This window comes from Parabacteroides caecihominis, from assembly GCF_023656785.1.
Classification (GTDB): Bacteria; Bacteroidota; Bacteroidia; order Bacteroidales; family Tannerellaceae; genus Parabacteroides; species Parabacteroides segnis.
This window is the reverse complement of record NZ_JAMOKS010000032.1, coordinates 1-57,671: the sequence shown is the minus strand read 5'-3', so window position 1 is coordinate 57,671 and position 57,671 is coordinate 1. Positions and strand designations below refer to the sequence as shown.

The 57,671-nt window shown below is 37.6% G+C and carries 49 protein-coding genes; 18 read left to right on the top strand and 31 right to left on the bottom strand.

The window, feature by feature from the left end:
- Positions 1-102: 102 nt before the first annotated feature.
- The 21 genes from NBH14_RS21915 to NBH14_RS21815 form a co-directional block, all read right to left on the bottom strand.
- Positions 103-534: a YbjN domain-containing protein gene (locus tag NBH14_RS21915; protein ID WP_186961113.1), complete on the bottom strand. Its 432-nt coding sequence runs from the start codon at positions 532-534 to the stop codon at positions 103-105.
- 14 nt (positions 535-548) lie between these two features.
- Positions 549-911, bottom strand: coding sequence for a YkvA family protein (locus NBH14_RS21910; protein WP_186961153.1), 363 nt, complete (start codon positions 909-911; stop codon positions 549-551).
- Between the two features lie 172 nt (positions 912-1,083).
- The gene (locus NBH14_RS21905) at positions 1,084-1,419 is read right to left on the bottom strand and encodes a hypothetical protein (protein WP_186961114.1); all 336 of its coding nucleotides are present in this window, start codon (positions 1,417-1,419) and stop codon (positions 1,084-1,086) included.
- A 2-nt stretch (positions 1,420-1,421) separates the two neighbouring features.
- Positions 1,422-2,327: a hypothetical protein gene (locus tag NBH14_RS21900; protein ID WP_186961115.1), complete on the bottom strand. Its 906-nt coding sequence runs from the start codon at positions 2,325-2,327 to the stop codon at positions 1,422-1,424.
- Positions 2,324-5,770 (bottom strand): ATP-binding protein, encoded by a 3,447-nt coding sequence (locus tag NBH14_RS21895; RefSeq protein ID WP_222622137.1) that lies wholly within the window; start codon positions 5,768-5,770, stop codon positions 2,324-2,326. Before NBH14_RS21895 ends, NBH14_RS21900 begins: the two co-directional genes overlap by 4 nt.
- A gap of 1 nt (position 5,771) precedes the next feature.
- Positions 5,772-6,302 (bottom strand): hypothetical protein, encoded by a 531-nt coding sequence (locus NBH14_RS21890; RefSeq protein ID WP_186961117.1) that lies wholly within the window; start codon positions 6,300-6,302, stop codon positions 5,772-5,774.
- Positions 6,303-6,313: 11 nt separating this feature from the next.
- The gene (locus tag NBH14_RS21885; protein ID WP_186961118.1) at positions 6,314-8,611 is read right to left on the bottom strand and encodes a dynamin family protein; all 2,298 of its coding nucleotides are present in this window, start codon (positions 8,609-8,611) and stop codon (positions 6,314-6,316) included.
- Positions 8,608-9,894 carry a dynamin family protein gene (locus tag NBH14_RS21880; protein ID WP_186961119.1) on the bottom strand — a complete coding sequence of 429 codons (1,287 nt, stop codon included), beginning with the start codon at positions 9,892-9,894 and terminating at the stop codon, positions 8,608-8,610. The genes NBH14_RS21885 and NBH14_RS21880 overlap by 4 nt, the downstream gene beginning before the upstream one ends.
- A 29-nt stretch (positions 9,895-9,923) precedes the next feature.
- Positions 9,924-10,202 (bottom strand): hypothetical protein, encoded by a 279-nt coding sequence (locus NBH14_RS21875; RefSeq protein WP_186961120.1) that lies wholly within the window; start codon positions 10,200-10,202, stop codon positions 9,924-9,926.
- On the bottom strand, positions 10,195-10,761 hold the full coding sequence (locus NBH14_RS21870) for a sigma-70 family RNA polymerase sigma factor (RefSeq protein ID WP_186961121.1): 567 nt from the start codon (positions 10,759-10,761) through the stop codon (positions 10,195-10,197). The genes NBH14_RS21875 and NBH14_RS21870 overlap by 8 nt, the downstream gene beginning before the upstream one ends.
- A gap of 156 nt (positions 10,762-10,917) precedes the next feature.
- Entirely contained in the window at positions 10,918-11,685 is a 768-nt protein-coding gene (locus NBH14_RS21865) for a LytR/AlgR family response regulator transcription factor (protein WP_186961122.1), read from the bottom strand.
- On the bottom strand, positions 11,682-13,730 hold the full coding sequence (locus tag NBH14_RS21860; RefSeq protein ID WP_186961123.1) for a tetratricopeptide repeat-containing sensor histidine kinase: 2,049 nt from the start codon (positions 13,728-13,730) through the stop codon (positions 11,682-11,684). The genes NBH14_RS21865 and NBH14_RS21860 overlap by 4 nt, the downstream gene beginning before the upstream one ends.
- Positions 13,731-13,928: 198 nt before the next feature.
- Positions 13,929-15,317 (bottom strand): phosphoglucosamine mutase, encoded by a 1,389-nt coding sequence (gene glmM, locus NBH14_RS21855; RefSeq protein ID WP_128133715.1) that lies wholly within the window; start codon positions 15,315-15,317, stop codon positions 13,929-13,931.
- A 12-nt stretch (positions 15,318-15,329) separates the two neighbouring features.
- Positions 15,330-15,914 (bottom strand): BamK family beta-barrel-assembly machinery protein, encoded by a 585-nt coding sequence (gene bamK / locus NBH14_RS21850; protein WP_186961124.1) that lies wholly within the window; start codon positions 15,912-15,914, stop codon positions 15,330-15,332.
- Between the two features lie 55 nt (positions 15,915-15,969).
- Complete coding sequence (locus NBH14_RS21845) at positions 15,970-17,019, bottom strand: DHH family phosphoesterase (protein WP_048315739.1); 1,050 nt, start codon at positions 17,017-17,019, stop codon at positions 15,970-15,972.
- A gap of 45 nt (positions 17,020-17,064) precedes the next feature.
- Complete coding sequence (locus NBH14_RS21840) at positions 17,065-18,342, bottom strand: ComEC/Rec2 family competence protein (RefSeq protein ID WP_186961125.1); 1,278 nt, start codon at positions 18,340-18,342, stop codon at positions 17,065-17,067.
- A 34-nt stretch (positions 18,343-18,376) separates the two neighbouring features.
- Positions 18,377-19,027 (bottom strand): ribulose-phosphate 3-epimerase, encoded by a 651-nt coding sequence (rpe, locus tag NBH14_RS21835; protein WP_010802573.1) that lies wholly within the window; start codon positions 19,025-19,027, stop codon positions 18,377-18,379.
- 75 nt (positions 19,028-19,102) lie between these two features.
- The gene (locus NBH14_RS21830) at positions 19,103-19,279 is read right to left on the bottom strand and encodes a hypothetical protein (RefSeq protein WP_186961126.1); all 177 of its coding nucleotides are present in this window, start codon (positions 19,277-19,279) and stop codon (positions 19,103-19,105) included.
- 82 nt (positions 19,280-19,361) lie between these two features.
- Positions 19,362-19,955: an RNA polymerase sigma factor gene (locus tag NBH14_RS21825; RefSeq protein ID WP_007658568.1), complete on the bottom strand. Its 594-nt coding sequence runs from the start codon at positions 19,953-19,955 to the stop codon at positions 19,362-19,364.
- Positions 19,956-20,157: 202 nt separating this feature from the next.
- Positions 20,158-21,756: an OmpP1/FadL family transporter gene (locus NBH14_RS21820; RefSeq protein WP_186961127.1), complete on the bottom strand. Its 1,599-nt coding sequence runs from the start codon at positions 21,754-21,756 to the stop codon at positions 20,158-20,160.
- 83 nt (positions 21,757-21,839) lie between these two features.
- Positions 21,840-23,171: a hypothetical protein gene (locus NBH14_RS21815; RefSeq protein ID WP_250817757.1), complete on the bottom strand. Its 1,332-nt coding sequence runs from the start codon at positions 23,169-23,171 to the stop codon at positions 21,840-21,842.
- Between the two features lie 542 nt (positions 23,172-23,713).
- Between NBH14_RS21815 and NBH14_RS21810 the strand changes: the two genes are divergently transcribed.
- Genes NBH14_RS21810 through NBH14_RS21775 form a run of 8 tightly spaced genes read left to right on the top strand, consistent with a single transcriptional unit; the run spans position 23,714 to position 32,175 of the window.
- Positions 23,714-24,907, top strand: a complete 1,194-nt coding sequence (locus tag NBH14_RS21810) for a saccharopine dehydrogenase family protein (protein ID WP_186961129.1) — start codon at positions 23,714-23,716, stop codon at positions 24,905-24,907.
- Between the two features lies 1 nt (position 24,908).
- On the top strand, positions 24,909-25,367 hold the full coding sequence (gene bcp / locus NBH14_RS21805; RefSeq protein WP_186961130.1) for a thioredoxin-dependent thiol peroxidase: 459 nt from the start codon (positions 24,909-24,911) through the stop codon (positions 25,365-25,367).
- Between the two features lie 6 nt (positions 25,368-25,373).
- A complete protein-coding gene (gene recA, locus NBH14_RS21800; protein WP_186961131.1) occupies positions 25,374-26,453 on the top strand; it encodes a recombinase RecA in 1,080 nt (359 codons plus the stop codon).
- A gap of 18 nt (positions 26,454-26,471) precedes the next feature.
- A complete protein-coding gene (locus NBH14_RS21795; protein ID WP_186961132.1) occupies positions 26,472-27,425 on the top strand; it encodes a GNAT family N-acetyltransferase in 954 nt (317 codons plus the stop codon).
- The gene (gene vimE / locus NBH14_RS21790) at positions 27,422-28,723 is read left to right on the top strand and encodes a UDP-2,3-diacetamido-2,3-dideoxy-alpha-D-glucuronate deacetylase VimE (RefSeq protein ID WP_186961133.1); all 1,302 of its coding nucleotides are present in this window, start codon (positions 27,422-27,424) and stop codon (positions 28,721-28,723) included. Before NBH14_RS21795 ends, vimE begins: the two co-directional genes overlap by 4 nt.
- Complete coding sequence (gene wecB, locus NBH14_RS21785) at positions 28,720-29,805, top strand: non-hydrolyzing UDP-N-acetylglucosamine 2-epimerase (protein WP_186961134.1); 1,086 nt, start codon at positions 28,720-28,722, stop codon at positions 29,803-29,805. The genes vimE and wecB overlap by 4 nt, the downstream gene beginning before the upstream one ends.
- The gene (locus tag NBH14_RS21780) at positions 29,802-31,049 is read left to right on the top strand and encodes a glycosyltransferase (RefSeq protein WP_186961135.1); all 1,248 of its coding nucleotides are present in this window, start codon (positions 29,802-29,804) and stop codon (positions 31,047-31,049) included. The genes wecB and NBH14_RS21780 overlap by 4 nt, the downstream gene beginning before the upstream one ends.
- Positions 31,042-32,175: a glycosyltransferase gene (locus tag NBH14_RS21775; RefSeq protein ID WP_186961136.1), complete on the top strand. Its 1,134-nt coding sequence runs from the start codon at positions 31,042-31,044 to the stop codon at positions 32,173-32,175. The genes NBH14_RS21780 and NBH14_RS21775 overlap by 8 nt, the downstream gene beginning before the upstream one ends.
- Before the next feature lie 4 nt (positions 32,176-32,179).
- Here NBH14_RS21775 and NBH14_RS21770 read toward each other — a convergent pair whose 3' ends face one another.
- Together NBH14_RS21770 and NBH14_RS21765 are read right to left on the bottom strand one after the other, a co-directional pair.
- A complete protein-coding gene (locus NBH14_RS21770) occupies positions 32,180-33,484 on the bottom strand; it encodes a glycosyltransferase family protein (RefSeq protein ID WP_250817756.1) in 1,305 nt (434 codons plus the stop codon).
- 118 nt (positions 33,485-33,602) lie between these two features.
- Positions 33,603-33,998 carry a 2-amino-4-hydroxy-6-hydroxymethyldihydropteridine diphosphokinase gene (locus NBH14_RS21765; protein WP_128133704.1) on the bottom strand — a complete coding sequence of 132 codons (396 nt, stop codon included), beginning with the start codon at positions 33,996-33,998 and terminating at the stop codon, positions 33,603-33,605.
- Positions 33,999-34,102: 104 nt separating this feature from the next.
- Here NBH14_RS21765 and feoB point away from each other — a divergent pair, with 104 nt between their 5' ends.
- The 7 genes from feoB (at position 34,103) to NBH14_RS28875 (ending at position 43,129) form a co-directional block, all read left to right on the top strand.
- Positions 34,103-36,586 carry a ferrous iron transport protein B gene (feoB, locus tag NBH14_RS21760; protein ID WP_186961138.1) on the top strand — a complete coding sequence of 828 codons (2,484 nt, stop codon included), beginning with the start codon at positions 34,103-34,105 and terminating at the stop codon, positions 36,584-36,586.
- Between the two features lie 515 nt (positions 36,587-37,101).
- Positions 37,102-38,448, top strand: a complete 1,347-nt coding sequence (locus tag NBH14_RS21755; protein ID WP_186961139.1) for a lipopolysaccharide biosynthesis protein — start codon at positions 37,102-37,104, stop codon at positions 38,446-38,448.
- Positions 38,449-38,458: 10 nt separating this feature from the next.
- Positions 38,459-39,163, top strand: coding sequence for a DapH/DapD/GlmU-related protein (locus NBH14_RS21750; RefSeq protein ID WP_128133700.1), 705 nt, complete (start codon positions 38,459-38,461; stop codon positions 39,161-39,163).
- A gap of 30 nt (positions 39,164-39,193) precedes the next feature.
- On the top strand, positions 39,194-40,240 hold the full coding sequence (locus NBH14_RS21745; protein WP_128133699.1) for a glycosyltransferase: 1,047 nt from the start codon (positions 39,194-39,196) through the stop codon (positions 40,238-40,240).
- A gap of 33 nt (positions 40,241-40,273) precedes the next feature.
- Positions 40,274-40,948: an acyltransferase gene (locus NBH14_RS21740; RefSeq protein WP_186961140.1), complete on the top strand. Its 675-nt coding sequence runs from the start codon at positions 40,274-40,276 to the stop codon at positions 40,946-40,948.
- A 58-nt stretch (positions 40,949-41,006) separates the two neighbouring features.
- Positions 41,007-42,041 (top strand): glycosyltransferase, encoded by a 1,035-nt coding sequence (locus NBH14_RS21735; RefSeq protein WP_186961141.1) that lies wholly within the window; start codon positions 41,007-41,009, stop codon positions 42,039-42,041.
- A 164-nt stretch (positions 42,042-42,205) separates the two neighbouring features.
- Positions 42,206-43,129, top strand: a complete 924-nt coding sequence (locus tag NBH14_RS28875) for an acyltransferase family protein (protein WP_186961142.1) — start codon at positions 42,206-42,208, stop codon at positions 43,127-43,129.
- A 118-nt stretch (positions 43,130-43,247) separates the two neighbouring features.
- Here the strand turns inward: NBH14_RS28875 and NBH14_RS21730 are convergent, their stop codons facing one another.
- Positions 43,248-44,009, bottom strand: coding sequence for a WecB/TagA/CpsF family glycosyltransferase (locus tag NBH14_RS21730; RefSeq protein ID WP_186961143.1), 762 nt, complete (start codon positions 44,007-44,009; stop codon positions 43,248-43,250).
- A gap of 241 nt (positions 44,010-44,250) precedes the next feature.
- Here NBH14_RS21730 and NBH14_RS21725 point away from each other — a divergent pair, with 241 nt between their 5' ends.
- On the top strand, positions 44,251-45,216 hold the full coding sequence (locus NBH14_RS21725) for a glycosyltransferase (protein WP_186961144.1): 966 nt from the start codon (positions 44,251-44,253) through the stop codon (positions 45,214-45,216).
- A gap of 16 nt (positions 45,217-45,232) precedes the next feature.
- On the opposite strand, the gene NBH14_RS21720 is transcribed toward NBH14_RS21725, so the two are convergent.
- Genes NBH14_RS21720 through NBH14_RS21700 form a run of 5 tightly spaced genes read right to left on the bottom strand, consistent with a single transcriptional unit; the run spans position 45,233 to position 50,859 of the window.
- On the bottom strand, positions 45,233-46,192 hold the full coding sequence (locus NBH14_RS21720) for a glycosyltransferase family 2 protein (protein ID WP_186961145.1): 960 nt from the start codon (positions 46,190-46,192) through the stop codon (positions 45,233-45,235).
- An 8-nt stretch (positions 46,193-46,200) separates the two neighbouring features.
- Entirely contained in the window at positions 46,201-47,103 is a 903-nt protein-coding gene (locus NBH14_RS21715) for a glycosyltransferase family 2 protein (protein ID WP_186961146.1), read from the bottom strand.
- Complete coding sequence (locus NBH14_RS21710; RefSeq protein WP_186961147.1) at positions 47,069-48,418, bottom strand: hypothetical protein; 1,350 nt, start codon at positions 48,416-48,418, stop codon at positions 47,069-47,071. The genes NBH14_RS21715 and NBH14_RS21710 overlap by 35 nt, the downstream gene beginning before the upstream one ends.
- A gap of 6 nt (positions 48,419-48,424) precedes the next feature.
- Entirely contained in the window at positions 48,425-50,020 is a 1,596-nt protein-coding gene (locus tag NBH14_RS21705) for a GumC family protein (protein WP_128135533.1), read from the bottom strand.
- A gap of 8 nt (positions 50,021-50,028) precedes the next feature.
- On the bottom strand, positions 50,029-50,859 hold the full coding sequence (locus NBH14_RS21700; protein WP_250817755.1) for a polysaccharide biosynthesis/export family protein: 831 nt from the start codon (positions 50,857-50,859) through the stop codon (positions 50,029-50,031).
- A gap of 200 nt (positions 50,860-51,059) precedes the next feature.
- Between NBH14_RS21700 and NBH14_RS21695 the strand changes: the two genes are divergently transcribed.
- Positions 51,060-51,914, top strand: coding sequence for a CvfB family protein (locus NBH14_RS21695; RefSeq protein ID WP_186961149.1), 855 nt, complete (start codon positions 51,060-51,062; stop codon positions 51,912-51,914).
- Positions 51,915-52,387: 473 nt separating this feature from the next.
- Here the strand turns inward: NBH14_RS21695 and lepA are convergent, their stop codons facing one another.
- Complete coding sequence (gene lepA / locus NBH14_RS21690; protein ID WP_250817754.1) at positions 52,388-54,175, bottom strand: translation elongation factor 4; 1,788 nt, start codon at positions 54,173-54,175, stop codon at positions 52,388-52,390.
- Between the two features lie 84 nt (positions 54,176-54,259).
- On the opposite strand from lepA, the gene NBH14_RS21685 reads away from it, so the two are divergent.
- Complete coding sequence (locus NBH14_RS21685; protein ID WP_186961151.1) at positions 54,260-56,428, top strand: tetratricopeptide repeat protein; 2,169 nt, start codon at positions 54,260-54,262, stop codon at positions 56,426-56,428.
- 121 nt (positions 56,429-56,549) lie between these two features.
- Here the strand turns inward: NBH14_RS21685 and NBH14_RS21680 are convergent, their stop codons facing one another.
- A complete protein-coding gene (locus tag NBH14_RS21680) occupies positions 56,550-57,473 on the bottom strand; it encodes an AraC family transcriptional regulator (RefSeq protein ID WP_186961152.1) in 924 nt (307 codons plus the stop codon).
- Positions 57,474-57,671: the final 198 nt, after the last annotated feature.

Here is a 57,671-nt window from a genome sequence, read left to right as displayed (position 1 = left end):
TAAAATGAACCATTTTTCATCCATTCCCCCGTAAATAGCCTTTTAATAACATCCATCAATCTGCTTTCATCTACTCTCCTCTCTTATAGATCTATAATATCACTAATTAGATATTATCATCTCAGAATAGATTATTTTCATGATGGGTACATAATAATTTTTCATCATCTGCATGCAAGGTTGGACCAATCCCCAGATAATAGCTTCATTGATTGCTCCATTATCTACGTTTGCATAAGTCCTGACAAATAGAGTATTCCGTTCTTCATTCAAAAACATGGCTCCGAACAGTTCTTTTGAATTAAATATATTGATAGCGGTCAAAATATCAATTACTTTATGTTCCGGAACATTAACCGGTATTCTTGAGAAACAACGAATAAGAGCTTGCTCTTCATCATACCCTAACATAACCGTATATTCTACATTACCTTCCTGCATTGTAAAATAAAACACTTCACTCTCCTGGTCATGAACAAACCGAAAACCTGCATTCTGTAATGCTTCGTTGATTACTAATTGAATAGTTTTCATGATATAACACAATATTAATTTGTTAATACTTCAGGCTCTGTCTCAGGAAACCAACGGTCCAGAATATTATCTACTTTCCATTGTATTTCCAGAGTAATATATTTACTAACTTTTTGATAAGCTATCGTTAATGATACGATTTCATCTATCCAACCAATAACAGGTAAACGCCTGGCAGATATTAAATCAATCGGAAGTACTAAATAAGAAAGCGCAGAAACTATCAGAAGTTTATCTGATTTTGGCGTATCCGGACTTTTCAGCACATAATATAGCAACAAAACAGGACGTGCGCTCACTCTACCAGCTTTTCGGGTATATTCGCTGATCTTTTCCCACAACTCAGAATAATTGATAACACTTCTCTTTTCCATGATAATATTGTTTTAATCGTTTCTTATAGAGAAGACATAAACATTGAAAAACTATCACTGAGATAAAAAAATACGGAATTCTCATTAAATTCCGTATTTCTTATTTACCCAATATTTTTTATAGTAGTTATTGTCCAATTAATTAAAATATACAACCATTCTTATAATACTTTGATTAATCAATTTCTTTATCCGAATGATAAATAATCCGACTTTCTGCAAGGCGTTTTAAATACATCCCATTAGACTGAGGATCAGCTAAAAGCATAGCATATGCTATGATGATTGCAGGATCTTTCATTCTCAACTTATTGCGTAAAAAAGTAGCATCTATACCTTGAATTGCTTCAAATTCAGAAATTCCACCCGTTTCCATCCATTTTTTTAACATTTCCTTCGGCTTACCATCAAAATTCATTAAACGGTCAATAGTTTGTTCAAAGCCATATTGATCTGCATATCCTTCCGTAATAAGGCGAACTTTCAGTTCTTCTCTATTTATAGTATTCATTATTATGCGAATTGTTCGTTAATAAAATCCTTTGTAATATTTCTCACTACAGTTTCCCCTGCATATCGGGAATCAATCTCAAGAGGATTGTATTTATACCCCCAAGGGTCGAACGCCCATGGTTGGCTATTTGAATCGTAAATAGCAGTTGCTGCCGTCCATTCATTTTTCACTTCATCTGGAACATTATGATATCCATTTATACATTCATTTTGATATTGATGACGCAATTCATGAGTAATAGTGTTTACAATTTCAAGAGGCGAACCATAATTAATAAGCATATCGTTAGTAATATGAATGCTACCATCCCCATTATTATACCCTAATACACCAGGCTCAAGATCTTCAAAAATAACACCAGAATATTTCTCAAGTTTGAAAGCTTCAGCTACTTCTGCTGCGTAAGCCTTTGAAATACCCTGACGTTCAGTCAAAGAGAAATTCATCCAATTATCTATAACGCCGGGATTAAAAATTTCTTTGGCTGCTTCAGAACATTTGTCAAGTCCAAATTCGCGAGTTTCATAAAAATCTTCTCCAAGGCTTTTTAAAACCTGTGTATCAGACTTATCTGCAAAAAAATCTTTTACATTTTCATAAGTACCTTTAAAAAAATCGCATACATCTTCTTTAACTGATTCGTGAAAATCATCTATTTTTGTTCCAACAGCTTTTATACTATCTAAAAAAGATATTTTACATTCATCTATCTTTTCACGAACTATTGACATTTGTGAAAGCTTATGAAAAGTATAATATCCAACATTAGCTGCACTTCCATTAAAACTCATTTTGTCTAATGACTTATTAAGTTCCTGGTCGTTGAGCAAGTCACTCACTTTAGCTAATTCAGCCAAAGGAGAAGATGCTTTTAACTCTTCTGAGTTATTCAAATCTAAGTTCATTCTAAAATTTGTTTATTAATTTCTTGAAACCATGCATTATAAATCTTGTGTTTCGTATCAGAACCCTCACTATAGTCTTTCATCAATGACTGACGAATAGCCAAGTCCATGTAAGAAGGTATTTCCAGATGTTCGGTTATTAATTTCGATAATTCTTCATTCAATTGAGAGAAATCTTTAGCTTTGTGAACAAGACGTTCAACATCCATTTTAACTCCAAGGATGTCTGTTACAATTTTTGATAATTCACCAAAGTTCTCATCTTTCCAAAGTGAAATATCATTTAAATTATATTGCGATACTAACTCTCTCAAAACAATTTTCGTTGACGTAGATCGTTTTATATTGTCAATAGATTGATTTATTAAATCTAAATCAGGTTCGACGCTATTAGATAAACGACCTTTGAGTAACAGTTTCAAAATTTCGGTAGTTGCTATGTCAGCTTCGTTCCAATTAGTTATACAATTAGTCGGAGTAAATACAAATCTCTCACCATTGAAAAGATCAATCTGACAAAGAACTGGGTCTATCCAGTCATTCTGATAAACTACGGCTATACCTGTTGGAAGTTTTGCTATTTCATCGATCTGATTGTCTTTCATACCAGCCGCTTTACCAGCTATACGACGATCATCGGCATCTGGTAAACGCATAATAATTTTAGTATTGGTATTTTTAATTGCAGCAGGATCAACAGATGTTGGTGATTGATCAACAATAACGAAACCCTCACCATAGGTACGCATTTCTGCAATGGCATTAGTTAGCATCTCTACAGACTTTCCAGTAATATTACTACCTTCCATCGATTGCTCTGTAGAAGTGCGCTTGAGGATATTATGTGCTTCTTCAATAATAGTTATGTGCCGAAGTTTGCTATTCGCTTCCATAACATAAGACATTCTGTATTCACTTAATCGCATTATTAGGATACCCATTATAAGCGATTTTGTTTCTTGTGATCCAACACGACTTAAATCAATAATAGTGTTTTCGTCAAAAATGATTTTATCAGGAATTTCATCAGCCGAGAAAATCTCACCATTTATACCGTTTGTTAACGATTCAATACGTGTAACTAAAGATCCAGTATAATTACTCTTTACTTCTTCGGAATATGCGGAATTGTTTATTGTAAGCACTAATTCATTTAACAAATCCACAAATGTTGGGAATAAATGATCTGAATACAGATTTGAAGATTTTATCAAATTCCAACCACAATTTTCATAAGCTGTGAGCATAGATTTTTTAAGCACAGCAGGCATAGCGGCATACATCGGCCAACAAACATTAAATATTTCAATCAAACGATCAATATGTTCCAACACATGAATTCCTTTTGGGAAACGAAATGGATTGATACGCAGTAATTTTGTGATTAAAGGGTTTGTTCCAAATACATTTATATTTCCAAATATATTCTTATACTCTCCCTTTGCTGGTTCTATGATGAGAAATGTTGCACCTACTTTTGCAGCTTCATCAATTAGTTTGTAAATAGTCTCACTCTTGCCACATCCAGTCGATCCTGTAATAAAAGTATGTTGAGTTAAACTCTTAGCATCTAGTTTTACTTTGTTTTCAAAATGACTGATCCCCTGATCAAATATACAACCTATCTCAATAGGATTTTTAGAAGGGCGGACATTGTGCCTAACGACCTCTTTCGCTAAAGAAACATGCTCAATCACAGGTAATCCAGGCACAGATTTACGAGGTAGTCCTAACATCAAAGCCAACTCCTTGCTACTTACAAGTGATGTACCTGGTACTTCTACGGTTGTATTTATATTGTCCTTTGCATAAAGAAAAATCGGATGGATAAAGTTAACGACAGATGCTTTAATATTATTAAAACGCTCCTGATATTTTTCATCATTCTGAGTAAACCAAGTATTGAGAGCCGAAGTTTCTATACCAGACCCTTCTCCCTGCATAATAGATCTGAAAATAGTAGCACCAGTCTCGGCTGTTGCACGGTCATTATCATAGGAAAAAAAATAGGCACTAGCAGACCAAAGCCCAGTACTTTCTGATAATTCAATACGTTGCAATTGTTTATCAATACGTTTAAGAACTTCTTCAATATGCTTATTATGAACTGTTAGAGTAAAATTTTTAGAAGAACCTATTGTTGATGTATTGCCACGCGTGTCGCTTAACCCCTCTGTATGTGATCTTCCTTTTGTATAATTATCAGTCTCAGAACTCCCTATTGAAGTAAAATGACCTTCTGTTTCACTTTTACTCTCGGACTCACTACTACTTTTTGTTTTCCCGAAAACAATACCTCCTAAACTAGCAATTGCCCCTGCGCCCATCAATACTAATCCAGCAGGAGCGCCAACACCTGTGGCGGTAAGAACAGAACCTGCCATAACCAATGAACCTGCAAGTTGACCACCTTTGCTCCAAGCGTTTTGTTTTGACTCACCTTTTGACGTGCTCTTTGAAATTGCTTTTCCGAAATTTTCACCTGTAGTATTTGTAATACCAGAACCATGCGTTTCGCTATCTGTAATTGAATCAGTGAGACTTTTTGTCCTACTGATAGCATTAGCTAGCGATTCATTAGTAGAGTATGCAAGTTGTTGAGTGGCTATTGATGATAACTGCGTATATATGCTCTCATATCCTAGCCTAATATTACGAATTTCTTCTGATGTAATATTAGATGCAAGAATAATCGCAGTATATTCCTTACCTTGCATAGCAATAGCTAGTTTCTCAATACCTTGAATATAGTTGATATTAGTATAGTTACCTTTTTCGCTTTTATAAGCAGGAACTCCGACACAGGAACTGAGACTTGCAGCCTTATTAAAACGGTATGACAAACTATCTTGCAGAGATGATGAAGATCCTTTTTCAATTTTCGATAAATCCTCAAGGATAATGCCAGGAAACTGTCCATTTATTGAATTATAAAATGCATCAGCAACAGAGCGAGTTGTACGATTATCGTCATTATTTCGTACACCTAAATAAAAATCAGTATGATCCTTTTTTCCATCCACTATTAAAAACAAAGAACTATTAGTAAAAGTCATTGCACTAATAGTACTCACAAATTTATCAGTAGCATACTCATCTTTCTCATAGGCCATCCTATTTATCTTAAAAAGAATTACATTATTGTCATCATCGTTGAAAGATATTTTCATTACCTCCATTTCAGACAAGTTAGATAAGTAACTTTTCAACACTATATCGTCTACCATGCCTAAAGCGTTGTTAGCAGCACTAACATAAGCTTGCATCTCTTGCTCGTTTTTTAATTCTGATGATTCAGTGGAAGAGGCTGCATCTATCCCCTTAGCCACCATATTCTCTAATAAACCACAGTCACCTTGAATATTTTCCCCAACATCATCGGACTTTAATCGAACATCTGCAGGTTTATTAACACTTTTATTACGATCATATATTGTTGCCATTTTACTTTCTGCTATCATTATACAACATTACACCACCTACTATTAACACGACTCCTCCTAACACAGTTAAGAGTGTTTTACCTGTACAAATACCTACAATTGTAAGTAGAGTACCTCCTGCTGTTATTGTTCCATTAGTTGTATTAATGCGAGTGCGCTGTTTCTTATCACTATACTTCTCTCTTTCTGAGCGTTCACGCTCTTTTGTCTCCGTTTCATCTATTTCTTGAGCTTTACTTTGACCAACTACTTTTATCACAGCTTCATAAAAGGCTAGTTTCTCTTTTGAGAAGTTTGAATCCAAATCACTCTTTACTTCGAATAGAAACTCTTGATTCCAGGCCTCTTGAGGAGGTACAGAATAATTAGCCTCCTTGTTTTCTTCAAAAAGATTCGAAATATGACTCATTGCAAATGATAACATTTCCCCAAAGGTATTTCCACGAGGATCAAGCAAAAGTTCGTTAGATAACGATATTCTGACTTTTGCTAAATTCTTGTTTTCTACTGCATTTATAAAATCTTGTTTCATTGTGTAATATTTTAAAATTTTATAAGTTTATTGACTCTATCAATTATACTTTGCATCCACTTAAGATTCTCCTGTTGTTCTATTATTGCTTCAGCTGTAGTATTAGCTTCATTAATTGATATTTGAAGCTCATTTAACTTCTGTTCAAGAACTAGATTAATGTCTAAAAGTATTTGATTTAATGACAACTTTATACGACTCGTTTCATTTTTGACATGTTTCAATGATTCTATCTTAGCTTCATCAAGTTGCAGTTGGATCGGCTCAAAATAACTACTAACAACTTCCGACATATTGACATATTCAACATATTTAGTAACCCACTCTCTTACAATTTTGTCTCGATATTTTGTTTCATATCGTACAGACCCCCATTGACTAGGTTTCCAAAACCAGTTAATCTTCTTTTCTTGGTATGACTCCCTGATCGTTTTATTTCTAAATTGACCTTCATCTTCTTTCTTTATTTTTTCAGCCAGCAGGTCTGACAAATCTGTTAATTCTTCCGCAACAAAATTCAACGGATTTATACTCAACGCATTGTCATTAAAGACAATTCCTAGGTCCTTAATATATGACTTATATTGATCTATAATGATATTACAAAGACGAATAAAAGTATTATTGAGAATTGTTTCAATACGCACATTTAATTGATTAAGAATAGCATCACTTTCATTCTGAATTTCCTTAATTTGTTTTTCTGCTTCAGATTTCAGCACCTTTGAACTATTGTTATATCTAAAAATAATTTTATTGATTTTGGCCACAAGGGACAACAGACACATATCCACCTCATTTTCAACATCTTTCATCAAATCAATTTTATCAATCATTGCTGCTAGAACCTGTGCAGATTGCCCCATTTGAATCTTGTTTCTTATCTCTCTAATAGCCAGATCAAGTTCCTCTTTCTTTGCTGAATTTTGCCGAATCTCTTCTTGAATAGCTGCTATAGCCGCTAACTCTGTCAAACGATCATTAAAAGCTTGAACAAGATCATAAACTTTGATTGTCCGAGCATATTTGTTTATATATTGTCCAATAGCTTTTTCTATTGATACAATTCCACTATGAATCTCTATTTTAGTATCATCATCTGCCACTTTTAGGTCGTCTTCAAACTTAAGCCTAACCACATGAGGAAGATGCGAATAATGATAATATGATTCAAAATGAAAAGAATCATATTTTCTAATTTTACGCTTGAAATTATCAAGTGCAAATGGCTCTTCATCTTCGGAACGAAGTTCCAAAGCTACTAACGAAGAAACAGGAAAAATATTCGGCTCATAAATTTTTCTAGACTCAAGATCCACCTTGGCTGATTTTAAAGCTTTCTCGATGCAATCGAGTCCGTCGTCTTTAGGATTAGGTTTAAAATCGTCCATCTTATTCATTACAAAGATAAATCTTTCTCTGGATTGTTTCCCTCCCGAATTCATACATTGGCAGACAAAATCAAGCAATTCTTTCTCATCTGTTATACCCAGTGCTTGACCATTCATTACAAACAATACGAGCGATTTATCCGAATCTGAAAGCATTTTGTAAGTTAATGTTTTATGACGCTCGTCACGCGCATTGTTTGGGCCAGGAGTATCTACAAGTACTAACTTCATACCAACGGAATCAACACAAGGAATACGTCCATGAATTTCAATGCTTGAAACCCTCTCATCATCATTCCATTCTTTCATTACATCTAAAGAAACATCTTCATTTCGAAAAATTTCTTTTCCAAATGCATCAAAAGCAATGGCTAGAAAGCTATTTTGATCTGTATCAATAATTTTTACAATAGTTGCCGTAGTAGCTTCCATTTTAGCAGGCATTAATTGCTTGCCTAAAAGGGCGTTAATAAGAGTTGATTTCCCCGAACTCATTGTTGCAATTACATTAATTTCAAATTCTTGGTTCTTCGCTTTTTCGAATGCTGCAATTATTGATTCATCACGAAGTGCATCTACCTTACCTTTTTTAATTTCTTCGAAAATCTTATCAACATCTGCTTCAACATCAGCTACATCTGGTGTACAGTGATGATTAAACACTGCAACCTCAACTTTTTTACTCTGTGACTTAAAAGCTATTTTCAAGTCATCAAAATCTGCTTGAGTCCCTGTAAAATCTACTTCATAATTCTTATCAGAATATTCACTAACAAGAATATCAGGCAAATTACCAGCCCATTCTTGTAATCTAAGTTTACCAAAGTTCAAAGAACTATTGGCTTTAGGCTTCTTGTTATCTATCAATATCTCTGTAGATATCAAAAACGGATTGTACTTTATTTCAATCTTCTTCATTGTAAAAATTTAATTAGTTTTTCCAAAACAAATATTCCCGTATGATCCAATATTGATTTCTGTTTGCTAAAATTGTATTTAGTATAGTTCTCAAGAAAATAATACTTCCTAGAAAACTTAACTTTCAAAATATCTAATTCAAATAATTCATCATCATCCAAAAAAGACGCTTTTAGATACAGTTTGATCATTAAAGCGCCAAAAGCTGACAAAGGAACAATTAATGGTTCATGATGTTTCTTATCATTTAAAACTTTCTCAAAATCATTAAGCATTTTCTTTATAGAATCATTTTGTTGTTTAAATCTATCAAGCTGATTTAAAACAAATATTATAGGTTTATGAGTATGTTGAATCGTATAGTCAAGTAATTCACTTTCATCATTGGTTGCAAAATATTGACCGTTTGCCACAAAAATAATTGCATCATAATCATTACCACAAATCACTTGTTTTGTTATTTCTCCATGACTAATATCTTTACTATAATTGGCACCAGGAGTATCAATTATACAAATCCGTTCTGAAGAAAGATAAGAGTCAAAATGCAATCCTGCAGACATAAAATAATCACTATTTACAAACTCAATATCATTACTATAAACAAACTTATTATCACCTATATTTACTATTAATCCATCCTCATATGGTTTGTTATAAATGTAACAAAGATGACTAGTACAAGCTGTTGTTTTAATTCTGTTGATACGATATCCGACAAGTGCATTAATAAGTGTAGATTTACCTGCACTCATAGTCGCAACAACAAGAATCTTCTTCAATGGTTTCGCATGGAATTTAATATCTAAATATCTATGTTGTTGAAGAGAACAGGGAATACTGCTACCACTTGCAAAAAACAATTCACCTTGAAAATACTTATAATTTTCTGTTAAAATACCTCTTGTAAAAAAACCATTAACTTTATCTAAGAGAAAAGTATATGTACAAATAGTTAATCTTGAGTCTAAAGTAGAGGCTAAATAAAAACAATCAAAAACAAATGATTGCCTCATTAGAGAGAAATGTATCTCGTCACTTTCTCTATAGAGAGCAGTCTTTATATAAACCCAATCAAAAGTATAATTCCACGATGTCTTTGGTACATATCCTAAAATTGAATAAGCCCAAACTTCAAATAATAATTTTGCACGATTGTTAGAGCTGGAGATGTAACACATAAACTCCCCAAGCCCCATAACATACTGAATATTAAAAGGTTTATCAAATCTCTTGATTGGGTGATCAGAGATACTAAATGTATGCGTTAAAAATCGCTCCATTTTTTTTCTTTATTAGTCAACGTGAGTTTTTATTTTATATTATTAACTTGATCTTCATTGAATTTTCGCTTAAGTTCATTAAACTGCTCCATTCTATTTAATGACTCTTCAATAACTTTCAATTCAAAGTATTCATCCTCTAGTAATAAATCAGAACTATTTCTTATATCGGATATAATATCCATAACCTCTATTATATCTTCATTATTAACAGCATCACCTATAATTAAACACTCCAATGGAGTAGCATTACTATCAATATACGCTGCTAACATCTCATCTGAAATATTATTATATAATTCAGCCATAATACTCCTCCTTTCTACCCATAACGTTTTTTAACTGCATAAGTGCCCTACGATGAATATTATATAAATTATCAACAGTTATTTTCATTTCTTCCGCTAATGACTCCGGATGTACTTCTTTTAAATCCAACGCTTCAATAACCTTGCGGTATCTTTCATTAGGCATTTTCTTTAATGCGTTACAAACATCCATCTTGCAATCAATGAACATAGTTACATTGGCTATTTTATCCATTTCTTTGTTTAGAGTCTCGCTTGATTTATTTTCTATTAGTTCACGTTTCTTTTTTTGAAAGAAACGCACTGCTACAACACTTGTCCATGTCATAAGCTTACTCCTATAATCAAATTGACGAACTTTGTACCAGTCTTGATCAGCCATGTATAAGTATAATTCACTAATTAATTCCTTTTTATCTATATTTCCATCAAATATATTTTGTAGGATATAAATAAAAAGTGCAGAGCATTTCTTTAGAAAGAAATACTCAATTACAACTTTGTTATTAGCAAGAATGCCATCAACAATCTGTTTGTCCGTATATTGTTCTAAGTCCATTGCTCTATAAAATTCATGTAGACCATATATGTCTAAAGACAAATATATTTAATAAAGAGATATTTCAGTTTCCCCAAATATGTCATCAACGATTATCTAATATATAATTATGATAAGCGATACCAATTCGCTCATAAACACACTAATTTTAATATTTCATAATATTTCTAATACATCTCTTAGTCTTCTGTAATATCTTTGTGAGACATTCAATTCCATATCCGTAAATGGCGGATATAATTCGCATTTCAGCGTCACATTTTCAATCGAACACAAATAATCAAGATTAACAATATAATCTTGACTAATCTGCACAAAAGAAGGATTGATTCCCAGCAAATCTTTAGCTGTCGTGCCCATGCGAAGTTTATAGAGTTTGCGATCAGCAGCAAGCATCATTTGCCAGCAACGTAATTCCCTTAAATATTGGAACAAAAGAATTTCCTCACACTTTACAAAAACTAGCCCGGATATAGTTTGAACCGCAAACTTACTACGAATAAGCAGCTTGCGTAATGACTGTTCAATATTCACCTTCTCATCTTTGGCAACATGAGCACGGAGACGGTTTATCAAATCGTCTAGCTCTTTCAACTTATAAGGCTTCAACAAATAATCGAAAGCAGACGCATGGATCGCATCCAACAAATATTTATCATAAGCGGTATAAAAAACTATATGCATATCCGGATGAATATCCGACTGTATACGGCTTAAAAGTTCCAGACCAGTCATACCCGGCATTTCAACATCAATGAAAAGCAGGTCCGGTTGCAAACGGACTATCTCGCGGGCTGCATTATCCGGAGATGTACACGTTGCTACGACACGTATCTCCGGGAAACGTGATAAATCGCTTTCTAAACATTTGATACAAGACGGTTCGTCATCGACGATGACTGTAGTAATTTCATTCGCATTCATAAAGCAAAGTTGTAATTAAGTGGGACAATTAATGAGACACTGGTTCCGTGCTGTTTCTCAGAGGCAGAATACAGGTCTCTGATGGAAAATTGCATTTTACGGATATTGTGAGTATTCAACAAATCGGTTGTACGGTATAGTATTTTTAAACCCTGGCCGGTACTTCTCTCATCCCGGACATGTGCACCGGGATGGTAACCGATGCCGTTATCTTCTATCGATACGTGAAGCGCCTCGTCTTCAACAAAGACAGATATGATGATGCACGGATTCAAAGATTCTGCATTAAAAGCATATTTTACAGCATTCTCAACCGGTATCTGGATAGACATCGAAGGGACTAACGTTTCCATAGATACACCAGAAGATACATTCCACTCCACCCGGATACATTCCGGATCACCCAGCATCTTCAACTTCAGGTAATTCTTTACAAAACCAATTTCTTTTTCCAACGGAACCGCCAGTTGTTCGGAAGAAAGCAAATCACCCCTCAATACGTCAATCAGCAAATTTACCGGTTCGGAAAGTTCTTCATAACGGCGGAAAATAGGCATTACTGAATTCAGTACATTAAATATATAATGTGGGGCAATACGATTTCTGACAACAGCCATACGCAATTGGGTGATAGTGGCTATTTGCTGTTTATAGCGAAGCTCTTTCTTCCGGCGGATATAGAACAGCGCACATACCATTAATAAGACAACAATAATTAATCCCAGTCCGGCAATCCATGCAAGCCACATCCATTGCTGTGCCTTAGCTTCAGTCTGCGTAATCATGATATCTTTCTTCAAAAGAGTCGTATCCTGTCGATAACGAAATTCGGTCTCACGGATACTGTTCTCAATCTTCATATTCCGCAAAGAATCGCCACAAAGATCCGCCTGGTTCCTGTAATAATACGCTTGGGCAAAATCTTTCTTTTTACGATATAATTCCTCCAACCGTGTGTTATGATAATACTGGTACTGAAGGTCCGTATGAAGCGTATCATAAGGTCGATTCAATCGTCGGGCGGCTTCCGGCAAATCATTTTCCTGCAAAGCCAAAGAGGCGAACAATCCATCCATATAAAACTTTATGCCGGGTTGCTGCAATGCTGATTCTCCGAAAAAGGCAACTGAGCGTTCCAGATAATAACGGGCGGAATCCGGCTGTTCCTTCAACAAATATATTTCACCGATATTCCCTTCTACTATCCCCCGATAAATCGGTTGGGGAAAGTTTGCCACAATCGCATTTGCCCGCTGAAACCAGACTAATGCATTATCATATTCTTTGGTTACATAATAATAGTTTCCTCTGGAATTAGCAAAATAGTACTTTTCATAGTCGCTTCCTCCATCCCAATATTGTTCTGCTTCCCGAAAATAAGAATCAGATAACGGATAGTTCTCCAGTTCCTGATACAATTTTGCCAATCCGGAGTAAATCGGATAATTCATCTTATCACCGACACCCAAAGAATCAGAAAGAAACAATGCTTTACGGTAATGATAACCCGCCCAGCCATAATCACCCTGATGCTGATAGCAATCAGCCATATTAATATAGACATTTATCGCAGGCAAACGTCCAAAATCGTTTGCCTGCGATAATGCTTCAGAAGCATTATCCAAACAGACAATAGCAGAGTCCCATTGATTCATATCCTGAAAGAAAACACCCCGGCTATTATAGGCATCTGCCGATAATTTCAGCAGGCGATCCTCTTTTTCCGGTTGTTTTTCAACAAAGTGTAAGATCCGATCATTCAATAAGAATGCAGAATCAACCTGATTACTGAAATAATAACAACGGGAGATCGTTTGATCCAGATTATAATAGTTTATGCTATCCGATACGTTTTCCTGATCAGTCCTTAATTTAGAAATAACAGCTAACGGGCTTACAGCCAAAGAGTCCCTATAAAAAGAAAGCAAAGAATCAATCCTGCTCGTTTCAGCATCTTTTACAGATGTTTTCTGAAACGAACATCCCAATAATATACTAAACAGGATAACAAATACCCCACATGGCGTTAACTGTTGTTTTTCCATACTTACCTTCCCTTTTTAACAAAGGACATAAATTATTATGACATTTACAATCGTTCAAAACCATTTTAACGTATAAACTTTGATTATCACGATTAAATACCCTATTTAAGCAGACAAACGCCAAATCCGTAAAGTATATATACAAAAAGAGGATGCTCTTTTGAAGCATCCTCTCTCACTTATTATATGTATAGAATTTTACTTACACATCTCATTAATCACCGCAATCAACTCGCCGCCGATTTCTTCAGCTTCTTTCATTGTGTGAGCTTCGGAATAGATACGGATGATCGGTTCGGTATTACTTTTACGGAGGTGAACCCATTTGTCAGGGAAGTCGATCTTTACACCGTCGATATCAGTGATATCATACTGAGCAAATTTTTCTTTCACCTTAGCCAGGATTGCATCCACATCGATCTCCGGAGTCAGCTGTACTTTCTGCTTGGAGATAAAATACGGAGGATAGCTGGCACGTAATTCGCTTGTTTTCATTTTCTTCTTTGCCAGATGAGTTAGGAACAAGGCAATGCCTACCAAGGCATCACGACCGTAATGGCTGGCCGGATAGATCACACCACCGTTACCTTCACCACCAATCACAGCGTTTGTCGCTTTCATCTTAGTAACAACGTTTACTTCACCTACCGCAGCTGCATTATATTCGCAACCATGAGCACGGGTCACATCACGTAACGCACGGCTTGAACTCAGGTTACTTACCGTATTACCCGGCGTATGACTCAATATATAATCGGCTACTGCCACCAATGTGTACTCTTCACCGAACATTTCACCGTCTTCGCAGATAATAGCCAAACGGTCTACGTCCGGATCAACAACAAAACCGACATCCGCTTTAGCATGTTTCATCAGGTCAGAAATCTCTGTCAGGTTTTCAGGTATAGGTTCCGGATTATGAGAGAAATTTCCGTGAGGTGCACAATGCAGTTTAAAGATTTCCTTCACACCCAAAGCATAAAGTAAATCCGGCAAAACAATACCACCCACTGAGTTTACAGCATCAATAGCCACCCGGAAGTTAGCCGCTTTAATCGCTTCTACATCCACCAGGTCAAGATTAAGTACACTCTCGATATGTTTCTGTTTATATGTATCGTCAACGATCACTTTTCCCAAATGATCCACATCGGCAAATTCAAAACTTTCAGAAGCTGCAATATCCAAAACTTCAGCACCTTCGGCTGCATTCAGGAATTCACCTTTTTCGTTCAACAACTTCAAGGCATTCCACTGTTTCGGATTATGGCTGGCAGTCAGGATAATACCACCGCAAGCGCCTTCCATAGCAACGGCTAATTCAGTAGTCGGGGTTGTAGCCAGGTCGATATCGACCACATCAAATCCCATACCGGTAAGCGTACCCAAAACCACCTGTTTTACCATCGGGCCGGAGATACGGGCATCACGTCCTACTACGATTTTGTTTGTTGTAACTGTCGTGTTTTTTCTGATGAAGGTAGCATAAGCTGCCACAAACTTCACAATGGCTAACGGATTCAATCCGTCTTCCGGTGCTCCGCCTATTGTACCGCGAATACCGGAAATAGATTTAATTAGAGTCATAAGTATGTTAGATTATTTTTCGAATGTATATTTTACTTTGCTAAAATAGACTGGACGATAATTACTTTGGAAATAACTACCCATTCTCTTAAATGGAACGATCATTTTGACAGTCGCCCCTTCTCCCACATGGTATAAAGCAGTAGCCAACCCTTCGCCTACAAATAAATCCGGATCATAACTTCTGTTATCCCCCGAATAGACATTATAACCGAATATAAATTCTGTAGGGAATCCATAAATATTATTATACCTGGAAGATAAATTATCAACCATCATTTGTGCAGTATCCGTATCCATGATGTTATTAGCTATGAAACGACATAAAACACGGGTCGTGCCCAATACTGCCCGATTTCCATTACCTGAGTCAATCACATTCAGATACACATCATTATCCAACTTCACAAATTCATTTTCCTTAAAAACACCATCTGACGGATAGTGCTTAAGAATTTTAAATCCTTCATGATCAATCAACCGATCAATCGCTTTCCTCTCGTCCTTCAAGTGCTCAGTGTACGACTTCGTCTTATCGCATGACACCACCATCAGGGCTGCACACAAAATCATCAGGATACAAAAACCTTTCTTCATCTGTTATTCTTTAATGTATAAATGAGCGACAAATGTAAATAATATCTGCCATATCTCAGGCAAGTTTCTCTATTTCTTCTGTTTTATTAGGATTAAATTCTTTTAATCCCTTCTCAAACGTAGCTACAGCATCCTCTAAAGAGCCGAAAAACTCTCCCCCCGATGCATTTTTATGACCACCGCCATTAAAATACTGACAAGCAAACTGATTGCAAGGGAAATCACCTACCGACCGGAGAGATACTTTAATGTAATCCCTATCTTCACGGATAAAAACACTAAAAGTAACTCCTTCGATGCTCAACGGCATATTAACAAAGCCTTCCGTATCACCTGTTTTGTAATGGAACCGGTCCAGTTCCTCCTTTGAAAGAGTTATCAAAGCCGCATGATGTTCCGGATAAATCTTCATCTTTTCATACAAAACATATCCCTGCATCCGTAGCCGAGATTCGGAATATACCTGGAATACTTTACGATATATCAGATCTTTGTCTATACCTTTCTTTATCAACTCACTGACAATCGTGTAAATCTCCGGTTTATTGGAGTTATAAGTAAAAGAGCCTGTATCCGTCATCATCCCGGTATAAATACATGCCGCCGCTTCTTTACTCATTAGGTCGAACATTCCCATCCGGCAGATAAAACGGAAAATCATCTCACTTGTTGATGACATTTCCGGATACGACATCGTTACACGGCAAAAGTCAGCCGGATTCAAGTGATGATCGATCATCACCTTACGCCCTTCCGATGCAATAACCGCAGGCGCCAGTTTCTCTATGCGTTTGGGTTCATTAAAGTCCAGACAGAAGATCACATCTGCATCATGGATCAGCTGTTCCGCAAAATCTGGATACTTTTCATGTATCACAATATCTTTCGCCCCCGGCATCCATCTGTAAAATGACGGAAATTCATTCGGGACTATAACCGTTACATTGTCTTTACCGTAAGTAGTAAGGAAATGGTACAACCCCAAAGAAGAACCGAGAGCGTCACCATCAGGAGTAACGTGGGTTACAATAACAAAACTTTCGCCTTTCTCTACGTATTTCTTGGCTTTCTGAATTTTCTCTTCGTGAATGATTTTTGTAATCATATATTATCGTTGTTTACAGTGACAAAGGTACTACTTTTTTACGTTCTATGCAGTAAAAAAACGTTCAATAAGCAAATCAAACAATATAAATAACAATAGAAGCAAGCCGGCAAAAAGGACTCCCGGACGCCTGGTCTTCGTAAATAACAAGAAGGAAAGAATGGAACCATACCCCAATATAGTCAATAGTAAATCGATACGCCCGTAAAAGACCGCCTCCTCTACACGGCTAAAAGCATCGACAATCCAAAACAATGTATGCGTTAGCTTTTCTACGAATAATTGTAATAATCCGTAACCCGGAATGCCTACAGGAAGCAATAACCAGATCAGTCCGGCCGGAATAAGAAAGGTAGCCAGAAACGTCAAAGGTAAATTGGTACACAGGAAAACCAACGAGAACTGCCGGAAATAATACAAACACAGCAAGGTTGTCCCAACTTGGGCAGCCAATGTCACCGTGATCCATCCCCAGGGTATCGCAATAACCGGATTCCTCACTACGATAAGATTTTGCAGACGAGGTTGCAGATATAAAATAGACAATACAGCCAGATAACTCAGTTGAAAACCGATATCAAACAGATATAACGGATTGAACACCAACATACAGAAAGCCGCAGCAGCCAACGTATTATAACCGTCAGTCATCCGCCTGAGTACCCTCCCCGTGAGATAAAGCGTCAGCATCAAACCGGCCCGTACAGCCGATGCTGCCAGTCCGGTAATAACCACAAACCCCCAAAGCAGACAAAGCATCAACAGGTATCCCAGCCAACTGTAAAAACTATTCTTTGGCAAAAAAGAAAACAGCAAAGAAAGGAATCCGCAAACAACAGCCACATGAAAACCGCTTACTGCCAGCAAATGAGCGACTCCCGTAACAGAAAAACGCCTCCTCACCTCGCGATCCATCTCCTTACGATAGCCAAGGGTAATAGTTGTCAACACCGACTTTTCCTCTTTTGACAAATTCAGTCGCTCAAAAGGCTCCAGCAAACGTTCCTGTCCTTTCCCACCCAGTTCCATTAAAAGCGATACTTCACTACTATCTCCCCTCTCCTGCCAATAAGCTGTCCGCTGTATGGAAAGACTAAGTAATAAAGACAGAAACACCGCGCCCCAAACCCAGCGCAATTCATAATTATCACCTCCGGACTCTACCTTTGGGACCAGATAAGAAAACGCTACAATCAATAATGGGATGATGATTAACAACAACAAGACAAGGCTGCAATCAAAGAAGGCTTGCAACAAGATTCCGGTTATCCATATGAAAAGCGGCCTGATAAACGGCCGCTTTTGTATTTCTTTTATTATCATACAAAGGTCGGTTTTGGTTGGTTATCTATCTTCTCTACATTTCTTTCAATTCTTTTATCGTTCGTATTGGATCAGGAGAACTGAAAACAAAGCTACCGGCAACCAGCACATCGGCACCGGCCTCCAGCAAACGCTTCCCGGTTTCCAGATTCACACCACCGTCCACTTCTATTAAGGTATCCAACCCTTTTGCCCGGATCATTTCTTTTAAACGGGCCGTTTTATTGACCGAATGTTCAATAAAACGTTGTCCGCCGAAACCGGGATTGACCGACATCAGCAATACCATATCAAGGTCCTGGATAATATCTTCCAGCAGACTGATCGGTGTATGCGGATTTAAGGTAACGCCCGCTTTCATGCCGGCCTCCTTTATCGCACCGATAGTACGATGCAAATGGGTACAAGCCTCATAATGAACATTCATCATATAGGCACCAGCCTCAGCAACCTCTTTGACAAACTTCTGGGGTTCGACGATCATCAGATGTACATCCATCGGCTTCTTCAGGATGGGCTTTACCGCATCCAGCACCGGAAAACCGAATGAGATATTCGGAACGAAAACACCATCCATAATATCCATATGCAACCAGTCCGCCTCACTGTTATTTATCATTTCGACCTCTTTTTGCAGGTTCAGAAAATCGGCTGCCAGCAAAGAAGGAGCAATCTTATGTTTCATAATTTCAAGTCTTTTGTGCAAAGGTACAAAAAAAGAAAGAGAACACTGCGCAAGTGTCCTCTTTCCTTTAATTTCTTAGTTCATCACATAACCACCGAATTCCGGTTGCAACGCAGGTTCCACATGGTAACTCCGTGCAAACTGAGACAGGAAATCAAGCGTTTGTCTGCTTGGTGTACTCTTCTTCTCGTTCCGGTTCTTTTTAGTTTTATCCTTCAATTCATCCATACATTGAGTAGAAAATCTCTTCATAGGCATCCCCTTTTTAATCGTTTGATAATAAAACGGGAGAATTTTCTACTTATTATATGAACCGAAGAATATTTTTATCTGATTATGCCATAGACAACTCAATACGGTTCTCATCTGCCATACGGCGCATGTTCAGGATAGCATAACGCATACGTCCCAATGCCGTATTAATGCTGACACCGGTGATATCGGCAATTTCTTTAAAGCTCAGATCCTGGTAATAACGCATTTCCAGTACTTCACGCTGGCTGTCGGGTAAATGTTTCACCAACTTCTTCACATCCGACAAAACCTGGTGGCGCACGATGTTATCTTCAATCGTTCCGTCACAAAGTTTAATATTATTGAATAGATCCACTTCTACCTCATCGTTGGACACAGTATTCTCACTGCGTTCCTGACGGAAGTTATCAATGATCAGATTATGTGCAATACGTGTAATCCAGGCTTTAAACTTACCGTTTTCGGTATAACGGCCCTGTTTAATAGTCATAATCACCTTAACAAAAGTCTCCTGAAAGATATCTTCTGTTAACTCTTTATTGCGGACTATAAAGTAAATGTAGGAATGGATACTGCTCTTATGACGGTTCAACAACACATCAAACGCAGTATTATCACCTTGCGCATAAAGGACGACCAGTTCTTCGTCGGTCATCGATTTTAAAGTCTTCATTACTTCTATGTTTTATAGTTTCTTTGAGTAATGTTTATGCTATAGGCAATGAGGTTTTAAATGTTAGACAATTTTGTTTTCGAAAACAAAAGAACAAAAAGTATTTTAAACAGACAAATATTTCTGTTATTTTTATACAAAAATGTCCCCTGCCTGTACGTTTTATGTACAAACAGGGGACATTTGGTAACAAACTATATTTTTAGAACTTATACCCCAAAGTTAAAGCAACCTGCGTTGTTTTTGTCTTTAATGAGGCTGGATCGGATTTAACAACTACCGAACCGTCCGGATTAAAAGTACTCGGAAAAGCATAAGCATCTTCTTTATATTCACGATAGACACAAGCTAAGTCTGCATAAAAACTTGGAGTAAAACGATAACCGACTCCTACCGAATAAGAATTCATGCCCTTATCGACTGTATAATTAGGAATGGTTCCCGCAACGTCTACGGCATTTATGTAATATTCTCCTGTCTTCGGATTTATAGCTGCTATTCCATCCTTTACATGCTGTTTCATAGGAGATGTTCTCCATAAAGTACCTGCCCGAACAGAAAACTGAGGAGTCACTTTATATTCCGCACCCACTTTTAAAGTACCGGACATACCAAAGTCACTTTTTATACCTTCTGTTTGTATCATATCATAACCATCCACATCACTCAGATTCATCCTCTTATAATTCGTAAGCTCATAATCTGCACTGATCAGGAAGTTTTGGCCCACACCCGCCACACTGAATATCCAACGATCAGGAGTTCGAAGACGATATTCTCCCGCCTGATAGTCAGGAGTTTCTTTCACTTTCCCCTCTACATCATCTATTACAACTTGTGCCGAGCCATGAAAATAATCGGTCATTTTATACCAGGTTGGAGAGTTATAAGCAATTCCCACACGCAAGAAATCCACCGGACGAACTATTGCGCCGATATTAAAAGCATAACCAGTTCCATCAGTCGATAATCCGTTATCCAACCACAACAAATCTTTTACAGTAAAATCTTCTTGGTACTTTGTTGTCAGATTATAATCCATATCAGTTATAGCAACAGTTGCCCCCAAAAAGAAACGATCAGAAATATTGGTAGCAAATGAAATATTATACTGCCCAATCGAGCCTTTTTCATTCACTAATAAATCAACATTTTGAGGACTATAAGCAGCACCCGGTGCCCCAAATGCCGAATGATAAGCATCCCCACCAGAAGTATTCGGTTTGAAAAAACCGGCCTCATAACCTAATACGGAAAGCCAATAGTTGTCTGCATCAAAATACGGATCAAACTTTCCACTGACAAGCGTCAAATCTTTTTCCGGTGTCCCATGCGCCATATCAGCTGCATAGTCTGCCACCGAAAAAGGCTGGGCTCCGTTCATCCGGTAAGAACGGTTAAAACTTTTTACCCGATTATAAGAGAGACCGATATTCCAACCGACAATTCCTTCATCATTGCCCGTCGGAAAATAACCGACATAAGCGATATTATCAAAATTGAACTTTGTCTTGCTCTCATCTGCCTTCGAACCGTTCCAATTTGTATTGGCTTTGATAGAAGAAAGACTTATCGTAGTTACCACTTCCGAACTACGATATATCCCTAACCCTGCCGGATTAGTAGACATAGACGATATATCACCACCCAATGCACCAAAAGCCCCACTCATACCCAAATAACGGGCAGTTCCGTTCAAGTCAGTCTGAGACATAGTGTATGCATTCATCTCACCTTGTGCATATGCAATACCACCGGCAAGAAAAAATGCCGATACAAATAAGCACGCTATTCTTTTCATCGTTTCTGTTATTTCTTTAATATCCTAATTTATGTAAGGGCACGAAATTATATCGGCCCTTACATTATTATATACTCACATTTTTATCTGCGTCCGCCGGAACGTCCGCCACCGCCACCACCGCTTGAACGGCTACTGCTTCCGCTACTTCCGCTACTGTAAGAGCCGGAACTGCGGCTACTACTGCTACTTCTTGACGGTGCAGAATAGGTACTCTGACTTCTGGTTGTGGCAGGACTACTATTATATCTTGTAGAACTGCTTCTTGTTGTCGGAGCTGACTGTATTCCTGAAGAACGTGTAGATGAACTACCTATGCCGCTTGAACTACTACGGGTAGAAGGCCGTGTACGAACTGTTGCTTCTGACTGCACCCGGTTTGAAGTCGTCCCTCTGCTTGAACGAATGCTACTTGCAGCCCCCCTTGTCGATGAAGAAGTGGAAGGACGTGAATAACGATCCGAACTCGTCCGGTTAGAACTAGTACGATTACTTTCACTTCTTAAAGAAGTTGCCCGGTTTGAATTTCGGTAAGAAGATGATCTATTGGAAGAACTATAGCGACTGGAAGAACTTCTTCCTGCGGAATAACGAGCAGACGTCGAACGCCCCGGAGATCTATAATTATACGGACTGGCATAATGGTGGTGATGGTGTCCCCAATAACCTCCATAATATCCGCCGTAATAACCACCCCAGTAACCCGGGCTGTAATAACCCCATGACGGACCGTACCAAGGACTGCTCCAACCGGCGTAGAAGCCACCCCAGCCCCAACCGAATCCCCAACGGGGACCATACCAGGAAGAGTACCAGGGATTGTAACTATAATACCAGGGATCATACCAGCCGGAATACCACGGAGAGTATCCCCAACTATTACCCATGTTTATATTTACATTCACATTGGCATTACCGTCCGAGTAATCGGTATCATAACCATAACTGTAATATCCGTCACTCAGATACAGATCGACTTGGTCTGCACCGGCTATCGTGATCTTACTCGGTGAATGATAACGTACGATACGTTCGGTATATTCATTATCCGAACGGCGTTCCGCTTTCTTCGTTACTTTCTGATTGTTATCAGGTAACTCTTCGATATAAGTACCGTCCGCTTCATCCAGGTCCTCATCATAAGGTTCCTCAACGTCAACAGATGTATATCGACGATTATATTCATCCACATCTCTATCTTTATCAAACGCCGGATGTGAATCCGAAGCCGATGCCAATACAATTGCAGATGAAGACTCCGTTGCATTTTCTTTTTTGGGCTGTATAACCTTCTCTTCTGTTTTTTCTTTCTTTTTTTCTTTACTTGAAGAGAAATACACATCATCAAAGAACTCCTCCTGGGCTGCGGCACTGAAGCCGACCAGAAGCATCACCACTAAAGATGTTAATTTCATGGGTTTCATATTCGTTTCTCCTCTACATTAATATATTTATTCTACTGTTTAGACTACATATCCGTTGCCGGGTTTAAGATCATATCCTTAAATAAGAATAAAAACTACGCATTCTATTTACAAATATAACGCGTTCCCAATAAGTTACAAGCGTTTATATATACTTTAACTATAAAAAACAACTTATTCTGAAACAATGCTACAAAATAGGAATCACAGACAACAAGAAATAACCAATCTGTATAAAAGCACATGGTTTATATACTTAGTAGATGCAACAAGAGACACAAACGCTGCAAAACCGATTCCGAATCAATGATAAAAATACATCCTTGGTAAAATCTGTTTCATACTAATGGAACAGTTGTTTCATTATGTAGAAACACTTGTTTCTTTAGGATGAAACAGTATCGTAAATACATTCGGGGAACTATTAAAATGAATTGGTCTCTTTTGTTATATGTTCAAAGATAAATCGTATATTTGTCCTTTGGTTTAAAACCTTGTAAACTGTATATTAACAAGATTAATTCTATTTGTAAATGGGAAGAGTATTAGTTATTGGTGCAGGGGGCGTAAGCACCGTTGCTGTTAAAAAGATCGCGATGAACGCTGATGTTTTTACCGATATCATGGTGGCCAGCCGCACGAAAAGCAAGTGCGACAAGATTGCTGCCGATATTAAAAATGTAAAGGTGAAGACAGCACAGGTCAATGCGGATAACGTGGACGAGCTCGTTGCATTGTTTAATGACTTTAAGCCCGAGTTGGTCGTCAACCTGGCTCTACCTTATCAGGACCTCTCCATCATGGATGCCTGCCTGGCTTACGGTGTCAGCTATCTCGACACTGCCAACTACGAACCGCTGGACGAGGCAAAATATGAATATAGCTGGCAATGGGCCTATAAAGACCGTTTCGAAAAAGCGGGTCTGACGGCTATCCTGGGATGCGGATTCGATCCGGGTGTAACGGGAGTATATACAGCTTATGCAGCGAAACATCATTTCGATGAAATCCAGTATCTGGATATCGTCGACTGCAACGCCGGCGACCATCACAAGGCATTCGCTACGAACTTTAACCCGGAAATCAATATCCGTGAAATTACTCAGCGTGGTAAATATTATGAAGACGGAGAATGGAAAGAAACTGACCCACTATCGGTACACAAGCCGTTGAACTACCCGAATGTAGGTCCGCGTGAATCATACCTGATGTACCATGAAGAACTGGAAAGTCTGACAAAGAACTTCCCGACGATCAAGCGTGCCCGTTTCTGGATGACTTTCGGACAGGAATACCTGACTCATTTACGGGTGATACAGAATATCGGTATGTCACGTATCGATCCGGTCATGTACAACGGACAGGAAATCGTCCCGATCCAGTTCCTGAAAGCCGTATTGCCTAATCCGGGCGACCTGGGCGAGAACTATACGGGAGAAACATCGATCGGTTGCCGTATCCGCGGGATCAAAGATGGCAAAGAACAAACTTACTACATATATAATAACTGTAGCCACGAAGCTGCTTACAAGGAAACAGGCGCTCAGGGTGTAAGTTATACGACCGGCGTACCTGCGATGATCGGTGCCAAATTATTTATGCAGGGAGTTTGGAGGAAACCAGGTGTATGGAATGTAGAAGAATTCAATCCCGATCCGTTCATGAAAGAGTTGAACGAACAAGGACTGCCTTGGCATGAAATGTTTAATGTAGATTTGGAATTATAATATGGCGTTACAAGTAGGAGATAAAGCACCCGACATATTGGGGCTTGATCAGAACGGAAATGAAATAAAACTCAGCGATTTTAAAGGTAAGAAGTTAGCACTTTACTTCTACCCGAAAGACAACACCAGCGGCTGCACGGCAGAAGCCTGTAGCCTGCGTGACGGCTACAAGGAATTACAGGCAGCCGGTTACGAAGTGGTCGGGGTTAGTAAAGACAGCGCAAAATCCCATCAGGGATTCATCGCCAAGCAGGAACTGCCTTTCAACCTGATCGCTGACACGGACACAGCCCTGCAACAAGCTTTTGGCGTATGGGCAGAAAAAAAACTGTACGGACGTTCATACATGGGGACTCTCCGTACCACCTTTATTATCAACGAAGATGGTATCATCGAGAAGATAATCGGTCCGAAAGAGGTGAAGACAAAAGACCATGCTAATCAAATCCTTAATTCATAAAAAGGGATGGCAAAAGAAGACAATTTATTCGAAGAGGGAAAAACCCCGGAAGGAAAGCCGGCTGTTAATGCCGACAAGTTAAAAGCGCTGCGCGCCGCAATGGATAAGATCGAGAAGAACTACGGAAAGGGTTCTATCATGAAACTGGGCGACGAAAGCATTGAAAGTATCGAAGTTATCCCGACAGGTTCTATCGCCCTGAACGCAGCTTTAGGCGTAGGCGGTTACCCGAAAGGACGTGTAATCGAGATATACGGTCCGGAATCATCCGGTAAGACAACACTGGCAATCCATGCTATTGCCGAAGCACAGAAATCAGGTGGTATTGCTGCGTTTATCGATGCAGAACATGCCTTCGACCGTTTCTATGCGGAAAAACTGGGCGTTGATGTAGAAAACTTATGGATCTCTCAACCGGATAACGGTGAACAGGCTTTGGAAATCGCCGAACAGCTGATCCGTTCTTCTGCGGTAGATATCATCGTTATCGACTCTGTGGCTGCATTGACTCCGAAGGCTGAAATCGAAGGCGATATGGGTGACAGCAAGATGGGCTTACAAGCTCGTCTGATGTCTCAGGCATTGCGTAAGCTGACCGGGGCGATCAACAAGACCAATACGACTTGTATCTTTATCAACCAGTTGCGTGACAAGATCGGTGTCATGTTCGGTAACCCGGAAACAACAACCGGCGGTAACGCATTGAAGTTCTACGCATCAGTTCGTCTGGATATCCGCAAGATCGGAACATTGAAAGATGGTGACGAAATGAAAGGTAACCAGGTACGTGTGAAAGTTGTAAAGAACAAGGTTGCACCTCCTTTCCGCAAAGCAGAGTTCGACATCATGTTCGGCGAAGGTATTTCCAAGGCTGGCGAGATCGTAGACCTGGCTACTGATCTTAATATTATAAAGAAAAGCGGATCCTGGTATAGCTACAACGAAACTAAACTGGGACAAGGCCGGGATGCCGCCAAGCAATTAATCAATGACAATCCTGAACTATCCGACGAACTCTCCACTCTTATATTTGAATCTCTCCAAGCCGGAAATCTTCCGTCAAAAAAAGGTTCATCTAAAGAGTAAGGTTATACATTAGCATATATGACAAATAAAGACAAATACCATTTACTGTGTAACACAGAAAAAAGTATACCCATTTTTTCCAGAGATTGGTGGTTGGATACTGTCTGTGGTATAGAGAACTGGGATGTCTTATTAAAAGAACAAAAAGGGCAGGTGCAGGCAGCACTGCCCTTTTACATTCTTGCTTCGGGAGTCATATCGATGCCTCTTTACACTCAGACAATGGGACCCTGGTTTGCACCAGAACCCTCTGATGCCAAGTATACCGGCATATTAGGGAAACGTCAGGCTATCTGCAAAGAATTTATAGATGCACTCAGAAAATATCCCCATTTCCTGCAAAATTTTAATTACCGGATAACAGACTGGCTACCATTCTATTGGGAAAACTATAAACAGACGACACGCTATACATATATATTATATAATATCCGTGACGAAAAGACCCTATGGGATAATATGAGTCCGAATATCCGCCGGAACATTACAAAAGCAAAAGAGAAATTTCTCATCACAATCAGGAAAGGGATTTCTATTGAAGATTTTCTGAAAATACAATCCATGACGTTTAAACGTCAACATCTCTCCACTCCTAAAAGACAGGACGTATTAATAAAATTGATCACCGCCTGCCGTCAACGTAACCAAGGCGACTTATGGGGAGCCTACGACGAGAAAGGGGAATTACATGCAGTGGCATTTATTGCCTGGCAGGAAAGTTCGGCTTATTATCTGGCCGGAGGCGGCGACCCGACATTAAGGGCATCAGGGGCGCATAGCTTACTTCTTTGGGAATGTATCCGCCACGTTTCCCAATACACACAAATATTCGACTTTGAAGGTTCTATGATTCCGGGAGTAGAACGTTTTTTCCGTGAATTCGGAGCAATTCAAACGCCTTACTTCACAATAACCAGAGGAAATCTCAGTTTATTATATAGAGCTTGGTTAAAGATAAAAGAACGGATATGAATAATCACGCTATACATTATATAATACGTTTCCTTCTTGGGGAAGATATTTCCGAAGAGATTGTGGCTGCCATCGGATATACGAACAATAGCAAACATTATGACCGTTACAGTATTGTGATCATTCCATCCGGTTTTTTCACCAATCATATATATGGAACGGCATCTTCGCTTCCGGAATTACCGCTTCAAGAAATAGAAGGAACTCCCTTGCTATTCGGTTCTCCCCTTGTAGAACAGATAGGCGACACGTTGGTTATTCATGCGGATATTATTGCCAGTACCTACTTTCTCATCACTCGCTATGAGGAAATCATCCAACGAAATGTAAGGGATGAGCACGGACGTTTTCCGGGAAAGAATTCTTTACCTTACCGGGCAGGATTTCTCCATCGTCCGATCGTTGATGAATACCGTATACTTTTGCGTAAATGGTTACGGCAATATGGACTCCGCATACCGGAAATTCCAAAAGAGATACAACATATCTATCTGACACACGATTTGGACTCTCCTACTCTTTACCGGACATGGAAAGGGGTTATCCGTTCCATCCGGGATAAAAGGGGGATCATCCAGTCTATCCAAGGAAAATGCGGACCAGTAGAAAACGATCCGTATTATACATTTCCCTGGATATTCGAACAAAATAACTTGTTACGGGAACAAACGGGCAAAGATATCTGCCGGGCAATCCTTTTTGTTCGCAGTGGAGGCAAATGCAAACAGGATAAGCCCCATTATAGCCTACGCAATACAGATATATCTCAACTGATACAGTCTGCATTGTCCAATGATATGACAATCGGCCTGCACAGCAGCTACCAGGCAGGTATAGCTCCTACCCTCATCAAAAAAGAAAAAACATGGCTGGAAAAGAATGTTGAGAGAAGTATACGCTTTAACCGCCATCATTTCCTTGCCAGCCGTGAACCGGAAGATATGACACACCTGGAGGCAGCCGGCATAACAGATGACTTCACCATGGGTTATGCAGATGTTGCCGGATTCAGGTTAGGGACTAGTTATCCGGTACACTGGATCAATCCGGTCACCCGTCGCTTATCCTCTATCTTATTGCATCCGCTGACAATTATGGATTGCACTTTGGAAGAAAAAAAATATATGGGATTAAATTATGAGGAGGCATTAGCATATAGCCTGAATCTTATCGAACAGGTAAAAAATACAGGCGGGGAATTGACTCTCTTATGGCATAATACCAGTGCACAGGAAAATGCAGACAGTTATTTATGCAAACTTTACAGCCATTTATTAAACGAACTTGCAAAAAAATGAAAATTGTGACTATTGTCGGAGCCAGGCCTCAATTTGTAAAGGCGGCCATGGTAAGCCGGGCGATTCTGGAATACAACAAAAATAATGAGAGACTGATTGAAGAACTACTTCTTCATACGGGACAGCATTATGATGCAAATATGAGCGATATCTTTTTCAACAGTATGAGTATCCCTCACCCCGTCTGGCAACTGCAATGTGGAAACGGAACACATGGAAAGATGACCGGCCGTATGCTGATTGAAATTGAAAAAATATTACTCGACACCCGGCCTGATTACGTATTGGTCTACGGTGATACCAACTCGACACTGGCTGGAGCACTAGCCGCATCCAAACTACATATACCGGTAGTTCATGTTGAAGCCGGCCTTCGCAGCTTTAACAAACAAATGCCGGAAGAGATCAACCGTATCCTGACCGATCATATAGCGACCTTACTATGTTGTCCGACTTTCGCCGCCATCAAACATCTGGCAAATGAAGGAATACAACAGGGAGTCCATCATGTCGGGGATGTAATGTATGATGCTGCATTGATTTTTGGTAAACTGGCAGACAGTTCTTCCCAAATCATGCATCAATTGAATCTCAACAGTAGGCAATTCAGGCTTTGTACAGTTCACAGGGCAGAGAATACAGATAACCGGGAACGGATAATGGGAATTATCAGTGCTATAAAAGAAATATCAACTTCTTCTTTTCCGACCGTTTTGCCACTTCATCCCCGCACTCGAAATTGTCTGGAAAAATATGGGATGATACAATCACTTGAAAACCGGGAAGGAATACATATCATTCCGCCGGTAAGCTTCCTCGATATGGTCATGCTGGAGAAACATGCGGCAACCATTTTGACGGATTCAGGTGGCGTACAGAAAGAAGCATATTTTCATCATACCCCTTGTATTACACTACGGGATGAAACGGAATGGGTCGAAACTGTTGAAGCAGGTTGGAACCAAATAGCCGGTTCTGAAAAAGAAAGTATCCTACATTGCCTGGAAAACCAACCGGAACAAAAAGAGATACAAGAATACGGAATTGGAAACGCATCAAAAAATATTATTGATTTGCTATGAAAAAAGTACTGATTATTTGCGATCTCTTTCCGCCGGCTTTCGGACCGCGTATGGGATATTTATGCAAATATCTCAGAAATTACGGATGGGAGCCTGTCGTTCTGACTGAAATGGTAGAAGAAAATACATTTACATTCCTTGCCAGTCAATGTGAGGCCGAATACATTAATTATTATACAGCCAAAAGTCCTTTTACCAGGAAACTACAATGGATCAGTATACTTTTACTGGATCTTTGCTTCGGATATAAGGATATCCGAATGTACAAAGAAGCCCGGAAGCTGGTCAAAAACAATAAAATCGATTTAGTTTTATGTAGTAGTTTCCGGACATTTCCCTTACCAGCTGCACTAAAAGTTGCAACTAAATATAAACTACCGCTGGTCGTTGACTTACGGGACATCATTGAACAATATACAGGAGATGAGTTTATTGCACATTCTCTCCCCTCTCTCTTGGGATTAAACAGATTATTCATATCTGTCTTTAAACGGAAAAGCCTACGGGATAGAAACCGGGTATTAAAAAAAGCAGATTATGTAACAACAATCTCTCCTTGGCATGTAGATATATTGAAACAGTATAACACTAATATAGAATTGATTTACAATGGGTTCGACCCGGAACTATTTTATCCGGAACAAAAAAAAACGGAGAAGTTCATTATAACATATACAGGGCGGTTACTTAGTACAGCTATGCGTGATCCGGGACTGCTCTTTGAAGCATTAAGTATTTTGTCTGCCCGTAATATATTGACACCCGACAAATGCCGTGTCTACTGGTATGTCGATGAAACGTCCCGTAAAATCATTACGGAAGAAGCTGAAAAATACCAGATTCTCCCTTTTATGGATTTCAAAGGATATGTTCCGGCGTCAGAAATACCTTCCATACTGAACAGTAGTTCCGTACTGTTGTTATTGACTAACCGTGCGGCAAACTCCGGTCCCAAAGGTGTTATGACGACAAAGTTTTTTGAATCGCTGGCTGTAGAAAAACCAGTACTTTGTGTTCGGAGTGACGAAAGCTATCTGGCTGAAGCAATCAATGATACGAATGCCGGCCTTGCCGCAACGAATGTGAATGAGGTATGTGACTTTCTTAAATCGTATTATCAGGAATGGAAAGAAAAAGGATATACATCGTCTTCCATAAAGAAAAGCAAGTTAGTCCGTTTTTCACGGAAAGAACAAGCAAAACAATTTATACAAATCTTCGAAAAGGTTGAAATCAATGGATAAATATATCAATATAGTGTCTTTCAATATCCCTTGGCCTGCTAATTATGGCGGGGTTATTGATGTGTATTACAAAATGCAGGCCTTACACAAATGCGGCGTAAAAATTATTCTACATTGTTTTGAATATGAACGCCCTCATTCCAAAGAACTGGAGTCTCTATGTGAAAAAGTATATTATTACAAACGGAAAACCGGACTATTGACTAATATAACTCTGTTACCATACAATGTTTTCAGCCGTAAAGACCCGGAATTACTTAAGAATTTGCTCGAAAACGATTATCCAATCTTATTCGACGGATTGCATACCTGCTACTATATTAATCATCCTCAACTACAGGGACGAATGAAAATATACAGGGAAAGTAATATCGAGCACGATTATTACCGTCACTTGGCTAAGGCAGAAACAAACCTGATCAAAAAATATTTCTTTCTGGTTGAAGCTTGGAGGTTTGAACGGTATCAGGAGATATTAAAACATGCCGATCTGATGTTGGTCGTTTCTATCACTGATACAAACTATCTCCGGAAAGTCTTTCCCAAAAAGAAAATTGAATACATGCCCAGTTTCCATGTCAATGATGAGATATCTGTAAAGAGCGGATCGTCTGATTTTGTCTTATATCATGGGAAACTATCCGTTACAGAAAATACACTGGCTGCGTTATATCTGATCAAAAATGTCTTCTGCAAATTAAAATATCCTTGTATCATTGCAGGTATGAATCCACCGGCAACGTTGTTTGCGGCTGCGGCTCCTTATCCCAACATCAAAATCGAAGCCAATCCTTCCAACGAACGTATGGACTATCTCACTCACGAAGCGCAGATACACATGTTGATCACTTTTCAGGATACCGGACTAAAACTCAAATTACTAAACAGTCTTTTTGGCGGAAGATACACGATTGTAAACCAGGAAATGATCACTGGCAGTGGTTTGGAAGCTTTATGTTATATCGCTAACACTCCGGAAGAAATGATAGAAACATGCAAACGGTTGATGGAGCAACCAATGACTCCCGAATTAATTGAAAAAAGGAAAGAATTACTATTCCCTACCTACTCAAACAGGCAACAGGGAGAACGTCTTTACAAACTGATTTATAACCAGGGAGAATAAAAAACTATTCTCCCTTTTCTTTGGGGACGTATAAACGCAGAAAAATTAATCCACTTTTCAGTTCTTTCTGAAGTTTCCATTGGGAGTAAATTGTTTCAATGTGTTCGTCATCCCAATTAAAGAGATTCGAATATAAAACATAACGACTATTTTCTAACTCAGCAGAAGAAAAACGCCGGTTATCATCAGTTATATCCATATTTGCAAACAATGCATCCATTGGAAATGCTGCTGTTACAGAATTAATCTCTATATGTTCATTCTCCAAATAATCGATCATCTCTTGGCGCAATGAATAATAAGGCAGATGACATAACACACTGTCCCAAGCTTTTGACATCTTCTCCGAATAAACCCAAAAGTTTCCGCTGACCAGTATACAAATCATCCCTACCAATAAAATTCGCACAGACCTTGTTTTATATACTTTAAATAAAAGCTGAGCTGTGATTAATGCCAGTAATATGTACAAAACCAGAAAATACCGGTCTCCAAAGGGGTTTGTTACTGGAATTGTAACTAACATCATAGTAAATAAGACACTCAAATAAATGAGAGATAACGGAGATTTGGAAAGATAAAGAAAGAAATTTTTTATCCCCATTTTAATGATTGAAGCAAATAGCAAAACCCAGACAACAATTCTCCCTGAATCCAACATCCTTACAGCCAAACTTGCTATATTCTTAACTATTTGCCCAAATGTTGCAAACTGCCGATGATCCTCATATCCAAAACCGGGTTGATACAGAAAATATCCGGTTTCCACCTTCCGGTATATAAACCATCCGCCTATCGCCAAAAGAGTCGGTATAAATACAGGGAAAACATATAAGAACGAATTTTTGAAAGATTTCTTATGAATAACATTTTCTATCAGCAAATATCCCAACCCCAATCCTGAACAAACAACCAGCCCTCTAATACTTACCAATCCCAGGCACATGGCAGATACAGCCAACCAAATTCGCCGGTTATCCAAAATCAAATTGATACTCAACAAAGCAAAAAAACACAGGATGACATCCGGAGAAATTAAAATCATCTGGGTGGAAAGTGCCGGTTCCAATAAAACCAACAAAAATATATAAGGTGTATATTTCGTCTCCAGCCTTTCACACAAGCGATAAACTTGCCAGATCACTCCCAATGAAAATACAGTTATAGATAAATGAGCTACCAACAAACTTTTTCCGAATAAAGACCAAAGAAGAGCCAGATACAGATGAGCCAAAGGGGGTTCTGCAACATATTGGGCCGGATAGACAAAAGACAGAAACCCATTTTCTAATAAATAACTTGCCGGCATAGAATACCCGGCAGTGTTATCCCAGAAAAAACAGTTCTCTAACGTAAAGAATTTCAACACCAGAAACAAAATCAGTACTACATATTTTATCATAATAATTTATTATATCGGATTTACACTATTTCATTTGTTTAAATTCTTCATTTTCTAAAGCTCTGATTCCTTCTATTATATAATCTCTTCTTAAATCGTCCGGTTTTAAAATCAACTCATTCCATTGAAGCAGATCAATATCAATTGGAACAATTCCGAAATTTTTATCGTCAGGCATACGTTGCAGTTTGTACTCTATACGCTTCAACAAATGCTTTATTTCATCCGGCTGTTCTGATGTATAAGCTACGGCCACCCGATTCAAAAAAGGAGCAGACCCTGTTAATCCGATCGGCTTCGTATATACAGAATTTGAAAAAGCTATAGAAACAAACTGGTTTCGCAATATACGCACCGCCTCCGCCATATTCTTTTCCTGATCTTGATTTGAACCTAAGCTCAATATAATTTTATTCAGCATATCGCTTATTTTATTTATTCAATGCAAAACTAGGAAAAAATACCTATTAGTTGGTATTGATCATGTAAGCATTTCACCATACCTTTGTGCGAGAATTTAAGAAAATGAGATTATCAGAGCTTCACACAGGTGAAAAAGGCGTTATAGTCAAGGTGATGGGACGCGGAGCATTCCGCAAACGCATCATTGAAATGGGATTTATCAGGGGAAAAGAGGTGGACGTTATACAAAATGCTCCACTGAAAGATCCTATCCACTATCGTGTAATGGGTTATGACGTTTCTTTGCGACGGAATGATGCAGCAATGATTGAAGTAATCAGCGCAGCCGAATACGCAAAGGCACAAATGTCACAACAAAGTGAAGAACGTTCCGCCGACTCTTATATACTACCTTCAACAGAAGATTTACAGGCACTTGCAATACATAAAGGAAAAACAATAAACGTTGCCTTGGTTGGAAATCCCAACTGTGGAAAGACTTCTTTATTCAATTTTGCATCCGGAGCCCACGAACACGTAGGAAACTACAGCGGAGTCACTGTTGATGCCAAAGAGGGAACCTTCCAACAAGATGGCTACACATTCCGGATCGTAGATTTACCCGGAACTTATTCCTTATCGGCCTATACTCCGGAAGAACTTTATGTCCGCAGGCATCTCAGCGAAGAACAACCGGACGTTGTGATCAATGTCCTGGATGCATCAAACCTGGAAAGAAATCTTTATCTGACCTGTCAGCTCATCGATATGGACGTCCGGTCTGTCATCGCCTTGAATATGTATGACGAATTGGAACGGTCTGGAAATAAATTCGATTACGAATCGTTATCCCGGATGATCGGTACCCCGATTGTTCCGACAATCAGCAGAACCGGTTTCGGTATTGAAGACCTTTTCAAACGGGTCATAAAAGTATATGAAGAAGAAGATCCTGTTATCCGTCATATCCATATAAATTATGGAGAAGTACTGGAAAAAGGTATTACAAATGTACGGCATGTCATAAAACAAAACGGAAATGTAGCAAAAAGCCTTTCCAAACGTTATCTCTCCATCAAGCTATTGGAAGGAGACCCTGAAATAGAACGTTTTATCCAGACATTACCCGGTTCCGAAACAATCATAGAAGAACGTGACCAGAATGTTACACAGATAGAAGAGTTATTGCTTGAAGACAGCGAAACGGCGTTTACCAATGCCCGCTACGGGTTTATCTCCGGTGCGCTACGGGAAACTTATGAGCAAAATAAAATAAAAGAAGCGACCAGCACTCAGATCATAGACTTATTCGTTACACATAAAGTATTGGGATTCCCCATATTTATTCTCTTTATGTGGATCATGTTCGAGGCGACATTCCGTTTGGGAGCCTATCCTATGGAGTGGATCGAAAATCTGGTTGGCTGGATCGGTAATTTTGTACGGGGAAACATGAGTGAAGGTCCGTTAAAAGACTTGCTGGTCGATGGTATCATCGGCGGTGTCGGCGGTGTCATCGTTTTTCTTCCAAACATCCTGATACTGTACCTGTTTATTTCATTCATGGAAGATTCGGGTTATATGGCACGTGCTGCTTTCATTATGGATAAGATCATGCACAAAATGGGACTCCATGGTAAATCTTTCATTCCTTTGGTAATGGGATTCGGTTGTAATGTGCCGGCTATTATGGCCTCCCGTACGATTGAAAGCCGCAATAGCCGTATGATCACCATGTTGGTTAATCCGCTAATGAGTTGCAGTGCCCGTTTACCGGTATATGTGTTACTTGCTGGTGCATTTTTCCCTAATAACGCAAGTTTCATTCTCCTGTCATTATATGTTTGCGGTATTCTTCTGGCTGTTGTTATGGCACGGCTGTTCAAACGTTTCCTTTTTAAAGAAGAAGACGTACCTTTTGTGATGGAACTTCCCCCCTATCGAATGCCTACTGCAAAATCGATTATGATCCATATGTGGGAAAAAGCGAAGCAGTATCTCCACAAAATGGGAGGTGTCATTTTAGTCGCTTCTATTATTATCTGGTTCCTGGGATACTTCCCCCGCCACAGTGAGATGGGAGATGCATTCGACAAGCAAATTGCAGAAGTGGAAAATGCCGAACTGGATTCCAAGGAAAAAACGGAAACAATTGCGGAGTTGGAACGGTTAAAGAATATGGAGCACCAAAAGAACTCTTATATCGGAACGATAGGACAAACAATCCAGCCTGTTCTTCACCCATTAGGATTCGATTGGAAAATGAGTGTCAGCTTATTGACCGGTATGGCAGCAAAAGAAGTCGTAGTCAGTACGTTAAGTGTCCTGTACACCGGAGATGAAGAGGATAGCCAGGTTTTATCCGAACGTATAAAACAGGATTTGGATGAAGAAGGCAATCCGGTCTTTACACCTCTTATCGCTTTGAGCCTGATGCTGTTTGTTCTCATTTATTTCCCATGTATCGCAACAATCTCGGCCATCGTCAATGAATCGGGATCATGGAAATGGGGAATATTTGTAATTGTGTATACATGCGTTTTAGCATGGATCGTCTCGTTTATCGTCTATCAGACGGGGAGTTTGTTTATTAATTTATTAAATTAAAGACTATTGGTTATGTGGCAGGAAATAGCAATCATATTAATAGGTATTATCATTATACTGTATCTTGGACGGAAAATATATCGATTCATAATTCATCCGTCCAAGAAGGACACCCCTTGTGCTGGTTGCTGTGGATGCTCGTTAAAAGAAAAAAGATGAAGTAATTTTACTGTCACATAACACTCGCAGTTACTTGATTTCATTCTTTTCAGATTTATCATTTGTGCGATATAAAAAATCTTGTATATTTTAGTCAAACCCAGAACCGAACAAGTTGTTTGTGTCGTTCTCATATAATATATCCATCCTCTTTTACGATAAATCAAACTAATTTACTCCATATTAAAACACATTTCGTATATTTGTCAATTAATTCATATTCTGGTTTAACAACTTCAAAATGATAATATCAAATTTACAGAATCAGGAATTACGATTAAAATAAAACAGATTCTATGAGATAGTATCACTACCGGAAATCCGGTAAAAGTAATAAAGAAAATTAATCTTATACAATGAATTTTCACTTTCATAATATACTGGGTGGGAGCAAGCGGACTTCCCTTCTGAAAAAAAATATTGCAGCCTCAATTTTTATAAAAGGAATAAGCATACTTAGCTCACTGCTTTTGGTGCCGCTTACTTTGGATTATGTAAACAAAGAGTTGTATGGAATATGGTTAACACTATCCTCCATCGTGGTATGGATCAATTTTTTTGACATAGGCTTAACGTTAGGGTTAAAGAACAGATTAACAGAGGCACTGACAACTCACGATTATGCGCGTGGGAAAAGTCTGGTGTCAACCACCTACTTTATGATGCTCGCGATATTCATTCCTGTATCTATTGTAGTAATGCTGTTGATCCCATTCATCAATTGGCCTGAATTACTGAATGTCCCAACTATCTACAATAAAGACATCCAGATTGTGTTATACTTATTAGTAATCTTCATGACTATACAAATGTTCTTCAATGTGTTGAATACAGTTGTATCAGCCTATCAGAAGACTGCTATGGCATCCTTATTTGCCATGTTAGGGCAACTGTTATCATTATTGCTGATATTCATCTTAACTCGTACAACCCCGCCTTCCTTGATCGGTTTGGCCTTTGCTATATCCTTATCTCCTATTGTTGTTTTAATAATTTTCTCACGTATTTTATACACAAGCTCTTTCAAAGAAATATCCCCGTCCTATAAATATATAGATTTAAAACAAATAAAAGACCTATTCAACCTCGGTATCAAATTCTTCATTATACAAATACAGGTTATCGTCCTATACCAATCAACCAATATCATCATTTCGCATATTTCTGGTCCGGAAGCCGTCAGTCAATACAACATTGCCTACAAATACTTAGGGATATCTACTATGATTTACAATATCATCCTAACTCCTCTTTGGCCGGCTTTTACCGATGCATACGCTTTAAAAGACTATACTTGGATGAACCGGATATATAAAAAAATGTGCTTGGTTTATTCGATAGTATTATTCGGCATAATAATCCTTATCGCTTTATCTCCATACCTCTACTATTTCTGGGTCGGAGATAAAATAGAAATCCCATTTGAAATAACGCTATGTCTCGGTATTTTTTTGGCTGTAAATTCATGGGATTCATTACAGGTATATATGATTAATGGTGTTGGTGCTATTAAACTTCAAACCTATGTTGTATTAATCGGTTTGATTTTTCACATACCATTAGCCTTATTTTTAGGCAATAAAATGGGTACTATCGGCGTTATATTATCAATGACTTGTATTAATCTTATCTATTCTGTCATTTTCACAACGCAGATCAATAAGATCTTAAAACACAAAGCTCATGGTATTTGGAATAAATAATCCTATTAATATGAACAGATTAAAGAAACATATTAAAAATAAATTACCATTTATCATCCGTTTAAAAACCATTTGGAATCAATTACGATTCAACTACATATCACCTCTGAATTTAGAAAATTTTGGATTCAGAGGTAAAGAATCACATATCATGCTTCCTGCACATATTGCCAATGCTCAAAATGTATATATGTACGAACAAACTCGTATTCAATCCAACGCAAAGATTATTACATATACGGGTAAGTTTATCATGAAAAAGTATTCCGGCGCAGCTCCCGGATTAACTGTTATAACAGGAAACCATACACCAACAGTAGGTATCCCTCATTATTTATTACCTCTATCAAGAATAAATGACATGGAAAAAGATGTTATTGTTGAAGAAGATGTTTGGATTGGAGCTAATGTTACTCTTTTATCGGGAGTTACTATAGGACGTGGTGCCATAATTGGAGCTTCAAGTGTCATAACAAAAGATGTTCCACCTTATGCAGTCGTAGTTGGAACTCCTTATAAAATCATCGCTTCTAAATTTTCCATGGAAGAAATCATGGAACATGAAAAACGACTTTATCCAAAAGCGGAACGCTTTGACAAAAACTTCTTAACACAACTTTTTAATCAGTATTACATAGGGATGCATTCTATTGGCAAAACGATGACAGCAGAAGATGAAATACGATATCAAAAGTTTCTCAAAAAAATCAATTAAACTAACATCTCTAAAAAAGATTTTATCGTCATGAAAGTAGTTCATATTGTATTTGGAATGGAATATGGAGGTATTGAGACTATGCTGGTCAATATAATGAACGAGCAAATAAAACATACCGACATATCTTTGATTATTGTTAACAATCAGGAGGAAAAATCCATTACTCGGGATATTAATGACAAAATCCGAATTACAAGAATTAATCGTCCTGCAGGATCAAAAAATCCTTTTTATATATTTGCTCTTAATTATTTGTTATGGAAAAGGCACTATGATATAATACACGTCCATGTCCCAAACACCATAAAATTCATATTCTTGAAAGCTATTACAAATAAAATATGCCTCACTGTACATCATATAAGTACTTCTGAAGACATCTCTTATTTACACAAATACAAGCATATCTTTGCCATTTCAAACTCCGTACAAGAAGATCTGGCTAAATATCTGAAAAGAAAAGTTCCTATTGTATTAAATGGAATAGATTGTACTAATATTGTTTCTCAAAAGGGAGTTACAGACCATCCTGTTTTCCGTATAGTACAAATCGGCAGATTAGTACATACGAAAAAAGGGCAAGATATCCTAATCGAAGCAGTTTCCATACTACATCAAAAAGGGTACAAAAACATATCGGTTGATCTTATTGGAGACGGTGAATCCAAAAGCTTCTTGAAAAATTTAGTGAAATCAAAGCAATTGGAAGAACAAATCCATTTTTTAGGAAGTAAAGAACAATCATACATATTCAGCCATCTGAAAGAGTATGACTTATTTGTACAACCGTCACGAAAAGAAGGTTTTGGCCTGACAGTAACAGAAGCCATGGCAGCCAAAGTGCCGGTATTGGTCTCCAATCAAGAAGGTCCAATGGAAATTATTGAAAACGGAAAATACGGATACTATTTTAAAAGTGACGATGCGACCAACTGTGCCCATGAGATCGAGAAAATAATGAACACTCCAACACACGAGATAGTATCCAAGGCATACCAACAAGTTATAAGCAGGTTCAATGTCAAAAAGACAGCGCAGGAATATATCGAACAATACAAAAAAATAAACTCCTAATTACACGAGTCATAAAAATATTAAATAAAAATCATGAAGTTAACATTTGAAAAATTATTTTCTATTCCTAAAAGCTTCTGGGTTAGTATTCATTATTTCCCATTTAAAGAGGCTATAAAGCTTCCTATTTTGGTGAGGTATAACACTCGTTTAATTGCTATCAGCGGTTTAATAAAAATCAACAAATCCGAGGGAGTAAAAACAGGTATGCTATCAATCGGTTTTGGGAATGTGGGAATATTCGATAAAAAATATGAAAGAAGCATTTGGGAAGTAACCGGATGTATAGAATTAAAGGGTAAGGCAGCATTCGGTCATGGTTGTAGGTTATGCGTCGGAAAAAATGGCACACTGACTATTGGTTGCCATTTTAATAATACAGCAGCAATGACTATTATATGTCAAAAGCATATAACATTTGGAGACAACGTCATTACGAGTTGGAACACTTTAGTGATGGATACAGATTGGCATTCTATTGTAAATGTGGAAACAAATGAAATTTATCCTATATCAAAAGATATCGTTATTGGTAATAATGTATGGTTGTGTACTCGTAGTGTAGTTCTTAAAGGTTCCGTTATTCCAGACGGCTGTATCGTGGGAGCCAATTCATTATGTAGTAAAAAATACACTCTGGATAATTCTCTGATAGCAGGGAATCCGGCTGAAATACGAAGGAAAAATGTAACAATGTATAGAAATTAAGTGAATAGACTATAAGCATCCGTTATATTGTTTTTATATTTAAATATATTTTTATAAAATGAAAATTTTGATAGATCCTAGATGCATGTTTAACTATGCTTCTTTTTACATACAAGGTTTGCATGAATTTTATGGTAAAAACAATGTAAGTTTTGCAAAACATGAATTTAAAGAAGTTAGCTATGAATACTATCGTATAATGTGCTATGAAATAAGAGACGGACAGAAAATTAAACGAATTGTAATCGATTACCAAGATTTTAATACTATAGTAAATGATGCCTACGCCTGGTGCGATATATATGCTAAAATTAATGTAAGCAAAGAGGATTACAACTCCGGTAAATACAGCAAACTCCTATGTATTCCCCCTGGATTCGGTATTAAAATTTACGGATTATGGGGAAGCTGTTGGCAAGCCTTAAAAAACACATTTAATATACATAAAAACGGTTGGAATTTATATGGAACCAAGAGTATGTATATCAGAGAATATCTTTCCAATTGGCATTCAAGAGCTACACTTAATACATATTTAGCAGAACAACGCTCATTTCCTAATTATATATTTTTTATAAGTACTTTATGGGATAATCGTATTCAATCTACTCCGACCAATCAGTTAAGAGCAAAATTCATAAGAATATGTAAATCTTTAAAAAACAAACACTTCGAAGGAGGATTATTTGCAAAACCGACTAATCCGGATTATGAAAAATATAGCGATTTAGTCTTTAAACAAAAGTATAAACATATAGATTACATCAAATCTACCCAAAAATCTGCTATCGTATTCAATGTGCCAAGTGTCCTTGATTGCCATGGATGGAAATTAGGAGAATTTTTAGCAATGGGAAAAGCTATCATTTCAATGCCCTTATTCAATCATTTGGCTTTTCCTTTAATAGATGGAACCCATATTCGTTTCTGCCAAGATGAAGAGGATATAGAAAAAGCCATTCTCGATATAATATATGATGAGCAAAAACGGGAGAAGATGGAGCAAGCAGCCAAAAAGTATTTTTTAGATAATGCCACTCCCCTCAAAGTTATTGAACAAATACATTGCAAGGCATTAAGCGACTATCCTTAACAAATGGGGAAACGTCATATTTAGATTGTTACCATCTCAATATATTAAATTATTATATGTAGAATAGGACTTGACTTTTTATTTCAGCTGGCTAAAACCATTTATTTTATATAAGTAACTGTAAGCGATTTAATAATAATCGTAGCAACAAATATTTATACATTATGACACTACTCCAATCGTTAAGCAAAGACAGGAATTATTACATGGGAACTGCTATAATCTTAGTATTGTTCTACCATTTAATGGGCGCCTGCGGATCTTCTTTCAAACTCCTGAAAATATTCATGGGAGGATATATAGGTGTAGATATCTTTCTATTCCTAAGTGGACTTGGTTTATGCCATTCATACGACAACCACACGCTTAAAGATTTTTATAAAAGACGATTTGTTCGAATTTATCCCTTATTTTTATTATTCGCTATCATTCGGACACTAATGCACGCCAACCTCTTAAACATAAATGTCAGTTTATGGGACTGGTTTTGCAATCTGACCACTTTATCATATTACCAGATAGGGGGGTTCTTCATTGATTGGTATTTAAGTGCATTATTTATTTTATACCTACTTTTTCCTATATTCAGAAAAAAAACCAACATTGTAACTATATCTTTATCAATTGCCTTAATTATAATAATATATTATTTTGTAGGGAAACCTTATTGGACTTACGACTGTTTAATTTCAAGAATCCCCATTTTTATGGCGGGCATATATATGCATGACCATCCTAACAAATTCAAACAACTCTTTTGGGGATTCACTCTCTGTCTATTGCCGGCTTTTTTACTTAACTCTTCAAACTTCTTGTATGCCACTTTATCTACACCTTTACTCTTTATAGCTTTATATGCCTTAATACAACCTATAAATATAATCAAAATAAAACATTGGGTGGAGATTTTAGGTAAGTATTCCTTAGAAATCTATATAGGGAATTGCTTGACTATGGAAATATTCCATGACATAATAGTAGAAAAAGGCATCGATATTATCGTATATACATTCGGCACAATTTTATTTTCGATTGCTTTTGTTTTATTAGGCAATTTATACAAACAAATCTTAAGACGCAGAGGATAGATTCCATAGCAAAAATTCCTCCATAAAAGAAAAGCAAAATCTTATGAAGACGCTACGTATAAGATCATACCACATATCTAAAAGAAATTAAATAAATACATTATAGAATATTAAGCAATCATTCCTTATCAAACGGATTTTCATAAATATGTAACAATTGCTGTCCGAAATAATAAAAAAATCTAATATCATCAATAAAATAACGTTTAAACAATCTCTTTGGTTCCTGTATGCAACGATACAACCACTCCATACCTATTTGTTGCATAAACCTAGGAGAACGTTTCAATGTTTTAGCTTCAAAATCTATAGTAGCTCCCAATCCCATAAACAAATCTATTTCAGGGAGAAATTTCCTGTACTTCATAATCCACTTTTCTTGTTTAGGAGCGCCTACCCCAACTAATAGCACATTAGCACCAGATTTACGTATTATATCTATAATAGAACGACATTCTACCTCATTTTTTTCGAAACCAAAAGAAGGAGAATGAGCACCCACTATAATCTTTCTTCCTATTTGATCATTTATTTCCGCCATGGCTTTTAAAGCGACTCCTTCAACTGCTCCCAATAAAAATATTTTACAATTCGGATCATCTTTATGATATTGATAAAATGCAGTAAAAAAACTACTACCTGGAATAGCTTGAGGAAATGACCGCTTTAACAATTTTGAGACAAAATATAAAATCTTACTATCGCATATTACCCACTCAGCCTGTTGATATACATTGTAAAATTCTTTATCTTTTTGGAGCTTGACTAAATGATCTATATTCGGTGTTATTAAAACACCTTTTTTTAACCGAAAGAGTAACTCCGTTTGCGTTATTGACAATATGTCCACATTTAGTATTCTTATAGTATTTTTTATCATAGAGATATAACTTGATATTCCTTCATAATAAAGCAAATTTACTCAAAAATTTGAAATCTCAATAATAAAGGCATCTATTTGTCACAATATTCTCCATTATTTATCGAAGAAAACACCCTGACTTCATTTATTTAATAGCAAGAAGAAAGAAGATACTTTATTCTAAAAAATAAAACTCAAATTTACATACATACTGAAATTCTTTTTGTAACTTTGAAAAGAGAAATATTAAAATGGATTTATGAACGTTTTATTAGTAACAAATATGTTTCCTTCCCCCAAAGATCCCTATTTCGGTATTTTTGTAAAGGAGCAAATGGATGCCGTATGCAAAATTCATCAAGACATATCTTATACTGTCTTTTATATTAATGGGAAACTTTCTAAAATAGAATATTTAAAATCTATTTTTAAGATTCATAAGAGAATTACAGAGATGAATTTTGACCTAATCCATATACATTATGGTTTATCCGGTCTATTTTTATTAAAAAAAATCAAAAAAAAGATCCCTGTGATTATTACGTTACATGGAGGAGATATACAGATCGAGCAGGGTAAAAACATTCAAGTATTTCTTACAAAACTCATCCTAAAAAGGGTCAATATGGCCATTACTTTAAACAAAAAAATGGATGCTATTGTAAAACAATACACTCTACATACAAAAATAATACCCTGTTCAGTTGACACCAGTACATTTACTCCGTCACCAAACAAAAGCAATTCAAATATAAAGAAGATTATTTTCCCTAGTGATCGATCTAGGACAGTAAAGAATTACCCATTATTTGAAAATGTCATAAAAATTTTAAGGAACAAATATAATATACAATGTTCAACTATAGAAATAAAAAACATGTCAAGAACCGAAGTTGCAGCATTATATAATTCTTCCGACTTAATGATAATGACTTCTATTTCTGAAGGTTCACCACAAGTTATCAAAGAAGCTATGGCTTGTAACCTACCGATCATATCCACTAATGTGGGAGACGTATCAGCCCTATTAAAAGGAGTAAAAAACTCTGCAGTTTCCCCTAGCGCAAAAGCAGAGGAGCTAGCAGAATTAGCACAGCAGTCTTTGAATAATGAGATAAAAGGGATTGAAGGTCGAGAAAAAATCAAACAATTAAAATTGGATGATTATTCTATTGGAGAATCCCTATTTAATATATATCACCAACTCATTTCTCCAATAAAATAAAAAAGTTAAGACTAAATCAATTACGTCTTATTTTTTTACATAAATACTTAATATAAGAAAATATTTTCACACCTACAGAAAGCCCTCCACCTCCTCTAACAGCTTTAATAAACACTAAATAATAAGGTATAGAACGCCCTGTCACCTTTATTTTATTTTCCCAATATGACAATTCATCATATGTCCTACACATTAACATATAAAAATAAAGTTTCCGTATTTTACATGCTAACATTTCAAATACCCCACTCTCTATATAAGCATCATAATGCTCTTCTAATATTTTTTTTTGAACCTCCATAGAATATTGTATAGAATTCTTTTTATATAAACTAGTTTCATTCGTAACAGAATCTTGGCGACTACGATCTCTATTAATTATTATTTCATTACAAAAAAACTGTTCCTTTGAACGTTTATATAAATTCAGAAAGGTCAACTCCTCATAAATCCTATATTTCTCATTAAAACGAATATCATCCCACAAGGATCTTGATACGACATGAACAAAATCACCTGTTACTTTGCCTGTTATCCACATAGAATATGATAAAATAGCTTGTCCCCTCATTAATAATGGATTAGATTCATAATATGTTAATCTATCATCAACAGAGAATAAGTAATATGAAAAGCCTACAAATTTAGTCATTACATCAATAATATTCTGTAAGGCTTCCTTGGCCAAACAATCATCACTATCACAAAAAAGGACATAAGAACCTGTTGCTATATCTAGTGCTTTATTCCGAGCGCTGTTTGGTCCTCCATTTTTACTCTGTCGCACATATTTTAAACGTGAATCCCCCCTTGACATTTTCTCCAATAAAAGATCTGTTCCATCCGTTGAGCCATCGTCTACAATAATATGTTCCCAATCACAATAAGTCTGCATTCGCACACATTCCACACAACGTTCTATACAATCTACTCGATTATAGACTGGAGTAATAATACTAAATTTTATTGGTTTCATACATTCCACTATTTATTCAAAAGACAATGTTTAACAAAAGCTGCCCAACCACGAGGCTGACGTCCTATAGATTTGAATAATTTAGAATATCGTTTTTTACGATAAAGCTTATAAGATTCAAATATGGAAGTCATCGGCCACCATTCATTTCCATTCTTAATCATATAAGGCTTAAAGTTTTTATAAATAGAAAGTATAGTAATCCAATTCAAATACTCGTAAATAGCATATCGCAAATACAAGAAATTACGTTCTATGATCTGCCGCTTAAAATTGCTACTCAATTTTTCTGGTACATCTTCTAAATAAACACCTAAAATGCCTTCCGTTTTCTTCAACTTACCTGTCCGTGCCAAACGAATCTGAAAATCAAAATCTGCAACTAAAAAGAACTGTTCGTCAAAATATCCTAACTTCTCATGAAGTTCTTTTCTCCACATAGGGAAACAACCTATTTGATGACTGATAAAAAATGCAGAGGGATTTAAAAGGAAATCTTCATTTATAACTTTTTTGTCACTTATACATCCATATTGAAACATATAATAAAAATCACAATAAGTCAATAATATATCAGGATTTTCATCTAATGTTGCAGCTTGCAAAGACAAAGACTCCGGATAACGAATATCATCTACATTCCAAATACAAACGTACTTTCCTTTAGCTAAACGTATTCCTCGATTCCAAGTAACATACAGTCCTTCCAATTCCGGAATAATGATATGGCGGACGAACGGAAGTTCTGAAATATTTTGCTGCATAATATCCAACTCTGCTTTAGTTGGAGCATTATGCAATAATAAAATTTCCACTTCCTCTGGATTATCAATTCGGCGTACCCAATCAAAATATCCTTGAAGATATTTTTCACATTTATACAAGGAGGTTAGAACTGTTATTTTCTTCATTCCGTTTTTTATCTATTATAAAATCAAACAACATCAAAACAAAAACATTACGCCCAACTTGATATAAGGTTTCAGAAGTCAAAGAGGTACCCAATACCAACAACATATATAGTAAAAGAGACAATGATAATTTATCTTTCCGATTTACAAAAAAGAACCAAGCCAATCCTATATAAAACACCAAATAAGCGAATGTTCCAACATATCCATATCTAGCCACAAAATTAGACCAAGCAATATCAGGCGTATCCAGTTGATATATTCCGCCGTTCTCATCTGGAAGTCCAATAACAAAATTAAAATTATTATATGTATATGGAGAATCGTCTGTCATTAATCCCAAACCAAAAAACTCATACATGACATTTGTCTTGGAATACAAATAGCGTTCCATAAAATGTGCTATACGGAATGTAAATGTTGACTCCGAGTCCATTTCAAAGTTTTCAATTTCATCGCTATCCTCTATTTCCGCAAAATTTCCTTCCCGCAACATTTGCAAATCTGAAATTGTTCTAGAACCGACCTGAGCAAACAATATAAAACATAAAGGAATTGCGACCAACAATGCATAAGGCAAATAACGAATAAACCGTTTCAAATTCCCGACATTCAGCATATACCCAAAAGACAAGGTTAAAATAACCATTATGATCAAACTCCGGTGCATCGGCAGGAAACTGGTTATAATCAATACGATTCCGGCAAAAGTACTATACTTTTTCCCTAACGGCTGAACAAATAACGTATAAAAAATAAAGAAATAGAGCATTCTGGGAGAATTATAAAAACGATAAATTAAATCTCCCCCCGATTTATCTTCTTCCCCAGCCAATATAGCTTTCCCGGTAAAAGCCTGTATAGCAAATAAAAGACTTTGGAACAACACGATATACAACAATATCTTCAACAATCGATCCACTTCTTCTTTCTCTACGCGTCTCAACGGATAATAAGCCAACACAAAGAAATAATTACGAGAAGTTTTAAGTATATCTCCCCAGCCTATTCCATAAACAAATTTATTCACACCGATAATGACTAATATTGCGGCCAAATAAACTGCAATTAAATAAGTCATTCTGTTCAACGGTATATAATCATGATAAGCAAAACAGCCATAAACAAATAAGACAAAGATATATACCAATGCAAAATCGGTAGATTTTGAAAAGCCTAATCCAGTTTCAAACAGTTCATCCGGGATAATTTGAAATCCGTAAAAAGAAAAAAAGAAAAATATGAGCAAAGAATAAGTTCTTTGCCCACAAATATACAATGCTATTGCTAATAATAATAATGGTATAAACAACATAGCGAATTATACTTTCTTTCTTTTTCTTAATAGCTCAACACATACAATATAAAACATAGAAATAATAACCGATAAAATAGTCACCACCACCAATACGACCGAAGACTTAGGACTAACCGGTTCAGACAAAACATAAGCAGAATCTACAATTTTAGCTCTCGGTTTCACCAATGCTTGCGTTAAAGCATTCTCCTCACGCTTCTGCAACAAGAACAAGAACAACTCCTGCTTGATCATCTGCTGCCTTTTCATAGTGATAAATTCACGTTCCTGCTGTGGCATATTGGCAATACGGGAAAGGAAGTAATTTTCTTGCGACTGCAATTCAGTACGAGAACGGCTAAATCCAGATTTTATGCTACGTACCGTTTCCAACATATTCGAACGCATAGCATCTATCTGCTTATTCACCAAATCTATTGCAGGGTTTCCTGGTTTTGTTGTCATCATTAATTTGATACGCTCCAATAATGCCTCATTATATGTCTGTAGACCTTCCAACACAGTCCGGTCACTTAACCCTATATTCAACGGTACCAGAGAATAGCGGTTTTCATCCTTAGTCAAGAATTCTTCCACTAACTGAATTACTGTATATTGAGATTCAGCTTCAATCTGACGTTCCTTAAAATCCTGACTTTTCTCTAATATGATTTTAGCTTCTGTCTCAATATCCGTCAAATTATTCGTTTTCTTATATAATTCGATATCCCTTTCCACACTATCCAATTCCGCTTCCATCAAAGAAATCCTTTCTGTCAAGAACTCATCCATCAACTTAGTTTCATCATTTTTATCGATTTCACCATTTTTATTGTAAAAGTTGACTAGGGTATTCAAAATATCAAATCCTCTCTTCGGATTAACTTCTTCCATCATTAATGATATCACATTTGCTTTCTTAGAATATAAATCAACAGTCACTTGCTTCTGATATATTTCCGCACACAAATTATGACCCATATAGTTAATTTCCAAACTAGTATTTTTTTTAGGAATATAGTATTTAGTCGTATCAAAATAAAATGTCCCAAAATCTGTATTCAATTTCACCGGAAATTCTTTTGTTTCAACACTTCCTATCTTTTTCCAACCATTCTTGGCCTTAATCTTACACACCCCGTTTTTAGACAGATTCACGTCAAAATTAATTACTGCCCGCAAAGTATCGGCCAATGGATTGACTGTATACACAGATATAGGAGAATCCTTATAACAATCTTTGGTTCGAGGAAAATCAGACAACAGATATTGGACATTCAAACCCAAATTCTTACTTAAATCACGGAATATACTATAGGAACTCAGCAGAAAAAGTTCATCATTTACGGACACTCCTCCCATTGCAGAACTTCCACCAAAAGCAAAGCTCTGCATCATCTCAGATGCAGCCGCTGCAGAAGCTGAAGTTCCGGAAATACCTTTATCTTCTTTTATCAGGATATTTGCATTAACCTGCAATACAGGTGGCTTTATCTTCAAGTAGACAACTCCCAATATCCCCAATACAAAAATTGAAACTACAAAAACCGGCCAATACTTAATGTATCTTTTGTAGATTGCTTTAATATCAATAAACTCGTTATTTTCAACAGATTTCATATTATTCCTTATTTTTTCATTGCTATAATAGACATTACAACACTCATTATCACAGATAACGTACTTGCAAAGGTTGAAATTATGGATAAATTATATTGTTCAGACTGACTGTAACGGGAGGATTTTTTCTTTTTGTCATTCGGTTCTACATAAACCACATCATTCTGTTCCAGATAAAAATAAGGAGATTCCAACAAATTCGTCTTTGTCAGATCCAAATGAACCAATTTCTTTTCCCCATTTATATCCCTAACCAGCTTTACATTGGTACGGTCACCATAAATAGTCAAATCACCAGCCAACCCTAAAGCATCCAGTAATGATATACGATCTGAATAAACAGTAAAAGAACCTGGACGAAGCACTTCTCCAATTACTGTAACTTTAAAGTTTTCTATCCGAATATTAACTATAGGATTTTCTACCGATTCAGATATTCTGTCTTCCAACATATCAACCAACTCTTTCACGGTTTTGTCTTTCACTTCTATTTTTCCCAATACCGGGAAATTAATATACCCTTCATTATCGACAGTATATGGCGCATACATTTGAGATGAACTCAGTTGTTTTTTATCCGTTACTGAATTTGTTTGTGTCTGTAGCAAGTCTGTCACAGATACAGCATACAGGTTAAACGGAGCTACGGCAGCTATATCCAAAGCTGAAACTGTTATTACCAATTTATCTCCAGATTTCAACTTGGGATCATAATTCATTTTAGTACCTAATAACTCTTCTCCTGAAACATATTTTGCATCATCAAAATATGTAATATTCTTAGGAGCCGAACAAGCTCCAAACAAAAGCAAACCAAATAACAATACCTTCAAATTCATATATAAATTTTTCTTCAAATAAGTTGCAAATATACGACTTTTAGTTCAACCCCGGACCATATAAGTGTGTTCTTCTAGTCCGAGTTACATCTATAACGATGCATTTGTTAATATATTGCTGCATGATGAAGTAAAAATATAGGAGATTTTATCTCTCTTTCTTGAATTATCATGTACTTTTGTCCCAAAAGAAACAGATTATGCTTGAAGTAGGAAAATATAACACGCTAAAAATAGTAAAAGACCTGGATTTTGGGGTCTACCTGGACGGGGGTAATGGGAAAGAGATACTTCTGCCGGCCCGTTATGTTCCAAAGAACGTAAAACCGGGGGATGAAGTGGAAGTCTTTATTTATCATGATAATGAAGGCAGGCTGATCGCTACGACAGCACGACCGCTGGCCACTGTCGGCGAATTCAAATTCATGGAAGTCAAATCGGTTAATAACACGGGGGCTTTTCTGGAATGGGGGCTGATGAAGGATCTGCTCGTCCCTTTCAAAGAACAAAAGATGCCGATGCGCGAAGGCAGATGGTATCTGGTATATGTCCATCTCGATCATATCACCGGACGTATCGTGGCATCTGCACGTATCGACAAGTATCTGGACAATGTAGTGCCCGAATATACCTTCAATCAGGAAGTTAACTTACTGGTGGCGGATGAAACGGATATCGGTTATAAAGTTATTATTAATAACCTACATTGGGGATTGGTATATTATAATGAAGTCTTTCGTCGCCTAGAAAAAGGAGAAGAGATTAAAGGCTACATCAAAGAAGTCCGCGAAGATGAAAAAATAGACGTAAGCCTCGTTCCGCTGGGCTATCAGAAAATAGAAGGACTGGCCGGAACCATTCTCGAATCGTTAAAAAGTCAGGGAGGATTTATCGCTGTACACGACAAAAGTGACCCGGAAGTCATTCAATCACTTTTCCAATGCAGCAAGAAAAGCTTCAAACAAGCGATCGGTGCCCTTTACAAACAACATCTTATCACGATGGAAAACGGCGGCATAAGTTTAGCAAAAAAGCAGGATCAAACAGCCGAATAGCACTACATTTAACTAAATATCAAACATTTACGAGTGACGCCGCCTTATATATGCAGCGTCACTCATTTTATTATTAACTTTTTCCGGCACAAGTCATTCCTGATAAAGTCCAATACCCTCCCGAAAGAGCCTAATACTTTACAAGAAGTTTCTTGTTGAATACTAACTTGTATTTTAGATTCAAACCTATATATTTTTAATCTTTCGACCATGGGCAACTTCAAATTTGCCCCAGGTCAACTATAAATTCAACCTGGGTCAACTACGTATTTCACCTGGGTAGAATGATTAATAAGTTATAACTTTACATCTAATTATATATCAGTAAAGGGGTTAAGGTAAATAGTATGATCGCTAAAAAATAGAGGCAATGATACCAAACAAAAAGTGACGCCGTCCTAAATAGCCAGCGTCACCTTCTACATATTGATAATTAATAGCTTCGTACTTACAATTCTTTTTTGAAGCTGTTTTTAATCTAACTTTAATACAGCAAGGAATGCCTTCTGCGGAACTTCTACCGATCCGATCTGCTTCATTCGTTTCTTACCTTCTTTCTGTTTTTCCAGCAATTTACGTTTACGTGAAATATCACCACCATAACATTTAGCTGTTACATCCTTACGTACTGCCTTGATCGTCTCACGGGCAATGATCTTCGCTCCGATAGCTGCCTGAATGGCAATATCAAACTGCTGGCGAGGTATCAACTCCTTCAGTTTTTCACACATACGACGGCCGAATGCCACACTGTTATCCACATGTGTCAATGTAGACAGGGCATCCACCGGCTCACCGTTCAACAGGATATCCAGCTTCACCAATTTACTCGGGCGGAAATCATGGATATGGTAGTCAAAAGAGGCATATCCTTTAGAGATACTCTTCAGTTTATCATAGAAGTCGATCACAATTTCCCCTAAAGGCATATCGTAATGGATTTCCACACGATCGCCTGAAATATATTCCTGTTTCAGCAGAATACCACGTTTACCCAGACAAAGTGTCATGATCGGACCGATAAAAGTCGTGTTCGTTATGACAGAAGCACGAATATATGGCTCATCGATATGATCGATCAATGTCGGTTCAGGCAAACCGCTAGGGTTATGAACTTCTATACAATTACCTTTTTTATCATATACTTTGTACGATACGTTAGGTACTGTCGTGATCACATCCATATTGAATTCACGGTCCAGGCGTTCCTGGACAATCTCCATATGCAACAATCCCAGGAATCCGCAACGGAAACCAAAACCCAGAGCGGCAGAACTTTCCGGCTGGAATGTCAGGGAGGCATCATTCAATTGCAGTTTCTCCAATGACGCACGCAGATTTTCAAAATCTTCGCTGTCGATCGGATACACACCGGCAAACACCATCGGCTTCACTTCCTCGAAACCGGCTATACCAGCCTTTGCCGAACGGGCTACATGAGTTATAGTATCGCCGACCTTTACTTCTTTTGATGTTTTAATACCGGAAATGATATAACCCACATCACCGGTTCTGATTTCACTGCGTGGTGACATTTCCAGCTTTAATACACCGACTTCGTCTGCGTCATATTCTTTTCCTGTAGCGATAAACTTGACATGGTCTCCTTTTCGGATCACACCGTTCACCACCTTGAAATAGGCAATAATGCCACGGAATGAATTAAATACGGAGTCAAAGATAAGACACTGAAGCGGTGCTTCCGGATCTCCTTTGGGAGCCGGCACTTTTTCAATGATCGTATCGAGGATCTGAAAAACACCTTCACCGGTCTTACCGCTTGCCCGGATAATATCCTCACGTGGACAGCCCAACAGTTCAACAATCTGATCTTCCACTTCTTCCGGCATAGCGCTGGGAAGGTCTATCTTATTCATGACCGGGATGATCTCCAGATCATTTTCGATCGCCATATACAGATTGGATATAGTCTGCGCCTGGATTCCCTGGGCGGCATCGATAATCAGTAAAGCCCCTTCACATGCAGCAATAGAACGGGAAACTTCGTACGAAAAGTCGACGTGTCCCGGCGTATCGATCAAATTCAGGATATATTCTTCACCTTTATAATTATATTTCATCTGAATGGCATGACTCTTGATCGTAATGCCTCGTTCGCGCTCCAGATCCATATCATCGAGGACCTGCGCTTGTAAGTCTTTGCCTTCGACTGTCTTGGTATATTCAAGCAAACGGTCAGCCAAAGTACTCTTACCATGGTCAATATGAGCAATAATACAGAAATTGCGGATATTCTTCATGTGCTAATTTATTTTAGGTGTGCAAAGATAGGAATTTTAGGTCAAAAACTATACTTTTGGCATACCATTTGTTGTTAATATTATATGACACTACAAGAAATAAATAAAGCTTACAACCGTATTATCGGTTCATTAGATAGCAAGGAGTTAAAGAATGCTTTTGATTCCATTCAGGCACTCATTTCCGGAAGCCGTGAAATATCGTTCCAGGACAAATTGAATGAGTTGCAGGATACATATAAATATATGTTGCGTTATCGCATCGAAGGAGCCAAAGATCCGATGCAGGAACAGATATATAATAAGATCCAGACCTCCTCATACGAGTTGGCCGACCGGATCAAGCATAAAGCAATGGCTGTTGAATCGCCTTTGGCCTTCTATAGCCGGCGCAGGAGTTTGCAGGTCCAGCCTAACGTGACTTTCGAGAATCTCCACCTCCAACTAAGCAAGCATTATGCGACTGGAAACAGGGCCGAATATGACGCCATGCTCATTGTCCTGTTCAATAAGATATGGGTCTCCGATCCTTTCACGGTTGAAGATGCTGCTGTTATAAAGAATATTCTTTTCGATAACGAACTCCCGTTTACGGCAGGCTGTCAGATTGTTTCATCGCTGACGCTCGGATTACAGGCTGCTTTCGACCCGGAAAAAATGATGTTATTGTTTGATGCGGCAAATCATAGGAATGAAGAGATCAAAGTACGTGCGCTGATCTCCATTCTGCTTACATTATATACTTATAGAAAAAGAACGGCTCTTTATCCGCAAATAATAGACAGGCTGGATGCTCTTTCAGAGGTTCCTGGCTTCACGAAAGCTATACGGACCATCACACTGCGTTTTATCCTGGCCCGTGAGACAGAAAAGATTACACGTAAACTACAGAATGAGATCATTCCCGAAATGATGAAACTGAGTCCTAAGATCAGCAATAAAATAAATCTGAAAGACATTACCCCGGAACAGCTTGGAGAGGAAATGAATCCGGAATGGGAAAATATATTTGCCGATAGTTCGCTGGGTAAAAAGATGGAAGAATTCAGTGAACTGCAACAGGAAGGTGCCGATGTCATGCATTCCACCTTCGTTCATTTGAAGAGTTTCCCCTTCTTCCGCGAGCTGAGTAACTGGCTTTTGCCGTTTACGACAGAACATTCATCGTTCGGGGATCGTTTTAACCAGAACAATGGTGAAAAACAGATGCTGGACTCCATGACGCTGGCAGCATTCATGTGCAATTCCGACAAATATTCATTATACTTCAGTATGATGCAGTTGCCTGAAGAAGCTAAAAAAATGATGATGAATCAGTTTGATAGCCAAGCTACTGAAATGATCCAACAGAATAAAGAAGAACTGATCAGTAAACGGGGCAAACTGGAAACGATTACAGGACAATATATACAAGACCTGTACCGCTTCTTTAAAATATATCCGGGACATTTGGATTTCAACGACATTTTCACATTGCCTCTTGACTTTCATAACCTGGCTATTTTACGTCCTTATATCTCCGATGAAGAAAGTCTGAGTACGATTGCAGAATACTACCTGCGCAAAAACTATTTCAGTGATGCTCTGACCATCTTTAACCAATTGGCTGAGACGGATCAGGAGAGTGATATACTTTTCCAGAAAATAGGCTACTGTAAGCAGATGAATGATGATTTACAGGGAGCTCTCGACGCTTATTTGAGGGCAGATCTTTTAAATCCGCAAAGCAAATGGGTGATCCGCCGGATTGCTGGTTGCTACCGTTCGCTGAAAGAACCGGAAGAAGCATTAAAGTACTATCGCCGGTACGAGAAGCTGAACCCTGATAATTTATCTATTACAATCAGTATCGGACATTGTTACCTGGAACTCAAAAACTACAGTGAAGCATTGAAATGTTTCTTCAAGGTTGATTATATGGATAGCAATAGCAAGGCATGGCGTCCTATAGCCTGGTGTTCGTTCCTGACCGGTAAATATGACCAGGCACGCAATTATTACAAAAAGATATTGGCTGATCAACCCAATACGCAGGACCTGCTAAATGCCGGCCATACGGAATGGGCTCTGCAAAATATAAAAGGGGCTATAGAATTCTACAGGCAGGCTATAGAAAAAGAAGACGGGAATTTCTATAAGTTCCAGGAAGAATTTAATCAGGACATCCCGGATTTAATCGTGGCCGGTATAGAAGATTCAGAAATATCTTTGATGATGGATCAGTTGAGGTATGTGCTAAATGATTCTTTATAAAATAAACTATAAACAACATACAGATAACACAGATCAGGCAGATTTACATGGTAAAGAATCCATGTAAATCTGCCTGATCTGTACTATTCATGTGCCATAAGCAAATGATGCCCCCACCCTGTTATACCGGTTCAACTGGTATACAAATATCCACAATAAACTTTTTTTCCGGATGTTCGTCATGGTTATTCTGATAAATCTCATAATGATGTCCATAACCACACTTACAGCCATTTTCTTCCAATAAATCGAACATTGCCATCCAGGCAGCCGGAAACTCAGACATAGATAATTCAAAACGTCCAACCGCATACAACCCGCCGGAGAGCTTATAACTTCCAATAAATCCTTCCGGCTTCATTTCTTCCGGAACAAACATGGCCGCATCGGCTGTTAATTTATCAACCGGGGTAACACGGGGATCATCATGATAGACGGACAATAACCTCATATCCGGTTGTGAAACAAACCCTCTGGGCAATGCCCACTTCATAAGATTGGCAAAAGCCTCCTGCATCTGGTCCAATGCTCCCTGATGACGACAATAAATAATAGCCCTCTCAGGCATTTGCTTAATTTCAAAAGTGCAATTCATATCCATACCATTTACTTTGATTGTTTTATCACGACAAAAATAGCGTGAATAAAGCGAGGTATGTTGCTCGTTTATGCTCTTGAATTGACATTTCTTGCTATCCGGATATCCGTTCTTGCGACGATACTCTTCGGCAGAAATACCAAAATGACGTTTGAAACTACGACAAAAAGAAGAGGCGGAAGAAAACCCCCAATCATAAGCCACATCCTTGATCGCAGCAGGATCACTCAGCAAAACATTGGCGGCCCGCTCCAATCTTCTCCGAAGAATATACTTTCCTACAGGTTCACCCATGGAGGCAGTAAATATCCGATGAAAATGATAAGTAGAAATATCAACTAATGACGATAACTTATCTATCGATATCTGCCTGTTCAGATTTGAATTAATATAATCAATAACCCGGTTGATTTGTTTTGTATGATCTTGTAATGTTGTATTCGCCACGTTATATGTGTATTTGAATGAGGTACAAATATAGGAATTGGTATTCATATATAAAAAGGAGCTCTTCATAAAGAGAAAAAGGAACCAACCTTACGATTGATTCCTTTCATTTGTTTGGAGTCTGTGACTCTAAAACGGCGGCTATCTACTCTCCCACTTTTACGCAGTACCATCGACGTGGTTGGGCTTAACTTCTCT

What these genes read in the sequence shown, in the direction of transcription:
- NBH14_RS21915 (WP_186961113.1), bottom strand. Translation starts at nt 534, where the DNA reads ATGAAAACTATTCAATTAGTAATCAACGAAGCATTACAGAATGCAGGT.
- NBH14_RS21905 (WP_186961114.1), bottom strand. Translation starts at nt 1,419, where the DNA reads ATGAATACTATAAATAGAGAAGAACTGAAAGTTCGCCTTATTACGGAA.
- NBH14_RS21900 (WP_186961115.1), bottom strand. Translation starts at nt 2,327, where the DNA reads ATGAACTTAGATTTGAATAACTCAGAAGAGTTAAAAGCATCTTCTCCT.
- NBH14_RS21895 (WP_222622137.1), bottom strand. Translation starts at nt 5,770, where the DNA reads ATGGCAACAATATATGATCGTAATAAAAGTGTTAATAAACCTGCAGAT.
- NBH14_RS21890 (WP_186961117.1), bottom strand. Translation starts at nt 6,302, where the DNA reads ATGAAACAAGATTTTATAAATGCAGTAGAAAACAAGAATTTAGCAAAA.
- NBH14_RS21885 (WP_186961118.1), bottom strand. Translation starts at nt 8,611, where the DNA reads ATGAAGAAGATTGAAATAAAGTACAATCCGTTTTTGATATCTACAGAG.
- NBH14_RS21880 (WP_186961119.1), bottom strand. Translation starts at nt 9,894, where the DNA reads ATGGAGCGATTTTTAACGCATACATTTAGTATCTCTGATCACCCAATC.
- NBH14_RS21875 (WP_186961120.1), bottom strand. Translation starts at nt 10,202, where the DNA reads ATGGCTGAATTATATAATAATATTTCAGATGAGATGTTAGCAGCGTAT.
- NBH14_RS21870 (WP_186961121.1), bottom strand. Translation starts at nt 10,761, where the DNA reads ATGGACTTAGAACAATATACGGACAAACAGATTGTTGATGGCATTCTT.
- NBH14_RS21865 (WP_186961122.1), bottom strand. Translation starts at nt 11,685, where the DNA reads ATGAATGCGAATGAAATTACTACAGTCATCGTCGATGACGAACCGTCT.
- NBH14_RS21860 (WP_186961123.1), bottom strand. Translation starts at nt 13,730, where the DNA reads ATGGAAAAACAACAGTTAACGCCATGTGGGGTATTTGTTATCCTGTTT.
- glmM (WP_128133715.1), bottom strand. Translation starts at nt 15,317, where the DNA reads ATGACTCTAATTAAATCTATTTCCGGTATTCGCGGTACAATAGGCGGA.
- bamK (WP_186961124.1), bottom strand. Translation starts at nt 15,914, where the DNA reads ATGAAGAAAGGTTTTTGTATCCTGATGATTTTGTGTGCAGCCCTGATG.
- NBH14_RS21845 (WP_048315739.1), bottom strand. Translation starts at nt 17,019, where the DNA reads ATGATTACAAAAATCATTCACGAAGAGAAAATTCAGAAAGCCAAGAAA.
- NBH14_RS21840 (WP_186961125.1), bottom strand. Translation starts at nt 18,342, where the DNA reads ATGATAATAAAAGAAATACAAAAGCGGCCGTTTATCAGGCCGCTTTTC.
- rpe (WP_010802573.1), bottom strand. Translation starts at nt 19,027, where the DNA reads ATGAAACATAAGATTGCTCCTTCTTTGCTGGCAGCCGATTTTCTGAAC.
- NBH14_RS21830 (WP_186961126.1), bottom strand. Translation starts at nt 19,279, where the DNA reads ATGAAGAGATTTTCTACTCAATGTATGGATGAATTGAAGGATAAAACT.
- NBH14_RS21825 (WP_007658568.1), bottom strand. Translation starts at nt 19,955, where the DNA reads ATGAAGACTTTAAAATCGATGACCGACGAAGAACTGGTCGTCCTTTAT.
- NBH14_RS21820 (WP_186961127.1), bottom strand. Translation starts at nt 21,756, where the DNA reads ATGAAAAGAATAGCGTGCTTATTTGTATCGGCATTTTTTCTTGCCGGT.
- NBH14_RS21815 (WP_250817757.1), bottom strand. Translation starts at nt 23,171, where the DNA reads ATGAAATTAACATCTTTAGTGGTGATGCTTCTGGTCGGCTTCAGTGCC.
- NBH14_RS21810 (WP_186961129.1), top strand. Translation starts at nt 23,714, where the DNA reads ATGGGAAGAGTATTAGTTATTGGTGCAGGGGGCGTAAGCACCGTTGCT.
- bcp (WP_186961130.1), top strand. Translation starts at nt 24,909, where the DNA reads ATGGCGTTACAAGTAGGAGATAAAGCACCCGACATATTGGGGCTTGAT.
- recA (WP_186961131.1), top strand. Translation starts at nt 25,374, where the DNA reads ATGGCAAAAGAAGACAATTTATTCGAAGAGGGAAAAACCCCGGAAGGA.
- NBH14_RS21795 (WP_186961132.1), top strand. Translation starts at nt 26,472, where the DNA reads ATGACAAATAAAGACAAATACCATTTACTGTGTAACACAGAAAAAAGT.
- vimE (WP_186961133.1), top strand. Translation starts at nt 27,422, where the DNA reads ATGAATAATCACGCTATACATTATATAATACGTTTCCTTCTTGGGGAA.
- wecB (WP_186961134.1), top strand. Translation starts at nt 28,720, where the DNA reads ATGAAAATTGTGACTATTGTCGGAGCCAGGCCTCAATTTGTAAAGGCG.
- NBH14_RS21780 (WP_186961135.1), top strand. Translation starts at nt 29,802, where the DNA reads ATGAAAAAAGTACTGATTATTTGCGATCTCTTTCCGCCGGCTTTCGGA.
- NBH14_RS21775 (WP_186961136.1), top strand. Translation starts at nt 31,042, where the DNA reads ATGGATAAATATATCAATATAGTGTCTTTCAATATCCCTTGGCCTGCT.
- NBH14_RS21770 (WP_250817756.1), bottom strand. Translation starts at nt 33,484, where the DNA reads ATGCCGGCAAGTTATTTATTAGAAAATGGGTTTCTGTCTTTTGTCTAT.
- NBH14_RS21765 (WP_128133704.1), bottom strand. Translation starts at nt 33,998, where the DNA reads ATGCTGAATAAAATTATATTGAGCTTAGGTTCAAATCAAGATCAGGAA.
- feoB (WP_186961138.1), top strand. Translation starts at nt 34,103, where the DNA reads ATGAGATTATCAGAGCTTCACACAGGTGAAAAAGGCGTTATAGTCAAG.
- NBH14_RS21755 (WP_186961139.1), top strand. Translation starts at nt 37,102, where the DNA reads ATGAATTTTCACTTTCATAATATACTGGGTGGGAGCAAGCGGACTTCC.
- NBH14_RS21750 (WP_128133700.1), top strand. Translation starts at nt 38,459, where the DNA reads ATGAACAGATTAAAGAAACATATTAAAAATAAATTACCATTTATCATC.
- NBH14_RS21745 (WP_128133699.1), top strand. Translation starts at nt 39,194, where the DNA reads ATGAAAGTAGTTCATATTGTATTTGGAATGGAATATGGAGGTATTGAG.
- NBH14_RS21740 (WP_186961140.1), top strand. Translation starts at nt 40,274, where the DNA reads ATGAAGTTAACATTTGAAAAATTATTTTCTATTCCTAAAAGCTTCTGG.
- NBH14_RS21735 (WP_186961141.1), top strand. Translation starts at nt 41,007, where the DNA reads ATGAAAATTTTGATAGATCCTAGATGCATGTTTAACTATGCTTCTTTT.
- NBH14_RS28875 (WP_186961142.1), top strand. Translation starts at nt 42,206, where the DNA reads ATGACACTACTCCAATCGTTAAGCAAAGACAGGAATTATTACATGGGA.
- NBH14_RS21730 (WP_186961143.1), bottom strand. Translation starts at nt 44,009, where the DNA reads ATGATAAAAAATACTATAAGAATACTAAATGTGGACATATTGTCAATA.
- NBH14_RS21725 (WP_186961144.1), top strand. Translation starts at nt 44,251, where the DNA reads ATGAACGTTTTATTAGTAACAAATATGTTTCCTTCCCCCAAAGATCCC.
- NBH14_RS21720 (WP_186961145.1), bottom strand. Translation starts at nt 46,192, where the DNA reads ATGAAACCAATAAAATTTAGTATTATTACTCCAGTCTATAATCGAGTA.
- NBH14_RS21715 (WP_186961146.1), bottom strand. Translation starts at nt 47,103, where the DNA reads ATGAAGAAAATAACAGTTCTAACCTCCTTGTATAAATGTGAAAAATAT.
- NBH14_RS21710 (WP_186961147.1), bottom strand. Translation starts at nt 48,418, where the DNA reads ATGTTGTTTATACCATTATTATTATTAGCAATAGCATTGTATATTTGT.
- NBH14_RS21705 (WP_128135533.1), bottom strand. Translation starts at nt 50,020, where the DNA reads ATGAAATCTGTTGAAAATAACGAGTTTATTGATATTAAAGCAATCTAC.
- NBH14_RS21700 (WP_250817755.1), bottom strand. Translation starts at nt 50,859, where the DNA reads ATGAATTTGAAGGTATTGTTATTTGGTTTGCTTTTGTTTGGAGCTTGT.
- NBH14_RS21695 (WP_186961149.1), top strand. Translation starts at nt 51,060, where the DNA reads ATGCTTGAAGTAGGAAAATATAACACGCTAAAAATAGTAAAAGACCTG.
- lepA (WP_250817754.1), bottom strand. Translation starts at nt 54,175, where the DNA reads ATGAAGAATATCCGCAATTTCTGTATTATTGCTCATATTGACCATGGT.
- NBH14_RS21685 (WP_186961151.1), top strand. Translation starts at nt 54,260, where the DNA reads ATGACACTACAAGAAATAAATAAAGCTTACAACCGTATTATCGGTTCA.